The sequence below is a fragment of the Bradyrhizobium sp. 190 genome, assembly GCF_023073415.1.
GTDB lineage: Bacteria > Pseudomonadota > Alphaproteobacteria > Rhizobiales > Xanthobacteraceae > Bradyrhizobium.
Genome location: NZ_JADPJL010000001.1, coordinates 169013 through 226683, shown reverse-complemented (window position 1 = coordinate 226683; position 57671 = coordinate 169013). Strand labels below are relative to the sequence as shown.

At 63.4% G+C, this 57671-nt stretch carries 50 protein-coding genes, 1 tRNA gene and 2 pseudogenes (2 of these 53 running past the window's edge); 29 read left to right on the top strand and 24 right to left on the bottom strand.

The window, feature by feature from the left end; all coding sequences use genetic code 11:
• Nucleotides 1-143 carry the end of a MarR family winged helix-turn-helix transcriptional regulator gene (locus IVB22_RS01070; protein ID WP_247515497.1) on the top strand. The gene continues 340 nt to the left of window position 1, outside the view, so 143 of the gene's 483 nt are visible here — the last part of the coding sequence; its start codon lies off the left edge, out of view; it ends in the stop codon at nucleotides 141-143.
• Here the strand turns inward: IVB22_RS01070 and IVB22_RS01065 are convergent.
• The 3 genes from IVB22_RS01065 to IVB22_RS01055 form a co-directional block, all read right to left on the bottom strand.
• The gene (locus IVB22_RS01065; protein WP_247515476.1) at nucleotides 140-1408 is read right to left on the bottom strand and encodes an O-antigen ligase; all 1269 of its coding nucleotides are present in this window, start codon (nucleotides 1406-1408) and stop codon (nucleotides 140-142) included. The genes IVB22_RS01070 and IVB22_RS01065 overlap by 4 nt on opposite strands.
• 136 nt (nucleotides 1409-1544) lie before the next feature.
• Nucleotides 1545-3071 (bottom strand): undecaprenyl-phosphate glucose phosphotransferase, encoded by a 1527-nt coding sequence (locus IVB22_RS01060; RefSeq protein ID WP_247515496.1) that lies wholly within the window; start codon nucleotides 3069-3071, stop codon nucleotides 1545-1547.
• A 139-nt stretch (nucleotides 3072-3210) separates the two neighbouring features.
• Nucleotides 3211-4344, bottom strand: coding sequence for a glycosyltransferase family 4 protein (locus IVB22_RS01055; protein ID WP_247515475.1), 1134 nt, complete (start codon nucleotides 4342-4344; stop codon nucleotides 3211-3213).
• A gap of 258 nt (nucleotides 4345-4602) precedes the next feature.
• Between IVB22_RS01055 and IVB22_RS01050 the strand changes: the two genes are divergently transcribed.
• Nucleotides 4603-6897 carry an exopolysaccharide transport family protein gene (locus IVB22_RS01050; protein ID WP_247515474.1) on the top strand — a complete coding sequence of 765 codons (2295 nt, stop codon included), beginning with the start codon at nucleotides 4603-4605 and terminating at the stop codon, nucleotides 6895-6897.
• Between the two features lie 108 nt (nucleotides 6898-7005).
• Here IVB22_RS01050 and IVB22_RS01045 read toward each other — a convergent pair whose 3' ends face one another.
• Nucleotides 7006-8196, bottom strand: coding sequence for a GNAT family N-acetyltransferase (locus IVB22_RS01045; protein WP_247515473.1), 1191 nt, complete (start codon nucleotides 8194-8196; stop codon nucleotides 7006-7008).
• Nucleotides 8197-8328: 132 nt separating this feature from the next.
• On the opposite strand from IVB22_RS01045, the gene IVB22_RS01040 reads away from it, so the two are divergent.
• Entirely contained in the window at nucleotides 8329-9381 is a 1053-nt protein-coding gene (locus IVB22_RS01040; protein ID WP_374207425.1) for a polysaccharide deacetylase family protein, read from the top strand.
• Between the two features lies 1 nt (nucleotide 9382).
• On the opposite strand, the gene IVB22_RS01035 is transcribed toward IVB22_RS01040, so the two are convergent.
• Nucleotides 9383-9595, bottom strand: coding sequence for a DUF2842 domain-containing protein (locus IVB22_RS01035; RefSeq protein WP_247515471.1), 213 nt, complete (start codon nucleotides 9593-9595; stop codon nucleotides 9383-9385).
• A gap of 118 nt (nucleotides 9596-9713) precedes the next feature.
• Between IVB22_RS01035 and IVB22_RS01030 the strand changes: the two genes are divergently transcribed.
• Nucleotides 9714-10805: a COX15/CtaA family protein gene (locus IVB22_RS01030; protein WP_247515470.1), complete on the top strand. Its 1092-nt coding sequence runs from the start codon at nucleotides 9714-9716 to the stop codon at nucleotides 10803-10805.
• A 122-nt stretch (nucleotides 10806-10927) separates the two neighbouring features.
• Nucleotides 10928-11770, top strand: coding sequence for an FTR1 family protein (locus IVB22_RS01025; protein ID WP_308200341.1), 843 nt, complete (start codon nucleotides 10928-10930; stop codon nucleotides 11768-11770).
• A 9-nt stretch (nucleotides 11771-11779) separates the two neighbouring features.
• On the opposite strand, the gene nadC is transcribed toward IVB22_RS01025, so the two are convergent.
• From nadC to IVB22_RS00985, 8 genes are all read right to left on the bottom strand, one after another.
• Nucleotides 11780-12649: a carboxylating nicotinate-nucleotide diphosphorylase gene (nadC, locus tag IVB22_RS01020; protein WP_247515468.1), complete on the bottom strand. Its 870-nt coding sequence runs from the start codon at nucleotides 12647-12649 to the stop codon at nucleotides 11780-11782.
• Nucleotides 12646-14199, bottom strand: a complete 1554-nt coding sequence (locus IVB22_RS01015; protein ID WP_247515467.1) for an L-aspartate oxidase — start codon at nucleotides 14197-14199, stop codon at nucleotides 12646-12648. Before IVB22_RS01015 ends, nadC begins: the two co-directional genes overlap by 4 nt.
• Nucleotides 14196-15182, bottom strand: coding sequence for a quinolinate synthase NadA (gene nadA, locus IVB22_RS01010; RefSeq protein WP_247515466.1), 987 nt, complete (start codon nucleotides 15180-15182; stop codon nucleotides 14196-14198). Before nadA ends, IVB22_RS01015 begins: the two co-directional genes overlap by 4 nt.
• 54 nt (nucleotides 15183-15236) lie before the next feature.
• The gene (locus IVB22_RS01005; RefSeq protein ID WP_247515465.1) at nucleotides 15237-16193 is read right to left on the bottom strand and encodes a hypothetical protein; all 957 of its coding nucleotides are present in this window, start codon (nucleotides 16191-16193) and stop codon (nucleotides 15237-15239) included.
• A 37-nt stretch (nucleotides 16194-16230) separates the two neighbouring features.
• Entirely contained in the window at nucleotides 16231-16752 is a 522-nt protein-coding gene (locus IVB22_RS01000; RefSeq protein ID WP_247515464.1) for a hypothetical protein, read from the bottom strand.
• 118 nt (nucleotides 16753-16870) lie between these two features.
• Nucleotides 16871-18151, bottom strand: a complete 1281-nt coding sequence (locus IVB22_RS00995) for an O-acetylhomoserine aminocarboxypropyltransferase (RefSeq protein WP_247515463.1) — start codon at nucleotides 18149-18151, stop codon at nucleotides 16871-16873.
• 152 nt (nucleotides 18152-18303) lie between these two features.
• Complete coding sequence (locus tag IVB22_RS00990; RefSeq protein WP_247515462.1) at nucleotides 18304-18888, bottom strand: CoA-binding protein; 585 nt, start codon at nucleotides 18886-18888, stop codon at nucleotides 18304-18306.
• A 73-nt stretch (nucleotides 18889-18961) separates the two neighbouring features.
• Nucleotides 18962-19786, bottom strand: a complete 825-nt coding sequence (locus IVB22_RS00985; RefSeq protein WP_247515461.1) for an enoyl-CoA hydratase — start codon at nucleotides 19784-19786, stop codon at nucleotides 18962-18964.
• Between the two features lie 86 nt (nucleotides 19787-19872).
• Here IVB22_RS00985 and IVB22_RS00980 point away from each other — a divergent pair, with 86 nt between their 5' ends.
• From IVB22_RS00980 to thrS, 5 genes are all read left to right on the top strand, one after another.
• Nucleotides 19873-20301 (top strand): PaaI family thioesterase, encoded by a 429-nt coding sequence (locus IVB22_RS00980; protein WP_247515460.1) that lies wholly within the window; start codon nucleotides 19873-19875, stop codon nucleotides 20299-20301.
• A gap of 153 nt (nucleotides 20302-20454) precedes the next feature.
• Nucleotides 20455-20919: a 50S ribosomal protein L13 gene (rplM, locus tag IVB22_RS00975; RefSeq protein ID WP_057858836.1), complete on the top strand. Its 465-nt coding sequence runs from the start codon at nucleotides 20455-20457 to the stop codon at nucleotides 20917-20919.
• A gap of 1 nt (nucleotide 20920) precedes the next feature.
• Nucleotides 20921-21397 (top strand): 30S ribosomal protein S9, encoded by a 477-nt coding sequence (gene rpsI / locus IVB22_RS00970; protein WP_108513524.1) that lies wholly within the window; start codon nucleotides 20921-20923, stop codon nucleotides 21395-21397.
• A 232-nt stretch (nucleotides 21398-21629) separates the two neighbouring features.
• Entirely contained in the window at nucleotides 21630-22847 is a 1218-nt protein-coding gene (locus tag IVB22_RS00965; RefSeq protein WP_247515459.1) for a GGDEF domain-containing protein, read from the top strand.
• A 234-nt stretch (nucleotides 22848-23081) separates the two neighbouring features.
• The gene (gene thrS / locus IVB22_RS00960) at nucleotides 23082-24293 is read left to right on the top strand and encodes a threonine--tRNA ligase (protein ID WP_247515458.1); all 1212 of its coding nucleotides are present in this window, start codon (nucleotides 23082-23084) and stop codon (nucleotides 24291-24293) included.
• Nucleotides 24294-24504: 211 nt separating this feature from the next.
• On the opposite strand, the gene IVB22_RS00955 is transcribed toward thrS, so the two are convergent.
• Nucleotides 24505-25353: an IclR family transcriptional regulator gene (locus IVB22_RS00955; protein ID WP_247515457.1), complete on the bottom strand. Its 849-nt coding sequence runs from the start codon at nucleotides 25351-25353 to the stop codon at nucleotides 24505-24507.
• A gap of 131 nt (nucleotides 25354-25484) precedes the next feature.
• Between IVB22_RS00955 and IVB22_RS00950 the strand changes: the two genes are divergently transcribed.
• The 7 genes and pseudogenes from IVB22_RS00950 to IVB22_RS00920 all read left to right on the top strand — a co-directional run bounded on the left by IVB22_RS00950 (nucleotide 25485) and on the right by IVB22_RS00920 (nucleotide 32620).
• Entirely contained in the window at nucleotides 25485-26408 is a 924-nt protein-coding gene (locus IVB22_RS00950; protein ID WP_247515456.1) for a dihydrodipicolinate synthase family protein, read from the top strand.
• 25 nt (nucleotides 26409-26433) lie between these two features.
• Complete coding sequence (locus tag IVB22_RS00945) at nucleotides 26434-27897, top strand: FAD-binding oxidoreductase (RefSeq protein ID WP_247515455.1); 1464 nt, start codon at nucleotides 26434-26436, stop codon at nucleotides 27895-27897.
• A gap of 2 nt (nucleotides 27898-27899) precedes the next feature.
• Nucleotides 27900-29012, top strand: coding sequence for a four-carbon acid sugar kinase family protein (locus IVB22_RS00940; RefSeq protein ID WP_247515495.1), 1113 nt, complete (start codon nucleotides 27900-27902; stop codon nucleotides 29010-29012).
• Nucleotides 29009-30046: a 4-hydroxythreonine-4-phosphate dehydrogenase PdxA gene (gene pdxA / locus IVB22_RS00935; RefSeq protein ID WP_247515454.1), complete on the top strand. Its 1038-nt coding sequence runs from the start codon at nucleotides 29009-29011 to the stop codon at nucleotides 30044-30046. The genes IVB22_RS00940 and pdxA overlap by 4 nt, the downstream gene beginning before the upstream one ends.
• A 16-nt stretch (nucleotides 30047-30062) precedes the next feature.
• Nucleotides 30063-31192, top strand: a pseudogene (locus IVB22_RS00930) (iron-containing alcohol dehydrogenase).
• A 53-nt stretch (nucleotides 31193-31245) separates the two neighbouring features.
• Nucleotides 31246-32217, top strand: a complete 972-nt coding sequence (locus IVB22_RS00925; RefSeq protein ID WP_247515453.1) for a tripartite tricarboxylate transporter substrate binding protein — start codon at nucleotides 31246-31248, stop codon at nucleotides 32215-32217.
• A gap of 163 nt (nucleotides 32218-32380) precedes the next feature.
• Entirely contained in the window at nucleotides 32381-32620 is a 240-nt protein-coding gene (locus IVB22_RS00920) for a hypothetical protein (RefSeq protein WP_247515452.1), read from the top strand.
• A gap of 3 nt (nucleotides 32621-32623) precedes the next feature.
• On the opposite strand, the gene IVB22_RS00915 is transcribed toward IVB22_RS00920, so the two are convergent.
• Nucleotides 32624-34774, bottom strand: coding sequence for a carboxypeptidase-like regulatory domain-containing protein (locus IVB22_RS00915; RefSeq protein ID WP_247515451.1), 2151 nt, complete (start codon nucleotides 34772-34774; stop codon nucleotides 32624-32626).
• 209 nt (nucleotides 34775-34983) lie between these two features.
• Between IVB22_RS00915 and IVB22_RS00910 the strand changes: the two genes are divergently transcribed.
• Nucleotides 34984-35286, top strand: a complete 303-nt coding sequence (locus tag IVB22_RS00910) for an antibiotic biosynthesis monooxygenase (protein ID WP_214491599.1) — start codon at nucleotides 34984-34986, stop codon at nucleotides 35284-35286.
• A gap of 5 nt (nucleotides 35287-35291) precedes the next feature.
• Here IVB22_RS00910 and IVB22_RS00905 read toward each other — a convergent pair whose 3' ends face one another.
• The gene (locus IVB22_RS00905; protein ID WP_247515450.1) at nucleotides 35292-36416 is read right to left on the bottom strand and encodes an AI-2E family transporter; all 1125 of its coding nucleotides are present in this window, start codon (nucleotides 36414-36416) and stop codon (nucleotides 35292-35294) included.
• A 149-nt stretch (nucleotides 36417-36565) separates the two neighbouring features.
• Between IVB22_RS00905 and IVB22_RS00900 the strand changes: the two genes are divergently transcribed.
• From IVB22_RS00900 to IVB22_RS00880, 5 genes are all read left to right on the top strand, one after another.
• Entirely contained in the window at nucleotides 36566-37261 is a 696-nt protein-coding gene (locus tag IVB22_RS00900) for a hypothetical protein (RefSeq protein ID WP_247515449.1), read from the top strand.
• Nucleotides 37262-37384: 123 nt separating this feature from the next.
• Nucleotides 37385-38155, top strand: a complete 771-nt coding sequence (locus tag IVB22_RS00895; protein ID WP_247515448.1) for a gamma-glutamyl-gamma-aminobutyrate hydrolase family protein — start codon at nucleotides 37385-37387, stop codon at nucleotides 38153-38155.
• A 39-nt stretch (nucleotides 38156-38194) separates the two neighbouring features.
• Nucleotides 38195-39262 (top strand): extracellular solute-binding protein, encoded by a 1068-nt coding sequence (locus IVB22_RS00890; protein WP_247515447.1) that lies wholly within the window; start codon nucleotides 38195-38197, stop codon nucleotides 39260-39262.
• A 206-nt stretch (nucleotides 39263-39468) separates the two neighbouring features.
• On the top strand, nucleotides 39469-41373 hold the full coding sequence (locus tag IVB22_RS00885; protein ID WP_247515446.1) for a PAS domain S-box protein: 1905 nt from the start codon (nucleotides 39469-39471) through the stop codon (nucleotides 41371-41373).
• Nucleotides 41374-42129: 756 nt separating this feature from the next.
• Nucleotides 42130-42297, top strand: coding sequence for a hypothetical protein (locus tag IVB22_RS00880; RefSeq protein ID WP_247515445.1), 168 nt, complete (start codon nucleotides 42130-42132; stop codon nucleotides 42295-42297).
• Nucleotides 42298-43303: 1006 nt separating this feature from the next.
• Here the strand turns inward: IVB22_RS00880 and IVB22_RS00875 are convergent.
• From IVB22_RS00875 to IVB22_RS00850, 6 genes and pseudogenes are all read right to left on the bottom strand, one after another.
• Entirely contained in the window at nucleotides 43304-44131 is an 828-nt protein-coding gene (locus IVB22_RS00875) for a hypothetical protein (RefSeq protein ID WP_247515444.1), read from the bottom strand.
• 251 nt (nucleotides 44132-44382) lie between these two features.
• Nucleotides 44383-44532, bottom strand: a pseudogene (gene glnA / locus IVB22_RS00870) (glutamine synthetase); the annotation flags it as partial.
• A gap of 16 nt (nucleotides 44533-44548) precedes the next feature.
• Nucleotides 44549-45049, bottom strand: a complete 501-nt coding sequence (locus IVB22_RS00865) for a DUF992 domain-containing protein (protein WP_247515443.1) — start codon at nucleotides 45047-45049, stop codon at nucleotides 44549-44551.
• 339 nt (nucleotides 45050-45388) lie between these two features.
• Entirely contained in the window at nucleotides 45389-46798 is a 1410-nt protein-coding gene (glnA, locus tag IVB22_RS00860) for a type I glutamate--ammonia ligase (RefSeq protein WP_247515442.1), read from the bottom strand.
• A 147-nt stretch (nucleotides 46799-46945) separates the two neighbouring features.
• Nucleotides 46946-47284, bottom strand: coding sequence for a P-II family nitrogen regulator (locus tag IVB22_RS00855; RefSeq protein ID WP_011441447.1), 339 nt, complete (start codon nucleotides 47282-47284; stop codon nucleotides 46946-46948).
• Nucleotides 47271-47408: a hypothetical protein gene (locus tag IVB22_RS00850; RefSeq protein ID WP_247515441.1), complete on the bottom strand. Its 138-nt coding sequence runs from the start codon at nucleotides 47406-47408 to the stop codon at nucleotides 47271-47273. Before IVB22_RS00850 ends, IVB22_RS00855 begins: the two co-directional genes overlap by 14 nt.
• Nucleotides 47409-47649: 241 nt before the next feature.
• Between IVB22_RS00850 and IVB22_RS00845 the strand changes: the two genes are divergently transcribed.
• Entirely contained in the window at nucleotides 47650-49149 is a 1500-nt protein-coding gene (locus IVB22_RS00845) for an NAD(P)H-hydrate dehydratase (protein ID WP_247515440.1), read from the top strand.
• Between the two features lie 172 nt (nucleotides 49150-49321).
• On the opposite strand, the gene IVB22_RS00840 is transcribed toward IVB22_RS00845, so the two are convergent.
• Both IVB22_RS00840 and IVB22_RS00835 read right to left on the bottom strand, forming a co-directional pair.
• Complete coding sequence (locus IVB22_RS00840; RefSeq protein ID WP_247515439.1) at nucleotides 49322-50407, bottom strand: enolase C-terminal domain-like protein; 1086 nt, start codon at nucleotides 50405-50407, stop codon at nucleotides 49322-49324.
• A 10-nt stretch (nucleotides 50408-50417) separates the two neighbouring features.
• A complete protein-coding gene (locus tag IVB22_RS00835) occupies nucleotides 50418-51728 on the bottom strand; it encodes a multicopper oxidase family protein (RefSeq protein WP_247515438.1) in 1311 nt (436 codons plus the stop codon).
• A gap of 155 nt (nucleotides 51729-51883) precedes the next feature.
• On the opposite strand from IVB22_RS00835, the gene IVB22_RS00830 reads away from it, so the two are divergent.
• From IVB22_RS00830 to lon, 5 genes are all read left to right on the top strand, one after another.
• Nucleotides 51884-51968: transfer RNA gene (locus IVB22_RS00830), tRNA-Leu, on the top strand.
• Between the two features lie 163 nt (nucleotides 51969-52131).
• Nucleotides 52132-53490 (top strand): trigger factor, encoded by a 1359-nt coding sequence (tig, locus tag IVB22_RS00825; protein WP_247515437.1) that lies wholly within the window; start codon nucleotides 52132-52134, stop codon nucleotides 53488-53490.
• Between the two features lie 303 nt (nucleotides 53491-53793).
• A complete protein-coding gene (locus IVB22_RS00820; RefSeq protein ID WP_214491628.1) occupies nucleotides 53794-54429 on the top strand; it encodes an ATP-dependent Clp protease proteolytic subunit in 636 nt (211 codons plus the stop codon).
• A gap of 446 nt (nucleotides 54430-54875) precedes the next feature.
• Complete coding sequence (gene clpX, locus IVB22_RS00815) at nucleotides 54876-56150, top strand: ATP-dependent Clp protease ATP-binding subunit ClpX (protein ID WP_027537232.1); 1275 nt, start codon at nucleotides 54876-54878, stop codon at nucleotides 56148-56150.
• A gap of 314 nt (nucleotides 56151-56464) precedes the next feature.
• A protein-coding gene (gene lon / locus IVB22_RS00810; RefSeq protein ID WP_247515436.1) for an endopeptidase La crosses the window boundary here: on the top strand, nucleotides 56465-57671 show its 5' portion. Its footprint extends 1220 nt past the window's final position; only the first 1207 of its 2427 coding nucleotides appear in the window; the start codon lies at nucleotides 56465-56467; its stop codon lies beyond the right edge, outside the window.

The following is a 57671-nucleotide window of genomic DNA, read 5'->3' as shown; positions in this document are numbered from 1 at the left end:
AGACCTATTCAGACGCCGAACTGCGACTGCTGGTGGGATTTGCCACGAAGGGCTACGAGACGTTGCTGGCGGCGACCGAAGAGCTCAAGTCGATGGTCGATGCGCCCAAGAAGAAGCCCGCCAAAAAGGGCAAGCGGACCTAGGAAGCCTTCGCGGGCACCATGAGCGCGGGATTGGCGCCGGCCTTCCAGCGTTCGGCGGCGACGAACATGCCCCACATTGTGCCCAGCATCATCCAGAAGTGCCGCCAGTGGTCGGTATCGATGATGAAACTCTCGCCGACCGTGCCGAGGAAAGCTGCGAAGATGGCCAGATAGGTCGGCTGCCAGGGCACGCGGACAAAGACGTAGCGGAAGCTCGTCAGCACGGTGACGAAGATCAGCGCCGGATAGCAGACGCCGGAGAGCCAGCCACCCGACATGAACGCGTTTAGATAGGAGTTATGGGTGTCTTCCGGAAAGAAGCGGTTGAATTGCAGCGGCCCGATGCCGAGTGGCAGCCCGAGCGCCATCTCCGCACCGAGGATATGCCGGCCGAAGCGGCCGAAACGGCCCTCATCATAGCTCTGGTCGAAACTGGCGCGCTGCTTGAACAGCTGCGAGATCGAATCGAACGACAGCAGTACCGCGACCAGCGCGGCTGCGAGCACCACCACAACCAGCGCCATGACGATGATGCGCGAGCGCTGCGACTGCGATCGGCTGGTCAGCACCATCAGCGCCAGCATGACGGCGGAGGTAATGACGAGCATGCCCCACGCGGCGCGTGAGAATGCCAGCAGGATCGCCAGCGATATGATGCCGAACGCGACCGCGCTGCGGAGCGATTTGCCGAACTTGTCCGAGACGACGCTTTGCAGCGCGAGCAGCGCCGGCAGGATCAGGAACGCACCGAATACGTTCGGGTCCTTGAAGGTGCCGCGGGCGCGGTCGTACAGCGTCAGCAGGTCGCGTCCGCCGGGGACGAGATTGAAGTAACCAGCGATTCCGGCGAGCGCCGCGATCAATGCGCCGACGACGAGGCCGCGCCGGAGCATGTCGAGCCGCGCGGTGGTGTCCTCGGAGATGACCATTGCGAAGAAGATGACCGTGACCGCCATGTACCAGGAGGTCGCGATCCAGTTCGGCACATTGGGCCGGTCCATCACGGCGACCGCACTGATGCTGTAGCCGATATTGATCAGGAACAGCAGCAATAGCAGCGGCACAAACACCAGCCGCATCCGTAACCCCGTCGCGAAGAAGATCACACAGGCTGCAAGCGTGGCCAATTCGTAAGGGCTGGGTTCGATGAAAACGATGGCGCCGGACGCGCCGACCAGCCACACCATCGCGCGCTGCAAGGCGAGCACGCCGGGCGCGGCCATCGTCGATGGGAGCGATCCCCCGGCTGTCGCCGCATACGCCATTACACACTCACGCAACGCAACAGAACAATGCAGCCACTACTTCCGTCATTGCGAGCGCAGCGAAGCAATCCATTTTTCCCAGCGTTGCGCTATGGATTGCTTCGCTTCGCTCGCAATGACGTGCGGGCTTTTCAACTCAATACGCGTTCTCGCTCTTGGTCATCAGCGCCAGCGGCGTATTCAAGAGAATGTAGAGGTCGAACAGCACCGACCAGTTCTCGATGTAATAGAGATCGAACTCGACACGCTTCTGGATCTTCTCGTCGGTATCGACTTCGCCGCGCCAGCCGTTGATCTGCGCCCAGCCGGTGATCCCGGGCTTGACGCGGTGGCGCGCGAAATAGCCGTCGACGGCTTCGTCGAACAGCCGGCTCTGAAACTTGCCTTGAACAGCATGGGGGCGGGGGCCGACCAGGGAGAGGTTGCTCTTGAACACCACGTTGAAGAGTTGCGGCAGTTCGTCGAGGCTGGTCTTGCGGATGAAGCGCCCGACGCGGGTGACGCGGGGATCATTTTTGGTTACGACCTTGGAGGCGGTCGGATCGGCCTGATGGTGGTACATCGAGCGAAACTTGAGCACGTCGATGCGCTCGTTGTTGAAGCCGAATCGTTTCTGGCGGAATAGCACCGGCCCGGGGCTGTCGAGCTTGACCGCAAGCGCAACCAATCCCATCACCGGCAGCGCCAGCACCAGGATCACGAGGCCGACGACGTGGTCGAATAGCCACTTCATCACCAGATCCCAGTCGGTGATCGGCGCTTCGAACACGTCGAGGGTGGGTACCTCGCCGAGATAGGAATAGGAGCGGGGACGGAAGCGCAGCTTGTTGGTATGGGCCGAAAGCCGGATATCGACCGGCAGCACCCACAGCTTCTTCAGCATCTCCAGAATGCGCGTCTCGGCCGAGATCGGCAGCGCGAACAGCACGAGGTCGATGCGGGTGCGGCGCGCCAATTCGACGATGTCGTCGACCTTGCCGAGCTTGGGGCTGCCGGCGCAGGTATCCATCGCGCGGTCGTCGTTGCGGTCGTCGAACACGCCGAGCACCTTGATATCGGAATCATCCTGGGTCTTAAGCGCCTGTAAGAGCTCTTCGCCGTTCTGGTCGGCTCCCACGATGATGGTGCGGCGATCGAGCCGGCCCTGGCGGGCCCAGCTACGCACCAACGAGCGCAGGATCACGCGCCCGGTCACCAGCACCGCGAGGCCGCTGAAGAAAAACGCCGTGAGCCAGAGCCGCGAAATTTCGCTGCCGAGCTTGACGATGAAGGATGCGCCGATGAACAGCAGGAACACGAACGCCCAGGATGAAGCCATCCGGGTCATCTGGCGAAGATGACCGCGGAAGAGCTGCACCTGGTAGATATCGGCGGCCTGGAAGCAGATCACGGCGGTTGCGGCTACGCCGAAGATCGCCGCGAGAAATTCCCAGGAAAAGCCGCGGAGGGGGACGACATACCCGTAATACAGGGCGACGCCGAGCGCGCTCAGCATCGCGAAGTCGATGACGCGAACCGCGCCTGCGATCACAATCGGCGAATAGGCGCGGCCGACTTTCTGGTTGCTGACGGCAATAGCGGCCGGGGTAAGCCTGCGGCGCCGTTCAACCGGGGGCCGATCGGCGGTGGCGGTCATCGCGGCCGTTGCCGCGGAGTCGAACATCGAGCGTGCGTTAATCGGTTCCACTGGTCCACGTCCGTTCTGGAGCATGCACATGGGAACGTGCCTGCCGGTGCGGAATTCCCCGCACTTATGGCTTACGGGACAAATCGGAAGAAACGGTTACGTTGGTAAGGAAGGGTTAACGATTGGCAAACGCGTCGCGGTAGCCGGCAAAGACGCCCTCGACCATCGCCTTCTGCGAAAAATGCTGGAAGATTCGTTCGCGCAGCGATTTGGCCCGCTCCTTCGCCGCGGCCGGATCTCTCAGCGCGGTTTCGATCGCGTCGGCCATGGCGGCAGCGTTGCTGGGGGCGAACAAGGCATCGCCATGCGCGCCGAAAATCTCGGGGATGCCGCCGATATTGGCGGCAACCATCGGAATGCCTGCGGCCGCCGCCTCGATGACGACATAGGGCATTGAATCCCCGCGGGAGGGAACCACCAGCAGCGAGCCCTTGGAGAAGCCGTAGCGCGCCTTGACGTGGCCGATGAACCGCACGGCGTCGCCGAGGCCGAGCTGTTCCACCTGGGCCTTGAGGCTTTCGCTTTCCTCGCCGTCGCCGGCGAGCGTGAGCGTCACCGGACGGCCGCCGGCGCGCAGCCGTGCCACCGCGTCGATCAGGAGGTCGGCGCCCTTGATATGCCGGAACTCGCCGACATAGATCAGGTCGGTGGCGTCCTCGGCCTTCACAACCGCGTCGAATTCAGTGGCGGTGACGCCGTTGAACACGCAGCGCACCAGTCCCTTCGGCATGCCGATGGTGCGCTGATAGGTGTCGCGCGCGAACGCGCTTTCGAACAGGAAGAGGTCGGTATCGTTCATCAGCGCGCGTTCGACACGGGCATAGATGCTGCCCTTCAGCGTCGCCAGCGGATAATGCAGCGAGCCACCATGCGGCGTGTAGACCCGGATCCGGTCGCGGGAAGCGGTCCGCAAACGCATGAAGGCGCCGGCCTTGGCGCCGTGACCGTGCAGCACGTCGGGCTTCAGTTGGCGGATCATGCGCTGGAATCGGGCCCACACCAAAAGATCACTCGGTAACGGCTCGCGGCGAATGGCTGTGCGGTGAACGCCGAGCTTGAGCTTGGGAGCGATTTCCGCCAGCGCCTGCTCGGCGCGTTCGCCGCCGGTGAGGCTGTCGGCGATGATGCCGACGTGATGGCCGCGGTCGGCCTGGCCGTTGGCGAGATCGAGGATATGGCGGAAAATGCCGCCGACAGGCGCGCGCGTGGCGTGCAGGATACGAAGCGGCTGACCGTCAACGAGAGGCATGATCAGAACCAGCGCTCGCCGACGAGCACGAGCGCAGCAACCAGACATGGGATTCGAGCGGGTCCGCCTCGCATTACTAGAGTCCTGAAAAAAGTTGCCGCCCGATTAAGGGCTTTGATGGTTAACAAAAAATGACCGCGTGCCAATAGCCCGTGTTTGCGGGTCGCGAAATGGGGCAAATTAACCCAGCGGCAACCATAATGGAGTGTACTCGGCCGGGTTCGGGTGGACCAGCAGTTACGTCCGCGGGGGTGTGCGATGCGTTTGGCGTTCTGGCGTGCAGGCAAGGACAAGCCGGTGGTGCAGCGGGCGATGGCACGGCCTGCGCCTTCGGCTCCGAAGCACGTCGCTACATCCGAATCCGGCGATCTCGATCTGCATGCGCTCGGCGGGGCGCTGATGCGCAAGCGGGGCTGGATCATCGTCCCGACGGTGCTGGCGCTGGTGGCGTCGCTCGCTGCAGTCAATATGATCACCCCTCGGTTCAAGTCGGAGGCGCGCATCCTGGTGGATGGCCGCGAGAACGTGTTCCTGCGTCCGACCGGCGATCGCAACGAGGACCGCAGTGCGCTCGACCCCGAAGCCGTGACCAGTCAGGTACAACTCGTGCAGTCGCGCGATCTGGCCCGCGAGATCATCAAGAAGAACAAGCTTGCCGAACGCCCCGAATTCGATCCGGTGCTGCAGGGGTTTTCGCCGCTGAAGTCATTGCTGGCCCTAATCGGCATCGGACGCGATCCGCTCTCGCTGACGCCTGAGGAACGCGTGCTGGAAGCCTATTACGATCGCTTCACGGCCTACGCCGTCGACAAATCCCGCGTCATCGTCATCGAATTCCAGTCGCGCGATCCCGAACTTGCCGCGCGCGTCGCCAACTCGATCGCAGAAGGCTATCTGGTGCTGCAGCAGGATGCGCGGCAGCAGCAGGCGAAATCGGCGGGCCAGTGGCTGTCGGGTGAAATCGAAAGCCTGCGCAAGAAGGTGGCCGAATCCGAATCCCGCGTCGAGGATTTCCGCTCCAAGTCCAGCCTGTTTGTCGGTACCAACAACACGACGCTCTCCAACCAGCAGATGGGCGAGCTCAACACGCAGTTGAACAACGCCCGCGCGCTGAAGTCGGATGCCGAATCCAAGGCGCGGCTGATCAAGGAAATGCTTCAAAGCGGCAAGCCGATCGAAGCTTCCGAGGTGCTCAATTCCGAACTGGTGCGCCGGCTGTCCGAGCAGCGCGTGACGCTCCGCGCACAACTCGCCGAGCAATCCTCGACGCTGCTCGGCGGCCATCCTCGCATCAAGGAGTTGAAGGCGCAGCTCACCGATCTCGATCGTCAGTTGCGCGAGGAGGCGGGCAAGGTGTCGCGCTCGCTGGAGAACGATGCCCGCATCGCCGGCGGCCGGGTCGAAGGCCTGACGAACAGCCTCGATCAGTTGAAGAAGCAGGCGTCCTCGAGCAACGGCCAGGATGTGCAACTGCGCGCACTCGAGCGCGAAGCCAAGGCCCAGCGCGATCTGCTCGAATCTTATCTGGCGAAATACCGCGAGGCGAGCGCCCGCGAGAATATCGAGGCGGCACCGGCCGATGGCCGCATCATCTCGCGCGCCACCGTCTCCAACACCCCGGCATATCCGAAGAAACTTCCGATCGTGCTGATCGCGACGCTGGCGACCTTGCTGCTCACCTCCGGCGCGATTGCGACCGGCGAATTGCTACGCATGACCGCGCCGCGGGCCGCTGGTACGGTTTCGCCGGAAGTCGTGCGGGAAATCGCGCCCGGAATCGTACCCGAAATCATTTTGGCTGCTCCGCCGGAACCGGTGCGTGCGCCGGCAATCGCGCCCGAGCTTCCGGTGGCGGACCTCGCTGACGTGAATGCTGACGTGGATCACGCCTCCGAGCCGGTGTTGAATGAACCGCGCGTGGACAGCCCTCACACGGACACCGCGGCGGAAATTGGTGAAATCGAGCAAATGGCGGATGTCCTGGTTGGCGAAGGCTCCGCGGCGCGCAAGGTCACCGTGCTCGGCACGGCATCGAGCGAAAGCATCACGCTGACCGCGCTGACGCTGGCGCGGCTGATGGCGCAGCAGGCGAAAATTGTGGTCGTCGATCTCGTCGCATCCTCGCCCATGATTCCCGCAATGTCGACCGATCCGGTTGCGCCCGGGCTTGCCGAACTGATGCAGGGCGAGGCGTCGTTTGCGCAGATCATCACCAGGGATCGGCAGTCGCGTGTTCATCTCGTCAGCGCCGGACGCCCCGGCTTCGACCGGGCGCAGCTTCAGTCGCCGCGGTTGACGCTCGCGATCGACGCGCTGCTGCGGGTCTACGACCATGTACTGCTGGACGCCGGCGCGGCCTCCGATCTGTCGGCCGAATTGCTGACGTCACAGGCGCGGGCGGTCGTGGTGCCCGAAGCGTCGATGGCGCCGGACGCGCGTGCGCTGATGTGCGACCAGCTCAGGGCGGTCGGCTTCTCCGAGGTGACGATGCTGAGCAAGCCGTGCGAGGCGTTGGACGCAGTCGAACCGGGCCCGCGCGTGGTGGCGGCTTGAAGGAACTTGTAGGGTGGGCAAAGGCGCAAAGCGCCGTGCCCACCATCTACACCGTCATCTCGAAATGGTGGGCACGCTTCGCTTTGCCCACCCTACGGATCTACGAATCTAGCTGAACGCGTTACGCAGCTTTTGCGCCATCTCCAGCAGCGCCGGATTATGCTTCACCAGCCGCTTGGTGCGGTTGAGGCCTGACATGACACTGGCGGCAAGCTTGCCGCGCTGGCTGAGCGGGATGAAGCTGTCGAAGATCGGTTCGTCGTCCTTGCAGAACAGCCGCTTGTAATCGTCCGATCCGATCCCAAGGTCGAGCGCGCCATAACCCTGTCCGGCATAGTGATCGATGATGTCGCGCATCAGGATCAGGCCGGGGCTATATTTCGAATTCGCCGACATCGTGTAGGTATTGAACATCATCGAGAAGCGATGGCCATCGGCGACACCGGCGAAGATTGCGATCACTTCCTCGTCGCATTCCAGCGCGTGGATATCGATGGCGTGCTTGCCGCCGGCGAGCGGCGCGGTGCAGGCGCCGCGGATGAAATCCTCGATGCTGGGATCGGCGAACACGTTGGGCAGCTTCTGTTCAGCCATCCGCAGCGGCTTGACGCGGAAGAACCAGTCGAGCAGCCGCGTGATGTCGGCCTCCGACGACGCCACGTGACTGCGATAGCCGGGCAGGGACTGCAGCTTGCGTTCCTTGCCCTTGAGGCGGCGCCGGAACGAGTTGCTGACCAGCGCCGCGGGCGCGGCACCGGGCTCCATCACCAATAGCGGGCAATCATTGGCGGAGGGCTGATGCGGCAGCAGGGCAAGCGGATTGGGCAGATCGCGCCAGCGAAGTGGTTGCTGATGCAGTGTGAGGACGTCGGCTTCGGAACGCTGCGAGATCGCCGCGATCAAACCTTCGAGATCGGCTTGCGTTGCGCTTGCGGCAAAATCGCGGTCGAACAGCGCCATGTTGAAGGTGGAATGCTTGCCGCCCATGAAACTGGCACAACGCGCGCCGTAGGCGTGCCTGAGCGCGAGCGGGAGCAACGCCAGCGGACGGCGTTCCGCGTCGTAGGCGATCACGATAAACGGAACAAGGCCTTCGCGCTCGCCGACCTGCCGCTGCCAGGGGCTGAGGAAGTCGAACCGCTGATACGGGGTGAAGAAGGTTTGCGCGCTTTCCAGGTTGCGCCAGATGCCTTCCGCGGCGGCGAGGTCGTGAACGATGTCGATGCCGGCGATGCGGCTCGCCTTCGACCACGCATCTGCATCCGCCGTCCGGTCTTCAATCGCGGCAGCCATGGTCATCGCAGAGCTCGTGCTATATGAAATTGTTTACAATTTTCGGCTTTGGCCGACCTTCGCAGGGAAATGTCAACAAAGGGTAATGCAATCGGTGCGCGGCGGGGGCCGCGCGACCGTATGGTTGAGGGCGGCACGTTGGCGTCGGACATAGGAATTTGGCGGCGGGCCCGGATGGAGCTCGCCTATTTCAGCGGCCACTTCAGACTGAAGCAGCGGGAGACCGGCGGCGCTGGCGTCATTTTGCGGCTCGAGCGCGTGCGCCCGCGCGATTCTCGCCCGTTTCAGCCCAACCGGTGGCGCGAAATCACGCCGCAATTTCTCGACCGGACGATTCGTGCGCTGAAGCGCTGGAACTTCGATCTGATCACGATGGACGAAGTGTGCCGGCGGGCGGTCACGCTGCCAAAGGCCAATCGATTTGCCTGCCTGACTTTCGACGGCGGTTGCAAGGATGTCATCACGCAGGCCTATCCCGTGCTGTCGAAGCACGGCGTGCCCTTCACCGTCTACCTGCCGACCGCATTTCCGGACGGGCTCGGCGACGCCTGGTGGCTCGCGCTGGAAGGCATGATCGCGCGGGAGGATCGCATCAGCCTGGTGATTGACCGCAAGGAACGGCGTTTCGCAACCGGCAGCACGTTGGACAAGTATGATACTTTCGAATTTCTGGCGAGCTGGATGCGGACGCTGCCGCCGCAGGATCTTTCGTTCGCGATCCATGACCTCTGCACGCGCTACTCCGTCGATCTCACGGCGCTGACGCGGGCTGCGTCGATGGATTGGGAGGATCTGGCGAAGCTCGCTGCCGATCCGCTGGTGACGATCGGCAGCGCAACGGTGAACTATCCCGCGCTGTCCAACCTGAAAGAGGCCGATGCGCAACGCGAAATGAGCATGGGCAAGGCGGTCGCGGAGGCCGCCTTGCGCTGCGCCGTCAGCCATTTCGCCTATCCGTTCGGCGACCGGCAATCCTGGCGTCGGGAGCATGTCGTGATGGCGCAGGAGGCGGGCTTTGCCAGCGCGGCCTCGACGATCCCGGGAGTCGTCGAGGCCAAGGGCTACACCAATCTGCACGCGCTGCCGCGGATTGCCTGGGACGGGCGGCAGGGCTCGCTGCGCATGATGCGGGTGATGCTGTCGGGAATGATGTTTCCTACGGTCAGGCCGACCCGGGACAATTGGGTCTAATCTAGGCGGCGCGGTCGGGCCGCGACATCCAGCTGATAATCGGCATAGCCGGCAGCACCCATCCGAGCCCCGCCACGACATAGAAGATCGCCTGCCGCAGGCCGGAATTGGCCAGCCATGGCGTCTGGGCGATGGTCATTCCCAATAGCGACCACACCACGACCAGCACCAGAAGTGCGATGGTTCCGAAGAATTTGCGGGTGCGTATCGTCATGGCGGATATGTGAGGCTCGTGGCGGGTTGCGCGCGGGAGGGGGCGGACTATAAGGGGCGCGCCAGTTCAATCAAGCGCGCCTTTAAGGCGGGCCAGGACGGATTTCAAGACGGGTTTAATGACCGCTAGTTCCGCACAGCAGGCCCCGCATCTCGGCGCCGTCAGATGGTGGCTGATCGTGGTCGCCGCGCTGATCGCGGTCATGGTGCTGGTTGGCGGCGCCACGCGGCTGACGGAATCTGGATTGTCGATTGTCGAGTGGAAGCCGGTTACCGGCACGCTGCCGCCGCTCAACGAGGCGCAATGGGCGCAGGCGTTCGAGGGCTACAAGGCCATCCCGCAATACCGCGAACTCAATGCCGGCATGAGCCTTGCGGAGTTCAAGACCATCTTCTGGTGGGAATGGAGCCACCGCCTGCTCGGGCGCGTGATCGGCGCGGTCTATCTGCTGCCGTTCCTGTACTTCCTTTGGCGCGGCGTGTTGAGCACGGAGCTGAAACGGCGGCTGTGGCTGATCTTTGCCCTCGGCGCGCTGCAGGGTGCGGTCGGCTGGTGGATGGTCGCGTCGGGGCTCACACAACGGACCGAGGTGTCCCAGTATCGGCTGGCGACGCATCTGGTGCTGGCCCTGATCATTTTTGCCTCGATCGTCTGGACGCTGCGGCGGATGAGCGCGCGCTCGCAGCCCGTTGTCCCCCTGCGGCTGAAGGTCTCCGGGGTGGCTCTGCTCGCCCTGACTTTCGTCCAGCTTTATTTCGGCGCGCTGGTGGCGGGCCTGCGGGCGGGCAGGGTGTACAACACCTGGCCAGAGATCGACGGCGCCTTCATTCCTTCGGCGGCGCGGCTCTGGTTCGAGGAGCCGTGGTGGCGCAATCTGTTCGACAACACACTCACCGTGCAGTTCGAACATCGGATGACTGCCTATGCGCTGCTGATCCTGGCGGTGCTTCATGCCATCGACGCCATGCGGTCACGGGCCGGCGCGGCTGTCACCGTCGGCGCGTGGTCGCTGGTGGCGGCGATCATTCTGCAGGCTGCGCTCGGCATCCTCACGCTGCTGCACCAGGTGCCGATCGATCTGGCGCTGGCGCATCAGGCTGGCGCGATCGTTGTGCTGACGTTGGCAGTCTTGCAGACCGAACGGCTGGTTGCGCGGCGTGTCGGGCAGGACCGGCAGAAACTGGTTCTGCCGCTTGGGCAACCCGGCTGAAATTGAGAGATTCTAATCTGCCAACATTGCTGGAAGTGCCCAGTTCTCAGGGCTTTCTCGCTGCGCTATCGCCTTGACGCGTTTATGTGGCATGCGACCGCTTTACTTGAATCGTTTGGGCGATAAAACGAGCCAAAACAAAGGTTCCGTTCATGTCGTCAGCATTCATCCAGGCCGCCGTCATCCTGCTCCGTGAGGGGCTCGAAGCCATGCTCGTGATCGCAGCGCTTGCGGGCTATCTGACCAAGGCCGGCGCCAGTCATCGCATTCAGGCGCTTTATGCTGGCGCGCTCGTCGCCGTCGCGGCCAGCTTTGTTGCGGCCTGGTTGTTTGCGGTGCTGAACTCGGGCGACCACAGCGACGTCCTGGAAGGCATTATCATTCTGCTTGCCGCCGCCCTGATGCTCTACGTCAGCGGTTGGCTGATGGTGAAGCAGGATCCTCGTGGATGGCAGGATTACCTCGCGCACAAGGCCGATCAGGCCCTGTCGCAGGACACGGTGTGGGCGGTCGGCGCGCTGGCGTTCTTTGCGGTGTTTCGCGAGGGCGCGGAGACCGTCTTGTTCATCAACGCGCTCGCCAAGACCGAAGGCGGCTGGAGCGCGGGCCTGTTCGCCGGCCTTGCCGCGGCGGCGGTAGGCCTCGCCGTGCTGTTCTATTTCATCAACATGATTGCGCGAAAGCTACCGCTGCGACCGCTGTTCATCGTCACCTCGGCATTCCTGTTCGTGATGGCGATCAAGTTCATCGGCGAGGCCGTGCAGGAGTTCCAGGAGCAGGCGATCATCACGGTCACCGAGGCCAAGGGCTCGGCGTTCCTGAGCGCGATCGGCCTCAATCCTTCCGTGGAAGCGCTGTCGATCCAGGGCCTGGTGATCCTGTTTGCGTTGGCGAGCTATTCGGTGGTCCAGCGCAACAACCGCCTGATGCGCGAGGACAAGGCTGCCATGCGCGCGGCCGAGTGATCCGCCGCGTTACGCTGCCTGCCGATTGAGTCCGAGATAATCGAGCCCGATATCGAGCGCGGCGGAGCTGTGGGTCAGCCAGCCGGCCGAAATCAGATCGACGCCGGTGGCGGCAATCGCTTTGGCAGTCTCGACGGTGATGCGGCCGGAAGCTTCCGTGATCGCCCGGCCGTCCGTCATCGCTACTGCCTGCCGCAGTTGCTCGACCGTCATGTTGTCGAGCAGGACGGCATCCACGCCGATCGCGAGGGCCTGTTCGAGCTGCGACAGCGTATCGACCTCGACCTCGATCTTGACGAGGTGGCCGGCATGCGCCTTTGCGCGCTCGATCGCGGTTCTGACATCGCCGGCCAGCGCAATGTGGTTGTCCTTGATCAAAATGGCATCGTCGAGGCCGAAGCGGTGGTTGCTGCCGCCGCCGGCGCGGACCGCGTATTTTTCCAGCGTGCGCAATCCGGGCGTGGTCTTGCGGGTGCAGACGATGCGCGCTTTGGTGCCTTGCGCTGCCGACACCAGCGAGGCGGTTGCGGTGGCGACGCCGCTGAGATGGCAGAGAAAATTCAGCGCTGTCCGCTCGCCGGTCAACAGCCCGCGCGCCGGCCCCTCGATCGCGGCGATCACATCTCCCGGCGCCACCACGCTGCCGTCAGGTCGCTCCACGGTGAGCTGGATGGCAGGATTCACGAGCTGAAATGCACAGCGCGCGATGTCGAGCCCGGCCACGACACCGGGCTGGCGCGCGCGCAACACCAGCGAGGTTTGCCTGTCGACTGGGACGATCGCATCCGCCGTGATGTCGCCGGCGCGGCCTAAGTCTTCGAGCAGGGCGGTTCGAACCAGCGGCTCGTACATGAGAGGCAGAAGCGGCGTAAGTGTCACGGCTGGGCACTCCCGACAGACAGAGATCCGGTTTCAACGATGTCGCGAGCGCTGTCGAGCGCGTCCGCAAGCGAGATGGAAGACGGCATGGCCGAGGGCAGGATGTCGGGGAAGTCGCTGCGGTAATGCCCGCCGCGGCTTTCATCGCGCCGCCAGGCGGCGATTGCCATCATCAATCCCACCAGCGCGGGATCGGAAGCCGCGCTGTGGCCGCTGGCGATCGGATAGAGGCTGCGAATCGCACGTTCGATTCCATGCCGGTCACGGAGTACGCCGAGGCCTTGCGACAGTATCGGCCGCACGGACGAAGGATCGGACGCGGGTGGAGGCGCATTGGCAGCGCGCGTTTTCAGCGGGCCGCGGCTCGCACCCTGGACACTCTCCGCAACCCATTGCGCGCAGACGATCGCTTCCATCAGCGAATTGCTGGCGAGCCGGTTGGCGCCATGCAGCCCGGTGCGGCTGACCTCGCCGCAGGCCCACAGGCCGTTCACGGTGCTGCGGCCCTCGATATCCACGCATATCCCGCCCATGTGGTAGTGCACCGCCGGCCTCACCGGAATCGGATCGGTTGCGGGATCGATCCCGGCCATCTTGCAGAAGGCGGAAATGACGGGATAGCGTTTTGCAAATTCCGCTCCCGGATGCTTCCGCGCGTCGAGGAAGACGCGATGTCCCTCCGCGCGGCGACGCCAGACCGCGCGCGCGACGATGTCGCGGGCCGCAAGCTCGGCACCAGGCTGGTCCGCCATGAAGCGATGTCCAGTATCGTCGATCAGGATCGCGCCGTCACCGCGAACGGCCTCGGTGACCAACGGCATCGGACGCGACGGCCCGTCGAAGGCAGTCGGGTGAAACTGGATGAACTCGAGATCGGAGAGCAGTGCGCCAGCACGTGCCGCCAGCGCCAGTCCCTGGCCGAAGCAACCGGCTGGGTTGGTACTGTCCAAAAACAGGCCGCCGATTCCACCTGTGGCGATCACGACACGGCTGGTGTCGATCACCAGCGGACCCTGCGCGTTCACCGCGAGTACGCCCTTGATGGCATTGTCCTCGACGATCAGGCTGCGTGCCTCGACGCCTTCCAGCAGCGTGATCGACGGGCAGCGGCGCACCGCTGCGATCAGGGCGCGCATGATTTCACGCCCGGTGCCGTCGCCGGTGGCGTGCACGATCCGGTTGCGGCCGTGCGCGGCCTCCAGGCCAAGTCGCCAGCCGCCATCGGGCCGCCGGTCGAAGGCGACGCCAAGTCTCGCGAGGTGTTCGACGGCCGCAGGAGCCGCGTGAACGATCCGGCTCGCGACGGCTTCATCGCACAGGCCAGCGCCTGCGGCGAGCGTATCGGCGAGGTGCAGGGCAGGGTCATCGTCGCCGCCCATCGCCGCCGCAAGTCCGCCCTGCGCCCACAGGCTCGACGCCTCCGCGCCAAGCGGCGCCTTCGACAGCAGCAACACCGGTTCCGGCGCCATCTGCAGCGCCGTCATCAATCCGGCCGCACCGCCGCCGATGATGACGGGACGGTTGTTGAGCGCTGAAATCTCCGTGCTCATATCGCCAGCATCCTTTCGACGGCACGCCGGGCAGGCGCGGCGATGGCGGGATCGATCGTCACCTCGTGCCGGCCGGTTTCCAGCGCGTGGCGAATGTTCTTCAGCGTGATCCGCTTCATGTGCGGGCACAGGTTGCAGGGCCGGATGAACTCCACGTCGGGGTGGAGCACGGAAACGTTGTCGCTCATCGAGCACTCCGTCAGCAGAACGACCCGGGGCGGGCGTTGTTGGCCGACGAAGTCCGACATCGCTGCCGTCGAGCCGGAGAAGTCGGCTTCCGCGACCACTTCGGGCGGGCACTCCGGATGCGCCAGGATGGTCACGTCAGGATGACTTTCGCGCAGTTCCCGGACGTCGGACGCCGTAAACAGCTCGTGTACCTCGCAATGGCCTTTCCATGCGATGATCTTCACGTTCGTCTGCGCGGCGATGTTTTGCGCGAGATATTCATCCGGCAGCATGATCACGCGCTCGGCGCCGAGCGATTCCACGACCTTGAGCGCATTGCCCGAGGTGCAGCAGATGTCGGATTCCGCCTTCACCGCCGACGAGGTGTTCACATAGGTGACGACGGGGACGCCGGGATAGCGCTGCCGCATCAGCCGCACGTCCTGCGCGGTGATGGAGTCCGCCAGCGAACAGCCCGCCGCAAGATCCGGGATCAGCACGGTCTTTTCCGGGTTCAACAGCTTGGCCGTCTCGGCCATGAAGTGCACGCCGGCCAGCACGATGATGTCGGCATCGACCTTGGTGGCTTCGCGCGCCAGCAGCAGGCTGTCGCCCACGATGTCGGCGACGCCGTGGAAGATTTCAGGCGTCTGGTAGTTGTGCGCGAGGACGACGGCGTTGCGGCTTCGCTTGAGTGCGAGGATGGCGTCGACGTCCTCGGCGAAGGTGGCCCATTCAGGCGGCGGGATGACCCGTTTGACCCGGTCGTAAAGCTCTGCGGAACGCGCGATTGCGGTGGAGCTGAGGTTAGCCATTTATACTCTCCTTGAGTATATCTTGGCTTATACTTATCCTGAGCATAACCGATGTCAAGTGCGCGATAGCGGGAGCTTGGTTCCGACAACCGCCCGTTCCGCCAGCACGCCATGGCGGAACCGGAACAGCTTGGCGGGGCGGCCGACGGTATCGGCAGCGATTGCGCCAGTTTCCTCAACGAGTTGCTGCTGCTCGATCAGGCGACGAAAATTCTGCTTGTGCACCAGCCGGCCTGCAAGCGCCTCAACGCTGCGTTGCAGTTGCAGCAGGGTGAATTCCGCCGGCATCAATTCGAACACCACGGGGCGGTATTTGATCTTGGCGCGCAGTCGGGCGATGCCAGTCGCGAGAATGCGGCGGTGATCTCCCGTCATTTGCCTGCCGGGAATGACGGCGGTGGCGTCTGCCCCATCACGAACCGCTTCCGGGATCAGGCCGGCCTCGTAGAGCAGCTCATAGCGCTGCAGCACCAGTTCCTCATTCCATTCGCGGTCGTCGAGGCCAAACGTGATGGCGACGCGCTGCCAGCGTTCGCGCTGCAGGCTGGCGGTAGCTGCGGATTTCGACCACGCCCGCAGCCGGGATGCCAACGTCTTCGCCGGCGCGGCGGGAAGACCGGAGCGTTGATCCTCCCAGGGGAAATATTCGTACCAGCCGGACCAATGCGCCTCAAAGCCCTGGCCGACCTGGTCCTCGCGGGTCAGGCCCAGATAGCTGATCGAGATCGAATGCGGCGACTTGGCATCGCCGGCGCGTCCGCGATCGGCGAACGTGTAGAGCTGCTCGACATAGCCGAGCGGATGGCCGGTCTGCGCCTCGACCCACGCCCGCAATCCCGTCTGCAGCGAACGGTGCGCGAATTCGAACGGGCCGCTTGGCAGCGCGCCGGCGTTGGCGATGGTCATGATCTTGGGCTCGCCGTCGGTAACGGCAACAAGGACGGCGACCAGGTCCGCCGTGGTTGCATTGGCAGCGCCCGTTTTGCTGGCTTTCCGCAGTACCCCTGCCACGTCGGTCGTCCGTCTCCGTTGTTTGGCCAATGCGCGTTTAGCAATATCCGTACACGCCGCAAGCGTACGGCAGGCGGTTCCAGTACGGCTCATAGGGGCCGCCATAATAGGGGCCATCATAACTGTAGGAATGACTGGTGCCGTAGTAACCGGGCAGTGTCGATGATCCCGGCAAGAGCGGCGTGCCGAAGACGCGCGGCGCGTAGGCCTTGATGCCGGTCGGCACGAGCACCTCTTCTTCGAGCACCAAGGTACGGCCGCGCCGCACATAAAGGGGGGCCGCCGGCGGGGCAACCGTGGTGCGATAATTGTAATGGTCGCGCGGCAGGCCGGGCGGCAACTGGCGGACGGCCCGGACCGCGGCGCGCCTGCCGGCGGCAGTTTTTTCGGTGCGCTTCGTCGCGGCCGGATTCTCGGCGGGCTTGGCGGCGGCAGGAGGGTCGGCCGGCTTCACTGCTGTGGGGTCATCGGCGGCCTTGGCGGCTCCGAGGCTCTCGTCGGCCGCAGCGGTTCCGACCGCGAAAATCGCGACCAGAAACGGCATCATCCAGCGCAGCATCGTTGGCTCCGAATCATCGAGGGCAGCTCAGTGCCATTTTATGCCGGAATGAGCGTTAACGAGAGGCTTGTGATTTCGAGGCCCGTCATGGCCGAATCCGGCCATGACGGTAATGCCCTCACGCGCTCAGCGCCTGCTCCAGATCCGCGATCAGATCTTCCTTGTCCTCGATGCCGATCGACAGCCGCACGACATCGGGCGCGGCGCCGGATTTCACCTTGGCGGCGTCGTCGAGCTGGCTGTGGGTGGTCGATGCCGGGTGAATCACCAGCGAACGGGTGTCGCCGACATTGGCCAGATGCGAGAACAGTTTCAGGTTCGACACCAGGTTGACGCCGGCGTCGTAACCGCCCCGCAGGCTGAAGGTGAACACCGCCCCGGCGCCCTTTGGCGCGTATTTGCGCGCGAGCTTGTTGTACTTGTCGCTGGCGAGGCCGGCATAGTTCACCGTCGCCACCGCGGAATGGCCGGCAAGAAATTCCGCGATCGCCTTGGCGTTTTCGCAATGCTTCTGCATGCGCAGCGGCAGCGTCTCGATGCCGGTCAGGATCATGAAGGCGTTGAACGGCGAGATCGCCGGGCCGAGGTCGCGCAAGCCCAGGACGCGGCAGGCAATCGCGAAGGCGAAATTGCCAAACGTCTCCTGGATCCTGATGCCGTGATATTCCGGCCGCGGCTCGTTGAGCATCGGGTATTTGTTGTCCTTCGACCAGTCGAAGGTGCCGCCGTCGACGATGATGCCGCCGAGCGAATTGCCGTGGCCGCCCAAAAACTTCGTCAGCGAGTGCACGACGATGTCGGCGCCGTGGTCGATCGGGCGAATCAGGTAGGGCGTCGCCAGCGTGTTGTCGACGATCAGCGGCACGCCGGCCTTGCGGGCCACTTCCGCGATTCCCTCGATGTCGGTGATGCTGCCGGCGGGATTGGCAATCGATTCGATGAAGATCGCCTTGGTGCGCGGCGTCACCGCGCGCTCGAAACTGCCGATATCATCAGGGTCGGCCCACGCCACGTTCCAGCCAAAACTCTTGAACGCATGTGTGAACTGGTTGATCGAGCCGCCATAGAGTTTTCGCGCGGCGATGAACTCGTCGCCCGGCATCAGCAATTGCTGCAGCACCACGACCTGCGCCGCGTGTCCCGAGGCGACCGCAAGCGCCGCGGTGCCGCCTTCCAGCGCCGCAATGCGCTCTTCCAGCACGGCGGTGGTCGGGTTGCCGATGCGGGTATAGATGTTGCCGAACGCCTGCAGCCCGAACAGCGAGGCGGCATGGTCGGCATCGTTGAATACAAAGGACGTGGTTTGATAGATCGGCGTCACCCGCGCCCCGGTGGTGGGATCGGGCTGCGCGCCGGCATGCACGGCAAGGGTCGAAAATCCCGGGAGACGGTCGGTCATTCTTTACGTCCTGTTCTTTGGCTTGCTCGAAATGCGTTGAAGATGCTGATGGCAGGCGTGTCCGCCGTCAAGGCGAGGCGTTCACATCTGATGAATTGGAAACGGGACTGCTTCGTCAGGTCGCGTCTTCGAAATAATTGTTTCTCATTGCGTCACGTCGGCTCGCTTTTGTTCTTTGCGGCGCGATCCGATGCCGCCGTCGCGCCGCCGCCGACGCTCGTCCGGTTCAGCGACAGGCGCATGCCCTGCGTCGGGATCGGCGCGCGCTTCGAGCTCAGCGTGCGCGAATTGACACCCATCCATGAAATCTCCGACGACAGCCGGCCGTACTCGATCTTCGGGCAGCGGTTCATCACCACCTTGAGGCCGGCGGCTTCGGCTTTCTCGGCGGCCGCGTCGTCGCGCGCGCCGAGCTGCATCCAGATCACCTTCGGCGGTGGCGATAGTGTCAGGGCCTCGTCGACGACAGGCATGATGTGGCTGGAATTGCGGAAGATGTCGATCATGTCGACGGGACGGCTGATATCCGACAACGAGGCGACGAAGGGTTTTCCGAGCAGGTTTTTGCCGACGTGACCCGGATTGACCGGGATCATGTCGTAGCCGCGCTGCGCCAGATATTTGAAGGCGAAATAGCTCGGCCGCACATTGACGGGCGAGGCGCCGACCATCGCGATCGACTTCACGCCGTTGAGGATGCTGCGAATGTAGTTGTCGTCGTAATTGTCGTGGTTCATTCTATCCTCTTGCGTCATTGCGAGCCAACGGGTCGCGCGAATGCGCGCCCCGTTGGCTCGCAATGACGGATAATCACTTATCCTGCCATTTCGGTTCGCGCTTCTCGATGAAGGCGCCGATGCCTTCCTCGGCGTCGCGCGCCATCATGTTCTCGGTCATTACCTCGGCCGTATAGCGATAGGCGTCGGCAAGGCTCATTTCGGCCTGGCGATAGAACGCCTCCTTGCCGAGCTTGATCGTGTAGGCCGATTTGAGCGCGACCTTCTGCGCCAGCGCGATCGCCGCATCGCGTTCGGTGCCGGCGGCGACGACACGGTTGACGAGGCCGATATTCTTTGCCGTCGCCGCCGAGATCGGCTCGCCCGTGAGCAGCATCTCCATCGCCTGCTTGCGCGGGATGTTGCGCGACAGCGCCACCATCGGCGTCGAACAGAACAGGCCGATATCGACGCCGGGGGTGGCGAAGCCTGCGGCCTCGGAGGCAACCGCGAGATCGCAGCTCGCCACGAGCTGGCAGCCGGCGGCCGTCGCGATGCCCTGCACGGCGGCGACGACGGGCTTCGGCAGATGCACCACGGCCTGCATCATCGCGCTGCAGGCGTTCATGATCTGCCCGAAATAGGCGCGGCCGCGATCGGCATCGCTGCGGCGCGCGGTCAGTTCCTTCATGTCGTGGCCCGCGGAGAAGGCCGGACCATTGGCCGCGATGACGACCGCGCGCACGCTGTTGTCGCCGTGGATTTCCTTCAGCGCGCCGTGCAGCTCGGCGATCAGGCCTTCCGACAGGCTGTTGCGCGCCGCCGGCCGGTTGAGGGTGAGCAGGCGGATGCTGCCGACGTTTTCCTGCAGCAGGATCGGAGGTTGTGACGTAGGCGCGCGAGCAGTCTGGGCGGGCATTTCTGAGGTTTCCACTCCGAGATTTTTGTTTGGGCTTTGATGACAACCTAATGTAACAGGCACCCTTAATCGAGGGCGGGGGTGGCATGGCGGCAGCGAAAATGAGCGTAGCTGAGCTGGAGAAGTTCCTCCGCGAGGAATTTCCGCAGGCCTTCAGCGATGGCGATGTCACCATCGAAAGCGCCGATGGCGAGACCTGCCTGCTGCGCCGGCGCTTCGACGACCGCATGCTGCGCCCCGGCGGCACGGTGTCGGGGCCGACGCTGATGGCGATGGCCGATTTCGCGATGTATGTGGTGCTGCTCTCGGCGATCGGCCCGGTTGGCCTCGCAGTGACCACCAATCTCAACATCAATTTCCTGCGTAAAGGCCAGCCCGGACAGGATGTGCTGGCGGCGGCGAAGCTCTTGAAACTCGGCAAGCGGCTTGCGGTCGGCGAGGTCAACCTGTTGTCGGGGTCATCGCCCGATCCGATCGCTCACGTGACGGCGACCTACTCCATTCCAAACAAATAGTGTTTCGAGCGGTAATATCGCACCATATTTGTAAGTAGCTGTTATTGCAAAGATAATTTATGAGCATCGGCGTTGACGGATAACGCGCCGTTCTCTAGAAACCGCCCAGTTCGGCGCATCTGGCGCCGATTTCCATTTTCACGGATTCCTCACATGAAAACCTATTCGGCAAAGCCCGCCGAGGTGACGAAGAAGTGGGTGCTGATCGACGCCAAGGGTCTGGTGGTCGGCCGGCTCGCCACTTTGGTCGCCATGCGCCTGCGCGGCAAACACCTCCCGACCTACACACCCCACGTCGATTGCGGCGACAACGTCGTCATCATCAATGCGGCGCATGTCGTGCTGACCGGTCGCAAGCGCGACAACAAGGTCTACTACAAGCACACCGGCTTCATCGGCGGCATCAAGGAACGCACCGCGAAGTCGATCCTCGAGGGTCGATTCCCCGAGCGCGTGGTCGAGAAGGCCATAGAGCGCATGATCCCGCGTGGTCCGCTCGGTCGCGTGCAGATGGGCAATCTGCGCGTTTATCCCGGCGCCGAACATCCGCATGAAGCCCAGCAGCCCGAGAAGGTTGATATCGCTTCGATGAACCGCAAGAACATGAGGGCCGCATAAGATGTCGGATACCATGCAGTCTCTCGACCAGTTGGCGTCGCTGAAGACGGCCGCTCCTGAAGCGCCGAAATACGTCAAGAAGGTCGATAAATACGGCCGCGCCTATGCCACCGGCAAGCGCAAGGACGCGGTCGCCCGCGTCTGGATCAAGCCGGGCGCCGGCAAGATCGTGGTCAACACCCGTGAGGTCGAGGTCTATTTTGCCCGTCCGGTGCTGCGGATGCTGATCCAGCAGCCGCTGGTCGCCGCCGCGCGCGCCGGCCAGTACGACGTCATCTGCACGGTCGCCGGCGGCGGTCTGTCGGGCCAGGCGGGTGCCGTGCGTCACGGCATCTCGAAGGCTCTGACGAACTTCGAGCCGGATCTGCGCGGTGTGCTGAAGAAGGGCGGCTTCCTGACCCGCGACTCCCGCACCGTGGAGCGCAAGAAGTACGGCCGGGCGAAAGCGCGCAAGTCGTTCCAGTTCTCGAAGCGCTAATTGCTTCGCTAAAATTTGCAGCGATTGCTGCATTCACCAGACGAAAGAGGGCGCCGATCGGCGCCCTTTTTGCTTACTATTTAGTGATGGGTTACCACGGATTTTCGTGAAAACTTGCTTACCCGCACAAACGAAATTGGAACACGGCGCTCCTAGTGTCCCAATGCGATGGCGCGAAATTGCATTTCAGTATGCGCCGAACAAGTTGCATCACACGCGTTCGGGTGAGCCCATGTCGTTCGATACGTCCACGCTATATCTGTTTGCCACAATGGTTGCAGGCATGCTCGGGGCCATGCTGCTGCTGTTCGGCAAGCAGGAAAACATCCCGGCCCTGAAATGGTGGGGGACGGCATATCTGCTTGGCGCATCGTCGGTGGCGATCTGGACCATCGGCGGCGCCAAACTCGGCGAGCCGCTGTTGCTGGCGCTGCATGCGCTTGGCTTCGTGGCCTGCGGCATGGTCTGGAACGCCTCGCGCGTATTCCACGGCCGCAAGCCCAATCTGCCGGGGCTGTTGCTTGGCGCGATCGTCTGGGTCGGCACGGCGCTGGCCGTGCCATCACTGAATCCCGCCATGCGGCTGATCGTCGGTGCGGCGATCGTCGCGATCTATGCGGGACTGACGGCTTCCGAATTGTGGAGCGAGCGACGGCGGACGATGCACAAGCGCTGGCCGACGATTGTCGTGCCCGTGATGCATGGTTGCGTGCTGGCGCTGCCGATTCTGCTCGGAAGTCTGCTGCGCCCGCATGATGAAACCTTCACCAGCAGCATCTGGGTGACGGCGTTCTCGATCGAATTGATTCTTTATGCCATCGGCACGGTGTTCGTCATCTTCATGCTGGTGTCGGACCGCGCCGTAACGGTGCACAAGACCGCGGCTTCGGTCGATCCCTTGAGCGGAATGCTGAACCGCCGCGGCTTTTCGGAAGCCTGCAACGGGGTGATCGAACGCGAGGCCGCCGCGGGGCGGCCGGTGACGGTGATGATTTTCGATATCGACCATTTCAAGAGCATCAACGACCGCTTCGGCCATCCCGCCGGGGACGAGATCCTCAAATTGTTCTCCACCGTCGTGGTCAGCAATTTGCGCATCAGCGACCTGTCGGGGCGGATCGGCGGCGAGGAGTTCGCTGCGTTGCTGGCGTGTCCGCTGGAAGAGGGCGTGATCGTGGCCGAGCGCGTGCGCGAGGCGTTCGAGGCGTCCAACATCGCCTGCGAGGAAGGTCCGGTCGATACCACGGTCAGCATCGGCGTCGCCGGCGGACCGGCGGGCACGGAGCTCGAAGTGCTGCTGGCGGCGGCCGACACCGCGCTCTATCAGGCCAAGCGCGGCGGGCGTAACCGGGTCGAGGCCGCCGAAGAGCTGCCGCTGTCGCTGGAGAAATGGCGGCGCAAGACCGCCGGGCGCGCGACTTCGCAGCGGCAGGTGCCGGCGACGCTCTGACGAAGCGCGCGGCGTTGACGCCTGAGCGTTTTCCCGCCATATACAAAGCATGAATAAGCTTCTCTCAGCCGCATTGACCACCACCGCGACCGCTTACGGCGGATCGCCTGCTGGTTGCACGCGCTAGAGACAAGCGTACTTCACCCAGAAAAGGCCCCGCCGGCGACGGACGGGGCCTTTTCTGGTTTTTGATGGTCTTCGTCCGCGCTTTTTCCCCTCGCAAGGATTACAGCTATGGACGATCTCGACCACAGAAATCTCGGTGTGCAGTTCAAGCTCTGGCATCTTCAGGAAGATGCGCCGGGCATGGTGTTCTGGCATCCGCGCGGCTACGCGGTCTATCGGGTGCTGGAGGACTATCTCCGGCGCAAGATGCGCCGCGCCGGCTATGCCGAGGTCCGGACGCCGCAGCTGCTGCCAAAGGAGTTCTGGGGCCGCAGCGGCCACTGGGACAAGTTCGGCGAGCACATGTTCCGGGTCGACGACGGCGAGCACGCGATGGCGCTGAAGCCGATGTCGTGCCCGTGCCACGTACAGATCTTCAACAAGGGCCTGCGCTCGTGGCGGGAGCTTCCGATCCGCTATGCCGAGTTCGGCGCTTGCCACCGCAATGAGCCTTCCGGTTCGCTGCACGGCATCATGCGGACGCGCGCCTTCGAGCAGGACGACGCGCATGTGTTCTGCCGCGAGCAGGACGTGGAGGGCGAAGTCGCGTGCTTCATCGCCCTGCTGGACGAGGTCTATCGCGACCTCGGCTTTCCCGACTACGAGGTGGCGCTGGCGACGCGGCCGGCGGTGCGCGCCGGCGACGACGCGACGTGGGACTGGTCGGAGGCGAAGCTCGGCGATGCCGCGCGGCAATGCGGCCTCGCGCCTCAAATCAATCCCGGCGAAGGTGCGTTCTACGGACCGAAGCTGGAATTCGCGCTGCGCGACCGGCTGGGACGATCCTGGCAGTGCGGCACAGTGCAGCTCGACGGCGTACTGCCGCAGCGGCTTGAGGCGTCCTACGTCGCTCCCGACGGCAGCCGCGCGAGGCCCCTGATGATCCACCACGCCATCTTCGGATCGCTCGGTCGCATGATCGCGATCCTGCTCGAGCACCATGGCGGCGTGCTTCCGTTCTGGCTGTCGCCGGACCAGGTCGCGGTCGCGCCGATCTCGAAAGACCACGCCGGATACGGCGCGGACGTGCTGGCGGCGTTCGAGGATGCCGGAATCCGCGCCGTTGCCTATGACGGCGCCGATACCCTTTCGCGGCGCATCGTAGCGGCGCATGAAATGGCGGTGCCGGTGATGGCCATCGTCGGCGGGCGCGAGATGAGCGAGGGTCGGGTGAGCCTGCGCGAGCGCGACGGCTCACAGGCCGATGTTCCGCTGGCCGAGGCGGTGTCCCGCCTGCAGGCGAGGGCCCGGCCGGGCGCCCGTATCGCTGAAGCCTTGTAAAACGTGCCTCAGGCGCGCGTCGATTGGTGGATCCCTAAGTCAGCCGGGGGTTGGCGCAGCGCCCGCGGACGCAGGATCCTGGGCAAGCAGGCCATAGGAAGAGGAGGTATGTCGCGTGCTAGCACATCGCGTCATTTTCGCTGCGATGCGGAGTTTGGTCGCTACCGGGGCATAACGGTCATTGGTCAAGCCCGCACCAATCAAGCTCGATTTATGAGTACGCGCCCTGGTGCGACAGGCCAGCCTTGATCGCGAGCTCCTGCACGACAGCAGCGACACGCATCAGTTCGGGCAGGGCCTGGTCGCGGAAGGCGGCCATATCCATGCGCGTCGCATCGACCGTCACGCTCAGACCGGCAGTCACCGAACCTTGCGCGCCGAAGATCGGCGCGGCCAGCGTGCGGAGACCGTAGGCGTTTTCGCCGTCGGAGACCGCGTAGCCCTGTTGCCTGACCAGGTCGAGCCGGTCGAGCAGGGCATCGAGGTCTGTCAGCGTTCGCTCCGACAATTTGATGCGCGGCCGTAATTCCAGCCGGCGGATTTGCTCGTCGCGCGGCAGATGCGCCAACATGATATGGCCGAGGGCTGCACTGTAAGCCGGAATTCGCGTGCCAGGCCGGCGGTCCATCTTGTGCCGGTCGAGGCCGGTGCCGACGCGCGCCAGATAGATCACGTCGCCGCCGTCGAGCGCGCCGAGCGACGCCGCGTCGCTCGCTGACGGCACGAGGTCGCGCAGCAACGGCTCGGCCAAAGCGCGCAGCGTTCCGCCCGATAGCACCGTGTAACCGAGATCGAGACAGGCGACGCCGAGCCGGAACCGGCGGCTCTGCGGAATGTTTTGGAGATAGCCGAGTTCAATCAGCGTCTGGATCAGGCGGAACGCCGTTCCGCGATCGAGACTGGCGCGCGCGGCAATCTCGCTGAGCGTCAATTCATAGGCCTCGCTGGAAAAGCTCTGCAGCACCGCGAAGGCCTTGCCGACGGATGCAACGTAGTTCTTGGGATTCTTCGGCGGCGCGGGTGACGCGCGCTTGGCGGGTGCTTTGGGTGCCTTGGCCATCTCAATGCCTGCTCGCAATAACGACGGCCGGCGGCCCTTGACGCGGCGCAGGCACGGTCCTAGGAAGGTGGTATCAAACAACAACAAATGTTCGCATTCCGAACAATGCCTTTTCGGCGATCGGAGGAAATTTGTCAACGTCGTCCCTGCGTCCTCATGGCGTGTTCAGTGCTGCGCTGACGCCGCTCGACGCCGAGCTCGCCCCCGATCATGCGCGTTTCGTCGCGCATTGCCGCTACCTCCTGAGCGAGGGCTGCGATGGCATCGCGCTGCTTGGCACCACCGGCGAGGCCAACTCCTTCTCGGCCGCCGAACGCACCGCGCTGCTTGAGGCGGTCGTGCGGGACGGCATCGCGCCGAACCGGCTGCTGCCCGGAACCGGCGTCGCGGCGCTCAGCGAAACGATAGCGCTGACACGTCACGCGCTGTCCGTCGGCGTCGATACCGTGGTGATGCTGCCGCCATTCTATTACAAGGGCGTCACCGATGATGGCGTCTATGCGTCCTACAGCGAAGTCGTGCAGCGGCTCGGCGATGCGCGGCTCAGAATCGTGCTCTATCATATTCCTCAGATGTCGGCGCAGCCGATCTCGCATGCGCTGATCGAGCGGCTGCGCGCGGCCTATCCGGCGACCTTCATCGGCATCAAGGATTCCTCCGGCGACTTCGCCAATATGACCGCGATGGTCGAGCGCTTCCCGAGCTTTGCAGTGTTGGTCGGTGCAGATCCGCTGCTGCTTCCGCTGCTACGCAAGGGCGGCGCGGGATGTATCACCGCGACCTCCAATCTCGTGGCGCGCGATCTCGCCTACATCTACAAGCATTTCCGCGACAGTGACGATGACGCCGCGCTTGCGGCCGCGCAGGCGCGCATTGTGAAGGCGCGAGAACTTGTCTCGCGTTTTCCGCAGATGGCTTCGCTGAAGGCCCTGGTCGCTGAGCGTACCGGCCATGCCGGATGGCAACGCCTCCGGCCGCCGCTGGAGTCGCTGCCGCCTTCGCAGGTGAAGGAGCTGCTTGCCGACGCCGGCGCGTTTGTCGCCGCGAGCGTCTAATACAGGTAGGTGACGAGGCGACCTGATGTCCGAATCCACCCAGGATATTCTTGCTGGATTGGTTGATATCGTCGGCGCCAATCACGTCATCGACTCCGGCGGCGATCAGGAGCCCTATGTGGTGGACTGGCGCGGACGCTATCGCGGTCGCGCCGTTGCGGTAGTGAAGCCCGGCTCGACGGCCGAGGTTGCGGCGGTCGTCCGATATTGTGCCGAAAGGCGGCTGGCGATCGTCCCGCAAGGCGGCAACACCGGGATGTGCGGCGCCGCGACGCCGAATGACGGCGCGTTCAATGTCGTGATCCGCCTCGACCGTATGCGGCGCGTGCGCGACGTGAGCCCGCTTGCCAATACCATCACGGTGGAGGCCGGCTGCATCCTCGCCGAAGTGCAAGCCGCGGCCACGGCGGCAGACCGTTACTTTCCGTTGAGCCTCGGGGCCGAGGGCTCCTGCCAGATCGGCGGCAACATCTCGACCAATGCCGGCGGCACGGCGGTGCTGCGGTACGGACCGATGCGGGATCTGGTGCTCGGGCTGGAAGTGGTGCTGCCGGACGGACGCATCTTCAACGGCCTGCGCGCACTGCGCAAGGACAATACGGGCTACGCTCTCAAGCAGCTCTTCATCGGCGCGGAAGGAACGCTTGGCATTGTCACCGCGGCGGTGCTGAAGCTGTTTGCGCCGCCGCGCAGCTCAGCCCTCGCGCTGCTCAAGTTGCAGAGCGTCGAGCAGGCCCTGCAGATCATGCAGCGCCTGCGCGGCGCCGTCGGCGACCGGCTCGGCAGTCTCGAAATCATGTCACGCAGCCAGATCGAGGCGATCGCCGCGACCGTGCCGCATGTCGCCATCCCCTTCGAGCTCACCACGCCGTGGTACCTGATCGTCGAATTGACCGACACGCTGGCCGGGGTCGACCTCAACGAACCGCTTGCCGCCGTGCTTTCGGATGCGATGGATGCAGGCCTGGCCGAGGATGCTGTGCTGGCGTCCAGCCTCGCCCAGGCGAAGGCGATCTGGGCGGTGCGGCACAGCGTGTCCGAAGGCAACAAGCGCAGCGGTTACGTGGTGTCGCATGACAGCGTGGTTCCGCTGGAGAACCAGGCCGCGTTCGCCACCAATGTCGAGAACAGGATCAAGGCCGCCGTTCCCCACGCGCGCGTAGTGATGCATGGCCATATCGGCGACGGAAATATTCACGTCGTCGCGCTGATCGATCGTGATCGTTGCAGTGATCCTGCCGCGACCGCCGCGCTGGTGGCGCAAATCAATGAAATCGTCGACGACGAGACCGCGGCGCAAGGCGGCGCGATCAGCGCCGAGCACGGTATCGGCATCACCAATCGCGGCCGGCTCGCGCGCGTGGCCGATCCGCTCGATATCGACCTGATGCGCGGCATCAAGCAACTACTCGACCCGAACGGCCTGATGAATCCGGACAAGATCTTCGCGGGCGAGCGCGGCGTAACCGGCAGCACTGGAGCGGCATGACGATGACGAGCGTCCGCCTTCTCGCCGACGACCTCACCGGTGCGCTCGACACCGCGGCCGAGTTCGTCGGGCTGTGCGGGCCTTTCGACGTGACCTGGCCGATGGCGCTCTCGACGAACAGGTCGGCGAGCCTTGCGATCGACAGTGGCACGCGCGAGCTCGCAAGGGCTGAGAGCGCCGAAATCGTCGGGCGATTGGCGCCGCTGCTGCACGAGGGCACGATTGCCTACAAAAAGGTCGACAGCCTGCTGCGCGGTGAGTGGGCGGCGGAACTCGGCGCCTGCCTGCGCAGCGGCTACTGGGGCTCCTGCGTCGTCGCGCCGGCCTTCGACTATCAGGGGCGCCGCACCCGCGACGGTCAGCAGTTCGCGCGGACGCCGGACGGCGATTGGTATCAGGTCGGCGAAAACCTGCTGGCGCAATTGAGAGCGGAGAACATCGACGCCTGGCAAGGCGGGCTCGATACGTTGTCTCATGGCGGCGTTCAGGTCTTCGATGCCGACAGCGACCGGGACCTCGATCGCGTGGTCGAGATAGGACGGCGCTTGGCCGTGCCCGTCCTGTGGTGCGGGAGCGGCGGACTGGCCGGTGCCCTGGCGCGCGGCAGCCGCGCCGATGTGCCGCGCCATTTGAAAAAGCCGGTGCTGGGATTGTTCGGGTCCGATCAGACCGTCACCGCGTCGCAGCTTGAGGTATGCGGCGAGGCCACCGTCGCGCTTGCCGAAGGCGACGCTGGAGGTGCGGCGCGGGTGCACCGCAAGCTTGCCGATGACGGCGTCGCGCTGGTGAAATTTTCGCTACCTGAGAGATTGTCGCGCGCAGAGGCGGCACGTCGGATCGCGCGTGAAATAACCGCGCTGATCTCGGAGCTTGATCCTCCCGGCACGTTGATCGTCGCGGGCGGCGAGACCTTGAAGGCTGTCTGCGTCGCGCTCGGTGCGCACGCGTTGCAGGTCGCCGGGCGTCTCGTGCCGGGGTTGCCACGCTCGATTTTGCAGGGCGGCCGCTGGGCCGGCGTCGACGTGATCTCAAAATCCGGAGCATTTGGTACAAGGGAGCTGTGGCGCGATCTGCTCCAGGACAATCAATTGCTCAACACAAGGAAACCGACATGACCTCTCGCCATCTGGCAATCACCATGGGCGATCCGGCCGGGATCGGACCGGAGATCATCGTCAAGGCCTGCATCGGATTGCAGGACAGGATCACGAACGGCGACCTGCGCCTGCTGATCATCGGCAGCGGCGCCGCGTTGAACGGCGCAAAGGCCGCGCTCGGCGCCAGCGTTGCCATCCCGGAGGTAAACGCCGAAGACGCCGATTGGCCCAATCTCTGTTTTCTGCAGGCCGACGCCGAGGGCGCGCCGATCCATCCGGGTGTATTGAGTGCTGATGGTGGACGCTTTGCATACAAGGCGATCGAGCAGGGCGTGCGGCTGACGCAGGCCGGCCGAACCGCGGCCATCGTCACGGCGCCACTGAACAAGGAGGCGCTCAACAAGGCAGGTTACCACTATCCCGGGCATACCGAGATGCTGGCGCATCTCACCGGCGTGCGCGGCTCGGTGATGCTGCTGGCCCATGGCAACATGCGCGTCAGCCATGTCTCGACCCATGTGGCGCTGGAGGATGTACCGAAGCGATTGACCCCGGAGCGGCTCCGTCAGGTGATCGACCTCACCGACGACGCGTTGCGCCGGCTCGGCATCGCGCGCCCCAAGATCGCCATCGCTGCGCTCAATCCGCATGCGGGCGAGGGCGGGTTGTTCGGGCGGCAGGATATCGACGTTTCGGCGCCGACGATCGCCAAAGCAGTTGATGATGGCCTCGATGTCGTCGGGCCGGTGCCGGGCGACACCATCTTCGTCAAGCTGCGCGCCGGTCAATTCGATGCTGTCGTCGCGATGTATCACGACCAGGGGCACATTCCGGTAAAACTGCTCGGCTTCCAGGTCGATCCCGCGACCGGCCGTTGGCAGGAGCTTTCGGGCGTCAACATCACGCTCGGGCTTCCGATTATCCGCACCTCCGTCGATCACGGCACGGCCTTCGACATCGCAGGCAAGGGCATTGCCAACGAGCACAGCCTGATCGAGGCCATCGACTACGCCGAACGCCTGGCCGGCGGCACCTCCATAGCTCCAAAGTGATGAGAGCAGACGCCCAATGACCAACCCCTTCACGCCGATCGAGATCCTTCGTCCCACCGCCGTCGAGTTCGGATGCGGAACGATTGCCGCAGCGGCTCGCTTTGCGGAGCGGGTCGGTGCACGGCGGCCGCTGGTGATTTCGGATCCCTTCAACGCGCGGCGCGTCGACCAGTTGGCGCTGCCCGGAGCGGTCAAGGTATTCGGCGACGTGAAGCCCGAACCGGATCTGCCCAACCTTGAGAAGGCTGTGGCGATGGCGCGCGAAATTGCGCCCGACCTCATCGTCGGTTTCGGCGGCGGCAGCGCGATGGATCTCGCCAAGCTGGTGGCCGTCCTCTGCACTGGCGACACGGCCTTTGCCGACATCGTGGGCGCCGAGAGGTTGCAGGCCGCAGCGTGGCGCTGATGCAAATTCCGACTACCTCAGGGACCGGCAGCGAAGCCGGAACCCGCGCGCTCGTGACCGATCCGGCGAGCCGTAACAAGCTTGCGGTTCAGAGCCGCTTCATGCTGGCTGATATCGCCGTCGTCGATCCCGACCTCACGATGACCGTGCCGCGCGATGTCACCGCGGCCACTGGTGTCGACGCGTTGGCGCATTGCGTCGAGGCCTACACCAGCCGCAAGGCGCATCCTTCGATCGACCTCTACGCGATCGAAGGCGCGCGGCTGGTCGGACGCTATCTGCGGCGCGCGGTCACCGACGGCGGCGATCGCGAAGCGCGCGCGGGTCTTTCGCTGGCGTCGCTCTATGGCGGCTATTGCCTCGGCCCGGTGAATACGACGGCCGGTCATGCCGTGGCTTATCCGCTTGGCACGCGGCACCATGTGGCGCATGGCCTCGCCTGCGCGGTGATCTTCCCGCATACGCTGGCGTTCAACATGCCGGCGGCCTCGACAAAGACGATCACGGTGCTGCATGCGCTCGGCCTGCCGGAGCGCAACGTTCCGGCGGCTGCGTTCGATGCCACCTATCGCTTCTGCGCCGACCTCGGCATCGAGATGCGGTTGTCCGCACTCGGTGTTCTCAATGACGATCTTGGCGTCATGGCGGACGAGGCCCATGCCATTCGCCGCCTGCTCGACAACAACCCGCGCGATTTGAGCCGTGACGAAATTTTCAAGATGTACGAGACGGCGTTCTAACCACTGCAAGTGGCGCGGAAGAAAATTAATAACAGGAAGCGGAGAAAACCAAGATGAAATCAATGTGGCTTGTTGTTGCGTCGGCGATGCTGTTGTGGGCGGCTCCCTTGAAAGCGGAGGATGCGTATCCTTCCAGGCAGGTGACGGTGATCGTTCCCTTCTCCGCCGGCGGCACCGCCGATATCTTCGCGCGCATGGTGGCCAATCATCTTCAGGCGAAACTGGGCAAGCCGTTCGTGGTCGAGAATGTCAGCGGCGCCGGCAGCATCGTCGGCGTGACGCGGCTGGCGCGGGCGGCGCCGGACGGAACGACGCTGGGCCTGGCCAGCACGTCCGCGCTTGCGATCAACCCGTCGCTGTATGGTCAAAAGCTCAGCTATCAGCCCGACAAGGATCTGCAGCCGATCGCCCAGATCAGCGTCGTGCCCAACGTTCTGGTCGTCAACCCCGACAAGATCGCGGCGCGGACCGTGCCGGACCTGATCGCCTACCTGAAGGCCAACCCGGACAAGGTCTCGTTCGGTTCGGCCGGCGTCGGTACCTCGCAGCATCTGGCGGGCGAGTTGTTCCAGCAGATGACGGGCACCAAGATGGTGCATGTGCCCTACAAGGGTTCGAGCCCGATGGTGACGGATCTCCTCAGCGGCCAGATCGACCTCGCCTTCGACAACGTGCCGCTGCTTCTGCCGCACGCGAAGGCCGGCAAGCTTGCGCTGATTGCGACCGCAACGCCCAAGCGCGCGTCGTTCGATCCGGATCTTCCCGCTGTCGCCGAGCATCTGCCCGGCTTCGAGGCGGTCGCCTGGCACGGCTTCCTCGTCCCGGCCGCGACGCCGAAGCCGATCGTCGAAAAGCTGTCGACGGAGATCCGGGCCTTCATGCAGCAGCCGGAGACGGTGCAGAAGATGGCCGAACTCGGTGCCGCTGCGGTAGCGCTCGAGCCCGAAGCGTTTGCTGCCTACATCGCATCGGAGACGGCGCGGTGGAAGAAGGTCATCGAAGCCGCCAACATCAAGATGGACTAGGATGCTTCGGATGGGCCGGATAAGGAAAAACGCCGGCCTTCCGGAATATCGCGCAAAAACAGGACGATATCTCCGGAGGCTAATTCAATACTTTTGAATTGGTCTCCGGAGGAAGATTGCGCGGTAACCTCGCGTTTACCATTCCGTCCATATCATCTGCGCCATGGATTCACCTCGCAGACGAAATTCGCAATCCGCCCTGATGTCGCTCGAAGCGGCGGCAGCCTCGGCCCGCGGCGGTTTTGGCTGCATGTTCTCGACCTCGGAAGAATTCGAGATGGCGCTCATCACGGAGCGTCGTGCGCAGGGGCGTTATGATCAGCGCAGAATGCGCTGGCCTGCCATCCTATTCATCGGCTGCGCGCTGATGATTGCCGGCACGGTGCTGCTGTTTAGCCGCTGATCCTCACTTCGCCAACGGATCCGGTCGCACCTGAATATGCACCGCCCGCGGCTTTGAGCCTTTGCCGCCTTCCATCAACCAGGGTGTGCGATCACCGCTTGAACTCCACAGCCCCCGGCCTTTCCAGCCTGCGCCCGGATCGTCAATTCGCCCGTCGAGGCCCTTGGCGAAGAAGCCGAGCGGATAGGGAATGCGCAGCATCACCATCTGCCCGTCTTTCAACGCAACGAAGCCGTCGTTCAGGTTGGCGGTGGAGATCGGAATGTTCTCGCCGAGGCCGATCGTATTGTGGTGATCGACCCAGGTGTAGTAGCTCGCCTCGGCGCTGGAATTCTCGAAGCCTTCGAAGCCGGGGCCTGGATATTTGAAGTAGGAGAAGCCCTCCGGGCAGTGGTTGCCGGTGGCGTTCGGCCCGTTCAGCGGGTTCTTGCATTTGCTGCGATCGAAGCGGATCAGGCTGCCGTTCGAGCCCGAGCCCCAGAGCACGCCGTCCTTGTCGATGTCACCGCCGCGAACGCCGATGCCTTCCTTTGGAATGGCGTAAAACTCCGACAGCTTGGTCTTGGGATCGAAGCGCATGAAGCCGGGTTGGCCGACGAACACGTTGACGGTGTACCAGACCGAGCCGTCGGTCGGATGCGGCATCACGGCGTAGGGGCCTGAGCCCGCGATCCGCATGTCCTTATCCGCCTGCGCCGGTACGACCGGCTCAGTGTATTCGTCGACCTTGCCGTTGCCGTTGGTGTCGAGAACGAACGGCGCCCAGCCCTGCGCTTTGACGGCATCGCCGGTCTCGTCCCATAGTTTGGTGTTAACCCAGCCGGCGACGGGGCCGGTCCCCGAGACCCAAAGCGTATCGTCGGCGTCGTAGCCGAACTGCGGGTGATGGGTGCCGAAGCAGGTATCGATGAAGCTGTATTTTTGGGTTTTGGGATCGAACACCGTCACTTGCCGTCCCGAACGCTCCAGCGGGAAGGCTTTGGCCGACGGATGGTCGGATCCCTTCCGGCAGTAAGCCGGATTTTCGATGCCGCGCACGGCCGCCGCCAACCACACGCGGCCCTTCTTGTCGAACATGCTGTTGTGATTGTTGGCCCGCTGGCTCCAGATCTTCTCTTCACCCCAATAGGCCGAGGGGCTGGCCGGATTGAGGACGGCCGTGCCATGGAGCGGAGGGCCGAACGACTCCGGCGCATTGGGATCAGCGACCGGCATCCTTGAGAACGTCACCTTGTGCGTTTTCGGATCTAGTATCGGCATGTCGTCGGACGAGTATTCGCTCGCGCCGTACAGCGGGCCGTAGGCGTTGACCGTCGGATTGCGCCGGTCCGATGAAATCAGATCGTGGACGAAATGCTTCTCCGTCGCCCATTCCCAGGACGAGATGACGACATTGCGCTCGATGCCGGCCGGCCGCGGCGGTTTGGATTTCGGCAGTTCTCCCTTGGCGACCCGGTCGGTCCAGTCGCCGAAATACTTGAACGGCACGCCGCCGAGCTGGCCCGCGAGCCGGTTCACCATCCATTCCCCGGTCTGGCCCGAGGAGACGCGGCGCATCCAGGCTTCCTCGCCCGATTTGAATTCGCCGAACGCGCCCGGGATCGTGCGTGTGGATTCCTGGCCAAGCTGATGGCAGCCGATGCAGTCGACATTATTCATCCGCTGGCGCCAGATATCCTGCGTGATCTCCTTCGGAATCTCGGTAGTCCCGCCGAAATCCTTCGCCGGCGGGATCTTCATCATCGTGTACCAGTAGATTGCCGAGTAATAATGAGCGGCTGCGGCTTCGTTCGGGGCCGGCACCGCCGTGAGATTGACCTGCTGGCCGGGCTTGGCCCGCATCTTGGGCGAATCCACCAGCCCGTAGCCGCGGACCCAAATGGCGTAGTTCACGTTCGGCGGCAGGTCGGGGATCACGTAGCGCCCTTGATCGTCGGTGACGACGATCTTGGTGAATTTCGTCGGCAGCTCGTTGGTCTCCGCGATCACCCAGACCGCGCCCTCCGGTCCGTTTGGTCCGAGCACCACGCCGCCGATGTCGTCATTGTCGATTGCGACCGCCGCCGGCTGCTGGGCGCGCGATGGCGCCGCCAAGGTGAGCGCGCCCGCCGCCGCAGCCAGGATGAAGGAGAACAGGATCCGATTGAGGTTCATGATTTCTCTCCCTGGCTGCGAGCTTGCCGCTCGTCGTTTGGCGCGAGCCTACACCAAACCAGGGTTGAGGCGAGAGCATGTCACGCGCGCGATTTCCTCATGCTCGTCGCACAGCGTGCGTCGCAGCAACGCATAGGCGCTGCATCTGCCTTTTGCTTTTTTGGCGGCCGGGTTAGACACGCCAGTTCTCATGAGGAGGCACATCCCAGATGATCACCGAAATCGCACAGATCGACGTCAAGCCCGGCACCGAGAAGGATTTTGAGGCCGCCGTCGCCAAGGCGCGTCCGCTGTTCCTGCGCGCCAAGGGTGGCAAGGGCTTTGAGCTACACAAGTCGATCGAGAAGCCGCAGCGTTACCGGCTGATGGCTCAGTGGGAGACGCTGGAAAACCACACCGTGGATTTCCGCGGCTCGGAAGATTTCACTGCCTGGCGCGCGCTGGTCGGGCAGTATTTTGCCGCGCCTCCCGAGGTCGAACATACCGAGACGGTGCTCACCACGGCAGGCTGAAGCCATCAGCCGGCCGCGATCGCGACAGGAACCGCTTCCGTCTTGAAATGGTCGATCATCACCTTGGCGATCGCCATCAGCGGCAGCGCGAGCGCCAGCCCCCAGATGCCGAAGACGACGCCGAGCAGGATCTGGAACGCAAACAGCGTGGCCGGCGGGATATCCAGCGCCTGGCGCTGGATGATCGGGGTCAGCACGTAGCTTTCCAGCGCGTGCACGCCGAGGAACAGGATGAAGGCGGAGAGGGCCGCGATCCATCCCGAGGCGAGGCTCGCCAGCACCACGATCAGCCCGCCGAGGATCGCGCCGACCGTCGGGATGAAGGCGAGAAGCCCTGCCTGGATGCCCAGGATGAACGAGCTCTGGATGCCGATGATTGAAAGCCCGATCCAGGTCACCAGAAACACCGCGACCATGGTGATGATCTGCGCGATCAGCCAGCGCTCCAGCGTGTCGCCGATCCGATCGACGATCGCGACCGCCCGCGTGCGGTGTCTGGCCGGCGCCATGAACAGCATTCCGTCGCGGTAGACGCTGGGCTGGGTCGCAAAGGCTATTCCCAGAAACAGCACGATGAAGAAGTTTCCGACCGCACTTGCGGTGCCGAGAATCAATTTCAGGCTCTGGCTGAAGATGGCGCCGCCGCTGGCCGCAATCGTGCCGGCGCTGGGAAGCGCGTGGGGCGTCGGCGTCGCGGTTGCCGGCGCGGCTTCATCCGACGGCGAGGACAGGGTGCCGAAGTCGAAGAAACTCGTGTCGATGCCGTTCCGTTCCAGAAAACCCTTGACGTTGACGAGTTGCGACTTGAGCGTGTTGCTCAGCGCCGTCGTCTGCTGGGCGATCGTGGTGCCGCCGAGAAAGACAATGCCCGACAGCATGCCGGCGACCACCAGGCAGACCACTGTGAGCCGCAGCGCATGCGGAAGCCGCACGACGCGCCCGAGCAGGTTGCTCATGGCGTTGAGGGCGACGCCGAGCAGGATGCCGGAAAATATCAGAAACAGCGTCGCGGCGAAGTGCCAGGTGAACGCGAGCAGCGCGGCGAACAGCACCACGCCGATGCCGCCGACCGATATCGCCCACGCCAGGTCGTTGCGGGCCTGAAGACGATTGTCAGCGGGACTTGTCACGTTGATTCCTTCTCGCAGAATATTGCGCCACCAGTCATTCGCTAAAATCGGGCCGGGATCAAGCGGGCGGGCGCGCGCCGGTTTGACGCTGCCGCACCCGGTATGCCAAGCGGTGTGTGGATCTGATAGGGCAGGCCGGTGAGGATGAGATGAACTTCAAATGGTTCGGCCCGATTGCGCTGCTGGCGGCGCTCGTGATCGGCGACCAGATCAGAATCAACCGGCCTGCCCATAAATATCGCCTGACGCTCGAGGTCGAGACGCCGGAGGGACGCAAATCGGCTTCCAGCGTGGTGGCCGTCCATCCCGATCGCAGCTACACCCGCCGCGGCCAGACCCGCACTTTGGGTGACGCCGTTTTCGTCGATCTCGGGCAGGGCAAGAACCTCGTCGCGCTGCTGGCGCATGTCGATGGGAAGCTCGTGCTGGATGACGTAAACTACGTCGCCTTGCGCGCCTACAACGCGGCCGCCGGCAAGCGCGTGCCGTTCAGCGAGATGAGCCGGTTGACCGGCATCGTGCCCGTGAAGGGCGAACTGGTCCCGGTGCTCGTTACCTTTGCCGATCCGGCCGCGCCCGGCCGCGCGCGGGCGGTGGCGCCCGACGACGCCGAAGCGATGCTGGGTAAGGGCTATCGCCTCCAGGCGATATCGGCTGAGGTGGTGCCGAACGGATATTGGCCGCTCGATTTCGGCGGCGCGCTGGGCGAGCCGGTGACGCGCGGAATCCAGGCGAAATTGCCATGGCTGAGTGGGGCCGGCGATTCGGCGGCCACCGCGCTGCGGGCGGCCGGCTTGCCCGGGGTCGAGGGGATCGACGCCCGGGAGGTTTTCACGCGAAAATAGCAGGGCAGCTCCGCTAAAGCTCTGCGGATATTGATCCGTCGCCCCCTCGCAGGCATTATCTTCTGCAATCATGGCCCAACCCAGAAGATCCTTGCACAGGACGATGACAGCGGAATTTTTGCGATGACGCGGCCCGTGGTCGGTGTGATCGGGAACGCCTATCGCGTCGAAAATCGTTTCCAGACCCAGATGGTCGGAGAGCGCAATTTGCGCGCGGTCACCGACGTGGCGGGGGCGCTGCCGCTGATGTTTGCAGGTTCTCCCGAAATTACCGATATCGGCGCGCTTCTCGACGTCGTCGACGGGGTGATCCTCACCGGTGCCCGCGCCAATGTTCATCCCACCCGATTCAAGACCGAGCCGCATGAGAGGCACGAGCCTTACGACATCCATCGCGACGATGTCGCGCTGGCGCTGACGGAGGCCTGCGTTGCCCGCGGCGTGCCGATCTTCGGCATCTGCCGTGGCCTGCAGGAAATGAACGTTGCCTTCGGCGGCTCGCTGCATCCCGAAATCCGCGAGATCCCGGGCCGTATGAACCACCGCATGCCGCGGCTGGACAACGGCGAAATCCATCCCGACCCGACGGTCGTGTTTGCCGACCGCCACGACGTTCACCTCACGCCGGGCGGCACGTTTGCCAACCTGCTCGGCTGCGAAACCATCCGGGTGAATTCGCTGCACGGGCAGGGCATCCTCGAACCCGGCGAGCGCGTCGTCATCGAAGGCATCGCCGAAGACGGCACCATCGAAGCGATCCGGATCGCGGACGCCGCGAGCTTCGCACTCGGCGTCCAGTGGCACGCCGAATACGACCCGCAGCGCAACCCGATCAACCGAAAACTGTTCGAAGCGTTCGGCGAGGCGCTGAAAGCGCACAAGCGAACCGGCTAGGCGGCCGCAACGAACGGTCGCGTCACAAGGGAGGATGGGATGCGAGACCGCAAATGGACGAGGCGCGACCTGCTCAAGGCGTCGACGGCTTCCGCCGCAGGCCTCTTGTTTGCCGAACCCCTGAAGGCTGCTGCGCCGCCGGCGGCGGAAGTGACGCCGGCCTTGGTCGAAGCCGCGAAGAAGGAGGGCAAGCTTTCGTTCTATTCGGCGCTTGAACTCAATACCGCCGAGCGCCTGGCGCGGACTTTTGAGGCGAAATATCCTGGCATCAGCGTGCGCGTCGAGCGCTCCGGCGCGGAGCGGATCTTTCAGCGCATTGCCCAGGAGCAGGGCAGCGGCATCAAGGCCGTCGACGTCGCCAACTCGACCGATGCCGCGCATTATCTCGAATGGAAGAAAAACGACTGGTTGGCGCCGTACCTTCCGGCCGACGTCGCCAGACATTTTCCGGCCGATCAGATCGATCCCGACGGCATGCACGCGACGTCCTGCGCGTGGACGGAGGCGATCGGCTACAACACCAACCTCGTCAAGCGCGAGGACGCGCCGAAGAGCTATGCCGACCTACTCGATCCCAAGTGGACGGGCAAGATGGTCAAGGCGCATCCCGGCTATAGCGGCGCCATTCTGACCACAACCTTTCTGCTGGCGCGCGATCTCGGCTGGCCGTACCTGGAAAAGCTCGCGCAGCAGAAGGTCATGCAGGTGCAATCGGCCGCCGATCCGCCGAAGAAGATCCTGCTCGGCGAGCGTGCGGTCATGGCCGACGGCAATGATTACAATCTCGTGCTGCTGAAGGATCAGGGCAAGCCGGTGGAAGTGGTGTATCCCGCCGAAGGATCGCCGCTGATCATCGTTCCATCGGGCATTTTCCGCAGCGCGCCGAATCCGAATGCAGCGAGACTGTTCCAAAATTTCTTCTTCGGCGCGGAAGCCCAGCAAATGCTGGTCGACGTCTTTGCGCATCGCTCCTTTCACGGCGAGGTCAAGGAGAAGGGCGGGCACGTCCCGCTCTCCAGCCTGAAATTGCTCAAGGCCGATCCGGCGCAGGTGCAGGCGCAAAGCGAGGAGATCAAGGCGCGCTACGCCAAGATCTTCGGAGTGTGATGGTGGCATCCTCCACGGCCGGAAATAAGCCGGAAATGTTTGCAACTTCAAGGGACCATTGTATAATTTTGCAACCGACGAGCTTTCGGGACGAATCACAGAGGCGGCCTGTATCAAGCGCCCCCGTACTTCTACGGAGGCGGAAAAGATGGGATCGGGTCGGGGAAGTCGGCTAAGTCATCCACCATCTCCAGACTGGTGAAGCCATGACGCAACCAAGACGGCTCGCGCTGGCGATGGCGTTGCTGGTCGTCGTGACGTCCTGTGTCGTGAGCGCAGTGACCTATTATTTTGCGACGCAAGCCGCGCCGGGCGGGCCCCTGGCGACGATTTTCACCGCGGCGCTTCTGGGCGGCGCGGTCGCCGGCGTGCTCGCGGTGGCTGTCGCGGCCGGTCCTGCGCGATTTTGGCGTAGCGCGCTGCCCGACATCATTGGCCCCGTGGATGTTCGCAGCGGACGGGAGCCGGGGCTCGCTCACCAGACGCCGACCGACAACGAAATGGCGCAGGCCATCATCGAAAACGCGCTCGATGCCTTCGTCCAGACCGATGAAAGTTGTGTCGTCCTCAACTGGTCCCCACACGCCGAGGCCTTGATGGGGTGGACGCGCGCCGAGGCCGTCGGCAGGAGCGTGGAAGAACTTCTCTTTCCGGAACCGCTGCGGGTATTGTACCGGCAATGGCTCGATCAGTTCCTGAGCGAGGCCGAAGGCGATGCGGTCGGCGGACGTTACGAAACGCCGCTGCTGCAAAAAGACGGCCGCGAATTCTTCGCCGAGGTTTCGTTCACCGCGCTGCGCCGCCATGACGGCCACGTCATCAACGCCTTCGTCAGGGACATCACCGCAAAACGCGCTGCGGAAGAACAATTGTTCCAGGCGCAGAAAATGGAATCGGTCGGGCAATTGACCGGCGGCATCGCCCACGACTTCAACAACATGCTCACCGTGATCACGGGCACGATCGAAATCCTGGCCGACGGCGTCAAGCATGATCCGGCGCTGGCGTCGATCGCCAAGATGATCAACGACGCCGCTGACCGGGCATCGCAGCTCACGGCGAACCTGCTTGCCTTTGCCAGAAAGCAGCCGTTGCGGCCGCTCGAGACCGACGTCAACGGCCTGATCGAGGAGGTGGTCAAGCTGCTGGCGCCAACGATCGGAAGGCAGATCGAGATCGAGACCGCGTTGAGCGACCAGGCCTGGCCGGCGCTGGTCGATCGCAGCCAGCTCACCTCGGCGCTGATCAATCTCGCCATCAACGCCCGCGACGCCATGCCCGATGGGGGGAGGCTGTTGTTCAGGACGGGAAATTTCACGCGCCATGCAGGCGATGCGGAGGTGGACGATCTCGCTGTGGGCGACTACGTCGCCATCGAGGTCATCGATAGCGGCCCCGGCATTCCACCGGCGATACGCGACAGGATTTTCGAGCCGTTCTTTTCGACCAAGCAGTTCGGCACCGGCACCGGGCTTGGCCTCAGCATGGTGTTCGGATTTGCCAAGCAATCCGGCGGCGGCGTCGTGGTCGACGGCGAGGAGGGCATGGGCGCCTGCTTCCGCATCTATCTGCCGAAGGCCGACATCGAGCCTTCGGACGCGCTTCCGGCAAGCGAAGCCTCGCCGCCTGAAGACGACGAATTGCGCGGCGGATCCGAAACCATCCTGTGCGTCGAGGATGACGATGTCGTGCGGGCGCATGTCACCGGCCGTCTCGAAAGTCTCGGCTACAAGGTCATCACCGCTTCCAATGCGGCGGAGGCGCTCGAACGGGTGAATGCCGGAGTGGCGTTCGATCTCCTGTTCACCGACATCGTCATGCCCGGCGCCATGAACGGCCGGCAGCTCGCGCAAAAGGTCGCCGACTTGCGCCGGCCGCTCCGGGTGCTCTACACCTCGGGCCACACGTTCGGCGCGTTCGATTCGAGCAGGCGTCTCGGCGAGGGCGTGCTGTTGCTCGCCAAGCCATACCGCAAGGCCGAACTCGCGCGCATGGTGCGCCTCTGCCTCGACCGCGCCATCGACCACATGGGCGATCCGATTCCGCTGCCTTATTCGGTGCAGGAGGATCTGGAGCGATTCCTGAAGGAAAATCCGCCGAAGCTCGGCTAGGCTATTTCGGCTGGCCTCGGCGTCATTGCGAGCGCAGCGAAGCAATCCATCTTTCCGTGCGCGAGGTGACAATGGATTGCTTCGCTGCGCTCGCAATGACGTGGAGATAGCAACGCAACACAAGTTGTCATCCCCCGCGAAGGCGGGGGATCCAGTACGCCGCGGCCTATCGGCTCGATCATTGACGTCTCTGGAATACTGGATCGTCCGCCCCAGTGCGCAATTGCGCACAAGGCGGACGATGACGGCTGAATATGCGTTCGCGATCTCGCGACATGAGCTGCCCGAGGTTTGCTGGAGAACTTCTCGCCCCCCTTGTTTAGAGGGCGCAGGGAAGACCGGGTGCACGCTGCACCCGCGGTCTCGTGTGCAATTGCGCACAAAGAACGCGCACACGAGCATACAGGTTCAGCGGAAACACTCCGGCCTTCCCTGCGCAATGGCTTTACGGCTTACTTCGAGCTCTCCCCGGTGAACGGCTCTTTTGCCACCGTCGCCCGTGAGAGGCGTGCCTCTCGCGAACTTCACGCTAGCACCGCGGCGTCAGGACCACACGACTATATTCTGGCACCAGGCGGCACGATCTGGCACTAAGAAAACCCTATGAAACAAGGGGTTTTCTTCTACCTTCCATAAATCACCGGCAGCGCGTTTCGCCAAAATCAGGGCCCGGCCCTAAGCCTCTCGCGACCCTCCAAGGACTGAGTGGCCCAAAGCCGAGCCCAAATGGTCCCATCCTTTTGGAGCAATGAAACCATGACCGAGACTACCACGATCCCCCGACCCGCCAAGCGCGCGCGCAAGGGCAGCGTCATCCTCACCGACCGCCTGTGCGGCAAGCGGGTCGAAAAGCGGGTTAAGCTCTACGACAAGAAATGCCCCGGCCTGGTCACAGGACACCGGGCAAGCCGCGCCAGCGCATAGGCAGCGACGGCGGCGCGCGCTGCTCGTATGTCACGATGGCGTGCGTAGGCGCAGCTTATCGCAGCGTCGCTCGGTTGATCTATATCAAGAGCTTGGGTCTCGAATTTAGATGCATGCTTTGGAGGCGGCAAATCGGGAGCATGAAATGAGCGAACGTTCGGAGCCGAAACAGGTCTGTCGTCGTAACGCACTCACTTTCCTTGGATACGCGGCTGCATCTGGGCTTGTCGCTTCGTCTGCAGTTCTGACGGCGTCACAGGCTGAAGCCCAAACCACCACGCCCACGCCGCCGCCCGCAGATACGGCGAAGTCTGGGACAGAGCGCCGTCCGGAAGGGCGAACCCGGCGAACAGAAAGGCGGGCCTTCCTCAGAGCGAAACGTAGGAAGGCCCTACAGCGCGCCGCCACCAAAGGGCTATAGGGGAGTGGGCAACCGGCGCCAGCGCGCAGGCGGCCCACGCGCCCCGATCTTCCGGTGCATCGGGCGCAGCCCGATCGAACGCGCCTTGCCAGATCCAGCCCCAAACTCCCGCCAAACGGCAGGATGTGAAACTAGGGCCTAATAGGCCCCGACGCGGTTTCGCGAGCAACCCGGCGCAGGCCGTCAGTTCATAGAAACCCTTAATTGGCCGAGGTTTTTTGAGTTTTCCCAAAGGGCAAAAAATCGCTAGACGTCAGGACCACACGACTTCGCCGTACACAATAGCCACGCACGTCAGTCGCAGCTCTCACGTCCATCGCATCTCACCGCACGTTCGTGACGATGGCCAACGCCCCTCATCCGCCGTGAGACGGGTGGAGTTATGCGGGTGATTTGCCCGTCGTGTTGATTTGTCGTGGCCTCTTCACGGGATTGCACTTGCGCAAAACGCAAATCAGCAAGTAGCCCGCATGTGCGCAAGCGATATGCGGGTACTCTCTCGACGTGGTCCCCGGTACGTCTCCCGGGGCGCATCCATTTCCGGTGCTCGGTGAAGCGCACCGAGCGTGTCGCTTCCTGCTGGATTTAATTGCGCCAACCGAAGCTTTGCGGGAGCCACGGGAACGCGGAATTTTGCACAGACTGCGCCTGTGCTCGGGCCTGCTCCTGTGCTCGGGCCTGGTCCTGTGCTCGGGCGTCCGGCACGGGCGGGGCCTGTACCTGTGCATTTTGCTCCTCCCGCCGGGGCTTTGCTCGGGGATTATGCTCCCGCCGAACCTTTGCTCGGGGATTTCGCTCGGGCCGGATCTCAGCCCGTGCATTTTGCACGGACCGGACCTGTCGGTGCTTTTTCATGGGCCGGACCTGTGCTGGTGCATCCTGCACGGCCTGTGCTGGTGCATCTTGCACAACCTGTACCGGGGCATCTTGCACGGGCTGTACGGGCCCGACCTGTGCCCGTGTTTCTTCCTCGGCCGCCCAAGCTTGGAATTGCTTGAACAAGGCTTCGGTGGGTGGCGGGCCGATCTCGGCTTGGCTCTGATCAGCAGGTTCAACAGCCGCAGCAATTTCGTCGCGCGTCGGCGCGTCCCTTGTCGTCGTCGGCAAATCCTGAGTGCTGGCGATTGATTGAATTGCTGACGTCGATGGATCGATGCCGGGCTGAAGCGCCGGTTTGTCGACCCACGAAGCCGTGACGTTCGCAACGAGCGCGACTGGATTCCCCACCAACAGGATCGCGCTGCCGATCGCTGCTGTCGCCATTACCCCCAAAATACTCGCCTTGAGGATTCGCGACGAGAGAGCCGCTCTGCCCATAGCCTTCCCGATATCCGGCTGCACGGTTTCTTCGGCTTGCTCGGAGAGAAAGACAGGATAACGATCGTCCGGCGGGAAACCGTCTTTTGTCGCCATTTGGTGATGCCGCCTCTTGCTGTTCTTCTCCACCAGTAGCCCGCCAGCGAGGTCTAAAAGCGTCAATCACCGCCACAATTTAGGAGAAGTTTTGACTTCATTGGGAATTTGGAACCGCAAGATCATGCGGAAGCCCCGATTGATGGCATGGGCGGAAGTGACCGCCACAAAAACAAAAGGCGCCCCGCAAGGAGCGCCTTTCGCATGTTGGACAGTGATAAGGGCGGCGCGAGCGCGAACGCCGCTCGGGATCACTGCGAATAGTACATGTCGAACTCGACCGGGTGGGGGGTCATTTCGAAGCGCTCGACTTCGGTCATCTTCAGCTCGATGAAGTCGTCGTCGAACACGCCGCCGTGCTTGAGGAACGCACGATCCTTGTCGAGATTTTCCACTAGTTCACCAGCGATGATGTCGTCACTGGGCCATACGACGTGCGGGCGCAGCGGCCGGCCGCAGCTCCATTGTGGATACGCCTGCTGCAATATTTACGCCCGTCTGCCCTTGAACGGATGCCGGCTGCATGATGATCCTGCGGTCCGGGCCTCCAACCAGGACGTTGGCACTCGCTCCGGCGCCGACTGTGCCGCCGGCGGTCGCACCCGTATGGGTTCCCGCCAATGCCCCCCGGGGCAGCGTTGCAGGCGCGAAGACCGCCCAGGCCAGCTGGCCGCCGGTCGTGGCACCGATGTCGAGACCAAGCGTGCTGACGGTGCCCTCGTAAGCCTCGCGCGCCCTGCCTCTCGCGGACGCATAGATGCAGCCCAGTTGCCGCTGCCCCCCGACAACGAGGCCGACACCGGGCGATATGTTGCAGGTGAGTGTGCCGACCCTCGTTCGCCCGGCGTCCTGAGCCGTGGCCGGAGCCATGGCGAGGGCGAGTGCCAGGGCGACGCATGTGGTTGCGAGACTATTCAAGGTTGTTCTATTCAAGGTTGCTTTGTTCATGGACGTCCCTCCCTTCTGCTGGACCCTCCTCAACGCGCAGCGACACTGCGATGTTCCTGTTCCAGGTCTCGTTCCGGGCTTACAGGCGGTAAATCAGGGATGTGCTGGTCGGCGGCAGGCCGTGGAAGCATGGTCCATCGATCGCTTGCGGGCCGTATGAGCGGAATTCGCGGCGGCATTCGGCCGTATGAGTACACGAACCAGGCGGCCGAAACGCCTGACTTTCCTTCGCAAAAACAAAAGACGCCCCGCAAGGAGCGCCTTTCGCACGTTGGACAGTGATACGGGCGGCGCGAACGCCGCGCAGGATCACTGCGAATAGTACATATCGAACTCGACCGGATGCGGGGTCATCTCGAAGCGCTCGACTTCGGTCATCTTGAGCTCGATGAAGCTGTCGATGAAGTCGTCGTCGAACACGCCGCCGTTCTTGAGGAAGGCGCGGTCGTTGTCGAGATTTTCCAGCGCCTCGCGCAAGCTGCCGCACACGGTCGGGATCTGCTTCAGCTCTTCCTTCGGCAGATCGTAGAGGTCCTTGTCCATCGCAGGACCCGGATCGATCTTGTTCTTGATGCCGTCGAGGCCGGCCATCAGCATCGCGGCGAAACCGAGATAGGGATTGGCCATCGGGTCGGGGAAGCGGACTTCGACGCGCTTGGCCTTCGGGTTTGCCGTGTAGGGAATGCGGCAGGAGGCCGAGCGGTTGCGCGCGGAGTAGGCGAGCAGCACGGGCGCTTCATAACCCGGGACCAGGCGCTTGTAGGAGTTGGTCGACGGGTTGGTGAAGGCGTTGATCGCTTTCGCGTGCTTGATGATGCCGCCGATGTAGTGGAGGCAGGTCTCGGAGAGGTCGGCGTATTTGTTGCCGGCAAACACCGGCTTGCCGTCCTTCCAGATCGACTGGTGGCAGTGCATGCCCGAACCGTTGTCGCCGTAGACCGGCTTCGGCATGAAGGTGGCGGTCTTGCCGTAGATGTGGGCGACCTGGTGGATGCAGTATTTGTAGATCTGCATCTGGTCGGCCATCAGCGTCATGGTGTCGAACTTCATGCCGAGCTCGTGCTGGGCGGAAGCGACTTCGTGGTGGTGCTTCTCGACCTTGACGCCCATCTTGGCCATGGCGCCGAGCATTTCCGAGCGCATGTCCTGCACGGAGTCCTGCGGCGGCACGGGGAAGTAGCCGGCCTTGGTGCGGATGCGGTGGCCGAGATTGCCGCCCTCATACTCGGTGTCCGAATTGATCGGCAGTTCCGAGGAGTCCAGCTTGAAACCGGTGTTGTAAGGGGTGGTCTGGTAGCGCACGTCGTCGAACACGAAGAATTCGGCTTCCGGTCCGAAGAATATGGTGTCGCCGACGCCCGACGATTTCACCATCGCCTCTGCCTTCTTGGCGATGCCGCGGGGGTCGCGGTTGTAGGGCTCGCCGGTGGTCGGCTCCAGCACGTCGCAGACGATGACCATGGTGGTCTCGGCGAAGAACGGGTCGATCGTCGCGGTGACCGGGTCGGGCATCAGGCACATGTCGGATTCATTGATCGCCTTCCAGCCGGCGATCGAGGAGCCGTCGAACATCTGGCCTTCGGCAAAGGTGTCCTCTTCGATCATGCTGACGTCGAAGGTCACGTGCTGCCACTTGCCGCGCGGATCGGTGAAGCGCAGGTCGACGTATTTTACGTCGTTGTCCTTGATCGATTTCAGGACGTCTTTGGCGGTCTTCATGAATACCCCTTTTGGCTACTACGGGTCGGTTTCCAGGATTCGAGCGACAGCTTCGCAAACGATCTGTTGAGGTATCGCGAACGAAATCAGGCCGAGGAGGCAGCCCTTTTGTTGTTTTTCAGTCGCAAAATTCGGATACCACCCGGCTTAGATAGCGTCCAGCCCGGATTCTCCGGTTCTGATCCGGATCGCTTCCTCGATGTTGGAGACGAAGATTTTGCCGTCGCCGATGCGCCCGGTCTGGGCGGCGCGGCGGATCGCATCGATCGCCTTCTCGACCAGGTCGTCGCCAATCACGATCTCGATTTTCACCTTGGGCAGGAAGTCGACGATGTATTCCGCACCGCGATAGAGTTCGGCGTGTCCCTTCTGCCGGCCGAAACCCTTGGCCTCGGTAACCGTGATACCTTGCAGTCCGACTTCCTGAAGCGCCTCTTTCACCTCGTCGAGCTTGAAAGGCTTGATGATGGCTTCAATCTTCTTCACTGAGCGCCTCCCGGGCATTTCCAGATTGCAGATAGTTCGATGTCGCGCGAGGCGCCGTCTGGTTTGATCCTTGCATCCGGCAAAGCCGGGATTGCTCATAATTGCCGCGAACTGCGACGATCATGAGCTCGGTTCTCCAACCGGCTTCCTCAAAAGCAGGGTCTATGCCAAGTTGTTAATGCGCCTGATTTTGGAACGTTATCAGACTTTTAACAGGCAGGTGGAAGAGGTTGCGCCGTAGGGTGCATGATAGAGAAGATTACAAAATAGGCAAATCGATCAATTATTGTGCAGGAGAGGCGAGGCGGGCACGGGGTGCGACGGCGATATGCCTGCAGAAAAGGCTGACGGATCGAGGATTCGGCATGGACGTTTTGACCACGACTGAGATGGAGCGTGCCGATCGGCTGACGATCGCCGCCGGCACGCCCGGCTTCGCGCTGATGATGAGCGCAGGGCAGGCCGTGGCCGAAGCCGCAATGGATCTCGTCGAGGAAGGGCCGATCATGGTGGTCGCCGGCCGCGGCAACAATGGCGGCGACGGTTTTGTGGCAGCGGCCGAGCTGGCGGCGCGCGGCCGGGAGGTTTCCGTCATCCTGCTGTGCGAACGCGACAGCCTGCAAGGTGATGCTGCGCTCGCCGCACGCGGCTGGAAGTACCCGGTGCTGCCGTTCAACCCGCAGGCGATCGGCAAGCCGGCCCTGATCATCGATGCGCTGTTCGGCGCCGGGCTCAATCGTCCCGTCAAGGGCGATCCGCTCGAGATGATCGAGGCGGTCAATGCCAACGGCGCGCCGGTGCTCGCCGTCGATCTGCCGAGCGGGATCAGCGGCACGTCGAGCGCCGTGATGGGCGCTGCGATCAACGCGGTAGAGACCGTGACGTTCTTCCGCCGCAAGCCGGCGCATCTGTTGATGCCGGGGCGCAAGCACTGCGGCCATGTCCGCGTCGCCGATATCGGCATCGATCCGCGCGTGCTCGAGGAGATCCGGCCGCAGACATCGGAGAACGTTCCGCAGAGCTGGCAACGTTCCTTCCCGGTGCCTGACATCGACGGCCACAAATATGCCCGCGGCCACGCCGTCGTGCTGTCGGGCGAACTGGCGTCGACCGGGGCGGCGCGACTCGCGGCGCGCGGGGCGTTACGGGCGGGCGCCGGGCTGGTGACCGTGGCTTCGCCGCGCGACGCGCTCGCGGTCAACGCCGCGGCGCTGACGGCGGTCATGGTGCGCGCCGTCGACAACGTGATCCAGTTTGCCGAACTGCTCGACGACAAGCGGCTCAATTCCATTGTGCTCGGGCCGGGCGCGGGCGTCAGCGCCCGGACGCGCGATCTCGTCCACACGGCGCTGTCGGCGAAACGCGGCCTCGTGCTCGACGCCGACGCACTGACGAGTTTTGCCGAAGCGCCGGAGCGGTTGTTTGAACAGATCAAGGCTGCCGCGGACGGACAGGTCGTCCTGACCCCGCATGAGGGCGAGTTTCCGCGCCTGTTCAGCGATATCAGCAACAAGCATCCCGGCCGCTCCAAGCTGGAGCGGGTGCGCGACGCTGCCGAACGCTGCGGCGCGGTGGTGCTGCTGAAGGGACCGGACACGGTGGTGGCATCCCCGGATGGACGCGCCAGTATCGCTTCCAACGCGCCGCCCTGGCTCGCCACCGCCGGCGCCGGCGACGTGCTGGCCGGAATGATCGCCGGGATGCTGGCGCAAGGCGTCCCGGCGTTCGAGGCCGCCTGCACCGGCGTGTGGATGCACGGCGAAGCCGCGCGTGAAGCGGGGCCGGGGCTGATCGCGGAGGATTTGCCGGAAGTGCTGCCTGCCGTGTTCAGGCGGCTCTATGACGAGTTCGGGATCGAGTATTAGTCGCTGCTGATCCGGGGTCCACAACGCGCGCCGTGCATTGGCGGGTCCCGGCTCTGCGGAGCAGCGTTTCACGCTGCACCGCGTCCGGGACAAGAGACGGAGCGGTAGGATGGTTGAGCGTAGCGATACCATCGTCTTCGCGGGTTGCAGGAGTTGATGGGTATCGCTTCGGTTACGTCACCTGATACTTCGCTACCGCCGTCTCATTCCATTCCAGCCCGAGCCCAGGCCCTCGTGCCGTCACCGTGCCATCCACGATCTCGGCCGGGTGGGCGAGGATCACGCTGGCGAAGTCGAGGAATTCCAGCCAGTGCGCGGTCGGCGTCACGGCCAGCATGTGGGCGCTGGCTTCGGCGAACAGGTGGCTCGACATCGGAATATTGGCGGCTTCGGCCTGGGCTGCGACCTGCAGCCAGCCGGTGACGCCGCCGCATTTCATCAGATCGGGCATGATGAAATCGCTGGCGCCGGCTTCGATCGCTTCCGCAAAGCCGCGCGGGAACCACCAGTTTTCGCCGGCTTGAATCGGCGTCGGTGAGGTTTCGCGCACTTTTGCGTGTCCTGACAGATTTTCCTGCGGCACGGGTTCTTCGATCCAGTGCAGATCGTAAGGCGCGAGGCGGGCGATACGGCGCACAGCTTCCGCGGGATCGAGCGACTGGTTGAAGTCGATCATCAGCGCAATGTCGGGACCGACGAGGGCGCGCACGGCCTTGACCACGCGCTCGTCGTTGGCAGCGTCGCCGTCGCCGCCCTTGATCTTGATGCCGCGAAACCCCTGCTCGAGCGAGCGGCGCAGCGCTCTTTCGTCGGCTACGGGATCGACCACGCCATAGCTGTCATACGCCTTGATCGGGCGCGCTGAGCCGCCGAGCAGTTCGGCCACTGGCCGATCGGCGATCTGGCCGAGCGCATCCCAATAGGCCATGTCGAGGCCTGATACCGCCATGCCGACGAGGCCCTGCCAGCCGAGCAGGCGGAATTTGGCGTCCATCGCCGCCATCAGGTCGTAGGGCGCGATCGGCTTGCCGGTGAGCTCGCGTCCGATCTCCTCGACCAGGTGGACCAGCGGCTTCAGCGTCAGCTTGCTGTAGGCGAAAATGTAGGAGTGACCAGTAACGCCCTGATCGGTCTCGACATCGATCAGGACCAGCGGCCCGACATCGATCACGCCAAAGGCGTTCTTCACGGGGCGCTTGAGCGGCACGACGAGACCGCGCGCCTTGACGCTGCGGATGGCAGGAACCGGTTTGCTCATGGTGTGCTCCTCACTCGACAGCGTACCACCGCACCAGCCGCGGCGCCGCCCAGTCGGTTGCGACGGATTCGATCAGGTAGCGGCCGGAATGTTCAGCGCGAAAGGCGATGCGCTGGGTTTGGCCGGGCTCGATCGCCAGCGTATCCAGCCAGAATGGCTTCCAGCCATCGTCGAGCCGGTCCAGCAGCCGGAAATGGTGGCCGTGCAGGTGGAATACGGTCGCGATGGCGGCGTGGTTGGTCAGCGCCAACACGACGGTGCGGTCTTTCTTGGCGCGAAAGGCGGGCGGGGCGGTGGCGACGAATTTGGCTGGTATCGCCCAGTCGCCCGATGGTCCGCCAAGCGGCAGTTCGACCCGAGTGGCGTTCTTGAGGTCGAGCCGTTCGGGGAGGCCGTTGGAGGGCAGTGGCGGCGCCGGCGGCAGCGGGGCGGGGCGGATCGGCGGCTCGCCCGAGACGACGATCCTGCCGACCGGGCGGGCCTCCTTGCCGTCGTGCAGGAGGATCGGAGTGGAAGTGCCTGCCGGCATTGTGATGTCGATGAAGGCATCGACCCGGCCACCCGGCGTCAGCACGAGCGCACCGTTGCGGGCTTGGAACGGCTCGGATGGCTGGCTGTCGATGGCCATCACGCGGACCTCGAGCCCCTCCAGTTTGATAGCAATAACAGAGCGTTGGCAGCCACTGATGATACGGAGCCTGACCCGTTCGTTGGTCCGGGCTGAGAGATCGAGCGAGGTCCGGCCGTTAATCGTAAGGACGGGCACGGTGTCCTTGGGATCGATCCCCGGCGCCAGAGCGGTTCCGTCGGGCCTGACCCGCCAGTCCTCGATCAGAAGAACCTGCTCGCGGTCCGTCGCGACGGGTTCGGTCTCCCGGACGATCAAGTGCTGGGGCCGTGAAGGTTGGGCCTGGCCATCGCCAAGCAGCCCGGATTCGCAAAGGAAGGTCCCGGCGTGGCGCAGCGGCAGTTGCACAGTTTCCTTGCCGCCGGCTGCGATTGGGGGGCGGCCCATCAGCGGTTCGATTGCCAAAACGCCATCGATTCCCCGCCAGTTGAGAGCGGCGGGCACGGGCAACTCGTTGCCAAAAGCGAAATCGACGGTCTCGCCACGCTTGAAGGTGATTTCAGGCCCGTGCAACGACCAGACCGGCGTGACTGCGCTTCCCGGGCGCAAGGCAACCGTGTCGGCCCTGGCCTGCCATACCAAGGAGGGATTGCGTTGGGCGCGGCCCGCGATAGGCCACATCGGGGTGAGGGCGGCCACCCCCAGTCCGGCCATCAGCTCACGTCGATCCAGCAGTGTTTTGGGGCTTGCCATCGGACCAATGCGGACCATTTTTTGTTGTGCCTGGCCTAGCTGTGACGCCTTGCCCCGGTGCTGTCAAAAAAGGCCATTTTTTTGCTGCGGAGGTGTAGGCTCATGTTATAAGCCCGCCGCCCGCGGCATCGCGGCCGGGTATGGATGCTTTTCACGCGGGCGTGGCGGAACTGGTAGACGCGCTGGATTTAGGTTCCAGTGACGAAAGTTGTGGGGGTTCGAGTCCCTCCGCCCGCACCAAGCGCTCTATCCAAGCGTTTGCATGACGAATACTGGAGGGCCTGCTTCCCGGTCGGGGAGCCAAGGTCAGCCGAACCACCGGCGCAGGCTGCAAGGCTACGCCTCGAACATTTGACACTGCCGGGCCTGTCTGGCCCGGCGCAAGCGGAAGAAGATTGACACCATGCAGGTCACCGAAACCCTCGCCGAGGGATTGAAGCACGAGTTCAAGGTCAGCGTTCCCGCATCGGATCTCGATGCCAAGGCGGACGCCAAGCTGGTCGACCTCAAGGACAAGGTGAAGCTCAACGGCTTCCGTCCCGGCAAGGTGCCGGTGAGCCATCTGAAGAAGGTGTATGGCCGCTCTGTCATGGCCGAGACCATCGACCAGACCATCCGCGACACCAACACGCAGATCTTCACCGACCGCGGTTTCCGCCTGGCGACCGAGCCGAAGATCACCATGCCGACCGAGCAGAACGAGGTCGAGGAGTTGCTCGCCGGCAAGACCGACCTGACCTACACGGTTGCGATCGAGGTGGTGCCGACGATCCAGCTCGCCGATTTCAAGACCTTCTCGGTGGAGAAGCCGGTGGTCGAAGTCACTGATGCCGAGGTCGATGAGGCCATCAAGCGCATCGCCGACCAGAATCGACCCTTTGCTGCGAAGGCTGAGGGCGCCAAGGCCGAAACCGGCGATCGCGTCACCATCAGCTTCAAGGGTAGCATCAACGGCGAACTGTTCGACGGCGGCACCGGCGAAGGCATCCCGGTCGTGATCGGCGCCGGACAGTTCATTCCGGGTTTTGAGGAGCAACTCGTCGGTATCGGGACGGGCGAGACCCGTACGCTGAAAGTGTCGTTCCCGAAGAACTATGCGAGCGAGAAGCTCGCCGGCCAACCGGCCGAGTTCGAGACCACGGCAACCCTGATCGAAGCCCCGGGTGAAACCAAGATCGACGACGAGTTTGCCAAAACGCTCGGCCTGGAATCGCTCGACAAGCTGAAGGAAGCCGCACGCGAGCGGCTGGTTGCCGAGTTTGCCGGTGCGACGCGGCAGCGCGTCAAGCGCGCGCTGCTCGACCGTCTCGACGACAGCCACAAATTCGAGGCGCCGCCGTCGCTGATCGAGGAAGAGTTCAACCTGATGTGGAACTCGATCAAGGCCGAGATGGAATCGAGCGGCAAGACCTTTGCCGACGAGGACACCACCGAAGAGGCGGCCAAGGAAGAGTACAAGAAGATCGCCGACCGCCGCGTCCGGCTCGGCCTCGTGCTGTCGGATATCGGCGAGAAGAACAAGATCACCGTGACCGATGACGAAGTCAGCCGCGCGGTGATCGAGCGGGCGCGTTCGATGCCCGGCCGCGAGAAGGAAGTCTGGGACTACTATCGCAACAATGCCAATGCGCTGGCCCAGCTTCGTGCGCCGATTTATGAAGACAAGGTGGTCGATTTCATCCTCGAACTTGCCAACGTGACCGAGAAGAAGGTCTCGCGCGAGGACCTGTTCAAGGAAGACGACGAAAAGAGCGCAGCCTGACCGATCTGGTCAGGCCAGCGTTAATGATGAACGGCGAAAGCGGCGTGGCGACGACATCCGTCGCTATGAGATCGTCTGCGAATCAGCTTGAACTCGTCGAGTTCGGCTCGCAATGGCCCGGTCTTGTCGCCGGGAAATTGGCTCATATCTGTGAGCGGCTCGCCCGTGCGAGTACTGAGTTGAAGTCCTGCATCACGGGACGTTCGTCCGCGCGCGGCAATCCTGGCGATTGGCCTACCTTGCCGATGGATGTTCGCCCCCGCTGTTCTCTACCTAACCCTCTACTAACCCTTGGGGTGACTAATGCGCGATCCCGTTGAAACCTACATGAACCTCGTGCCCATGGTGGTCGAGCAGACCAACCGCGGCGAACGCGCCTACGACATTTTTTCGCGGCTCCTGAAAGAGCGCATCATCTTCGTGACCGGTCCGGTCGAAGATGGAATGTCGACGTTGACCGTCGCGCAGCTCCTGTTCCTCGAGGCGGAAAATCCCAAGAAGGAAATTTCGATGTACATCAACTCGCCGGGCGGCGTGGTGACATCGGGGCTTGCGATCTACGACACGATGCAATTCATCCGTCCGCCGGTGTCGACGCTGTGCACCGGGCAGGCGGCCTCGATGGGCTCGCTGTTGCTCGCGGCCGGCGCAAAGGACATGCGCTTCTCGCTGCCCAATTCGCGCATCATGGTGCATCAGCCGTCGGGCGGCTTCCAGGGCCAGGCCACCGACATCATGCTGCATGCGCAGGAGATCCTGAATCTCAAGAAGCGCCTCAACGAAATCTACGTGAAGCACACCGGCCAGACCTACAAGGCGATCGAGGACGCGCTCGAGCGCGACAAATTCCTGACCGCCGATATGGCTCGCGACTTCGGTATCGTCGACAAGGTGATCGACAAGCGCCCCGAAGAGGCGATGCCGACGAAAATCGCGTAAGGTGAAAACCCCGTAAGGTAACGGATAGCGACACCCTGCGTTGACCTTAACGGTTGGTTCAGCCGGCAAATATGGCCGAAAGCCGCGTGCCTATACCCTAGTATAGGTCGAAAGTTCCGCTTTCGTCCCGGTTTTGCTGCGTGGCAGTTGCGCAACGCTCGGTCGATTTCGTCAACTTCTCCCCGTGCCAACGCCACAAATCACGGTATTGTCACGGGTAGCCATTCCGACCCCGATTAGCGAAATCTTGATAGTCGGGTGTCAGCATGGTTGGCTGTGTGGGCTGGGTTAAGATCGCGGGGGATTCGAGAAACCGTGATTCGCACGGTGCGTAATTGAGTTAGGGTCTTTTCTGGTACGGAATTTGCTCTATCTACCTTGAGGTCCGGTGTGAGTGCCGGAATGGGTCGATCGGGTAACGGATCGAACGGCGGACGGAGACAAGAATGAGTAAGGTTGGCACGAGCGACTCCAAGAACACGCTGTATTGCTCGTTCTGTGGAAAGAGCCAGCACGAAGTCCGCAAACTCATCGCGGGTCCAACTGTATTCATCTGCGACGAGTGCGTTGAACTCTGCATGGACATCATCCGCGAGGAGAACAAGTCCTCGCTGGTGAAGTCGCGCGACGGCATCCCGACGCCGAAGGAAATCTGCAAGGTGCTGGACGATTACGTGATCGGCCAGAGCCATGCCAAGAAGGTGCTCTCGGTCGCCGTTCACAACCACTACAAGCGGCTCAATCACCAGACCAAGCACAACGACGTCGAACTCGCGAAGTCGAACATCCTGCTGATCGGTCCGACCGGTTCGGGCAAGACGCTGCTGGCGCAGACGCTGGCGCGCATTCTCGACGTGCCGTTCACGATGGCGGATGCGACGACGCTGACCGAAGCCGGTTACGTCGGCGAGGACGTCGAGAACATCATCCTGAAGCTGTTGCAATCGGCCGACTACAATGTCGAGCGCGCGCAGCGCGGCATCGTCTATATCGACGAAATCGACAAGATCAGCCGCAAGTCCGACAACCCGTCGATCACCCGCGACGTGTCGGGTGAGGGCGTGCAGCAGGCGCTGCTGAAGATCATGGAAGGCACGGTCGCTTCCGTTCCTCCGCAGGGTGGCCGCAAGCATCCGCAGCAGGAGTTCCTGCAGGTCGACACCACCAACATCCTGTTCATCTGCGGCGGTGCCTTCTCAGGCCTTGAGAAGATCATCTCCGCACGCGGACGTTCGACCTCGATCGGCTTCGCCGCCCAGGTTCTGGCGCCCGAAGACCGCCGCACCGGTGAAATCTTCCGCCATGTCGAGCCGGAAGACCTCCTGAAGTACGGGTTGATCCCGGAATTCGTCGGCCGTCTGCCTGTGGTCGCGACGCTGGAGGATCTCGACGAGGCCTCGCTGAAGAAGATCCTGACCGATCCGAAGAACGCGCTGGTGAAACAATACCAGCGGCTGTTCGAAATGGAAAACATCGAGCTCACCTTCGCCGACGAGGCGCTTGGCGCGGTCGCCCGCAAGGCGATCGAGCGCAAGACCGGCGCGCGGGGCCTGCGTTCGATCCTCGAAAGCATCCTGCTCGAGACCATGTTCGATCTGCCGGGTCTGGAAGGCGTCGAAGAGGTCGTGATCTCGCGCGAAGTGGTCGAGGGAACCGCACGTCCGCTCTACATCTACGCGGACCGTTCGGACCGGGCCGTCGAGAGCAGCGCCAGCGCCTGATCGCCGCTCGACATACTTCGCTTGGACTACCCCGATAAGGACGGCTGCCGCACGTTCCGGCAGCCGTTGTTGCGTCAGCGTTTTGCACGCGTTTGGCCCCAATTTGCGGGCATTTTTCCGTGACTTGACACCCCCATACCCGATAGCCACCTAATGCCAATGGTGGCGGAAATCACGTTCGAGATTCGTCGCAAAATCATCCGGTGAGAGGCGGCAGCGAAGGCGGCCGAGTGACCCGGAACTCCCGGCACCTTGTGGCGGTTGCGTAAGCGATGCGGACTGCGTGCAAGGGGGCAAAACAAAAGGATAAGGCCATGACGACCCCAAAAACCCGGCCAACCATCGTTCTGGGCGAAAGCCACTCGTATCCGGTGCTGCCGCTCCGCGACATTGTCGTTTTTCCGCACATGATCGTGCCGCTGTTCGTTGGCCGCGAGAAATCGATCCGCGCCCTCGAAGAGGTGATGAAGAACGACGCGCTCATCCTGCTGGCGACGCAGAAGAACGCGTCCGACGATGATCCAAACCCGGATTCGATCTACGAGGTCGGTACGCTCGCCAGCGTGCTGCAGCTCCTGAAGCTTCCCGACGGCACCGTGAAGGTGCTTGTCGAAGGGCTCGAGCGCGCGCGCGTGCAGAAATATTCCGACCGCAGCGAATACTACGAGGCGACCGCGATTGCGCTTGCCGACACCGACGCCAGTTCGGTTGAAGCCGAAGCCCTGGCGCGTTCGGTCGTGTCCGACTTCGAAAGCTATGTGAAGCTGAACAAGAAGATCTCCGCCGAAGTCGTCGGCGTGGTTCAGGCGATCACTGATTTCGCCAAGCTGAGCGATCAGGTCGCCCAGCATCTCGCCGTCAAGATCGCCGATCGCCAGGGCATCCTGGAGACGTTGTCCGTCACGCAGCGCCTGGAGAAGGTGCTGGGTCTGATGGAGAGCGAGATATCGGTGCTGCAGGTCGAGAAGCGCATCCGCTCGCGCGTCAAGCGCCAGATGGAGAAGACCCAGCGCGAATATTACCTGAACGAGCAGATGAAGGCGATCCAGAAGGAACTCGGCGACGACGAGGGTCGTGACGAGCTGGCCGATCTGGAAGAGAAGATTGCCAAGACCAAGCTTTCCAAGGAAGCGCGGGAGAAGGCGCAGCACGAGTTGAAGAAGCTGCGCCAGATGTCGCCGATGTCCGCGGAAGCAACGGTGGTGCGCAACTATCTCGACTGGCTGCTGTCGATCCCGTGGAACAAGAAGTCCAAGGTCAAAAAGGACCTCGAGGCGGCGCAGGCCGTGCTGGACAACGACCACTACGGGCTCGAGAAGGTCAAGGACCGCATCGTCGAGTATCTCGCGGTGCAGTCGCGCGCCAACAAGCTGACCGGACCGATCCTGTGTCTGGTCGGGCCTCCCGGCGTCGGCAAGACCTCGCTTGGCAAGTCGATCGCAAAGGCGACGGGACGCGAGTTCGTGCGCGTGTCGCTCGGCGGCGTGCGCGATGAAGCCGAGATTCGCGGTCACCGCCGCA

Bases quoted from the DNA above. Each gene is read 5' to 3' on its own strand.
- IVB22_RS00985 (WP_247515461.1), bottom strand. From the start codon at position 19,786: ATGCCCGCCCAGACTGCTCGCGCGCCTACGTCACAACCTCCGATCCTG.
- IVB22_RS00915 (WP_247515451.1), bottom strand. From the start codon at position 34,774: ATGAACCTCAATCGGATCCTGTTCTCCTTCATCCTGGCTGCGGCGGCG.
- IVB22_RS00990 (WP_247515462.1), bottom strand. From the start codon at position 18,888: ATGAACCACGACAATTACGACGACAACTACATTCGCAGCATCCTCAAC.
- nadA (WP_247515466.1), bottom strand. From the start codon at position 15,182: ATGGCTAACCTCAGCTCCACCGCAATCGCGCGTTCCGCAGAGCTTTAC.
- IVB22_RS01050 (WP_247515474.1), top strand. From the start codon at position 4,603: ATGCGTTTGGCGTTCTGGCGTGCAGGCAAGGACAAGCCGGTGGTGCAG.
- IVB22_RS01060 (WP_247515496.1), bottom strand. From the start codon at position 3,071: ATGTTCGACTCCGCGGCAACGGCCGCGATGACCGCCACCGCCGATCGG.
- IVB22_RS01055 (WP_247515475.1), bottom strand. From the start codon at position 4,344: ATGCCTCTCGTTGACGGTCAGCCGCTTCGTATCCTGCACGCCACGCGC.
- IVB22_RS01065 (WP_247515476.1), bottom strand. From the start codon at position 1,408: ATGGCGTATGCGGCGACAGCCGGGGGATCGCTCCCATCGACGATGGCC.
- IVB22_RS00965 (WP_247515459.1), top strand. From the start codon at position 21,630: ATGTCGTTCGATACGTCCACGCTATATCTGTTTGCCACAATGGTTGCA.
- IVB22_RS00980 (WP_247515460.1), top strand. From the start codon at position 19,873: ATGGCGGCAGCGAAAATGAGCGTAGCTGAGCTGGAGAAGTTCCTCCGC.
- IVB22_RS00900 (WP_247515449.1), top strand. From the start codon at position 36,566: ATGAACTTCAAATGGTTCGGCCCGATTGCGCTGCTGGCGGCGCTCGTG.
- IVB22_RS00875 (WP_247515444.1), bottom strand. From the start codon at position 44,131: ATGGCGACAAAAGACGGTTTCCCGCCGGACGATCGTTATCCTGTCTTT.
- IVB22_RS00920 (WP_247515452.1), top strand. From the start codon at position 32,381: ATGGATTCACCTCGCAGACGAAATTCGCAATCCGCCCTGATGTCGCTC.
- thrS (WP_247515458.1), top strand. From the start codon at position 23,082: ATGGACGATCTCGACCACAGAAATCTCGGTGTGCAGTTCAAGCTCTGG.
- rplM (WP_057858836.1), top strand. From the start codon at position 20,455: ATGAAAACCTATTCGGCAAAGCCCGCCGAGGTGACGAAGAAGTGGGTG.
- tig (WP_247515437.1), top strand. From the start codon at position 52,132: ATGCAGGTCACCGAAACCCTCGCCGAGGGATTGAAGCACGAGTTCAAG.
- IVB22_RS01015 (WP_247515467.1), bottom strand. From the start codon at position 14,199: ATGAGCACGGAGATTTCAGCGCTCAACAACCGTCCCGTCATCATCGGC.
- IVB22_RS00995 (WP_247515463.1), bottom strand. From the start codon at position 18,151: ATGACCGACCGTCTCCCGGGATTTTCGACCCTTGCCGTGCATGCCGGC.
- IVB22_RS01045 (WP_247515473.1), bottom strand. From the start codon at position 8,196: ATGACCATGGCTGCCGCGATTGAAGACCGGACGGCGGATGCAGATGCG.
- IVB22_RS00955 (WP_247515457.1), bottom strand. From the start codon at position 25,353: ATGGCCAAGGCACCCAAAGCACCCGCCAAGCGCGCGTCACCCGCGCCG.
- IVB22_RS00940 (WP_247515495.1), top strand. From the start codon at position 27,900: ATGACGAGCGTCCGCCTTCTCGCCGACGACCTCACCGGTGCGCTCGAC.
- IVB22_RS00945 (WP_247515455.1), top strand. From the start codon at position 26,434: ATGTCCGAATCCACCCAGGATATTCTTGCTGGATTGGTTGATATCGTC.
- IVB22_RS00910 (WP_214491599.1), top strand. From the start codon at position 34,984: ATGATCACCGAAATCGCACAGATCGACGTCAAGCCCGGCACCGAGAAG.
- pdxA (WP_247515454.1), top strand. From the start codon at position 29,009: ATGACCTCTCGCCATCTGGCAATCACCATGGGCGATCCGGCCGGGATC.
- IVB22_RS00835 (WP_247515438.1), bottom strand. From the start codon at position 51,728: ATGGCAAGCCCCAAAACACTGCTGGATCGACGTGAGCTGATGGCCGGA.
- IVB22_RS00850 (WP_247515441.1), bottom strand. From the start codon at position 47,408: ATGATCGTCGCAGTTCGCGGCAATTATGAGCAATCCCGGCTTTGCCGG.
- rpsI (WP_108513524.1), top strand. From the start codon at position 20,921: ATGTCGGATACCATGCAGTCTCTCGACCAGTTGGCGTCGCTGAAGACG.
- IVB22_RS00845 (WP_247515440.1), top strand. From the start codon at position 47,650: ATGGACGTTTTGACCACGACTGAGATGGAGCGTGCCGATCGGCTGACG.
- IVB22_RS01035 (WP_247515471.1), bottom strand. From the start codon at position 9,595: ATGACGATACGCACCCGCAAATTCTTCGGAACCATCGCACTTCTGGTG.
- IVB22_RS00885 (WP_247515446.1), top strand. From the start codon at position 39,469: ATGACGCAACCAAGACGGCTCGCGCTGGCGATGGCGTTGCTGGTCGTC.
- IVB22_RS00895 (WP_247515448.1), top strand. From the start codon at position 37,385: ATGACGCGGCCCGTGGTCGGTGTGATCGGGAACGCCTATCGCGTCGAA.
- glnA (WP_247515442.1), bottom strand. From the start codon at position 46,798: ATGAAGACCGCCAAAGACGTCCTGAAATCGATCAAGGACAACGACGTA.
- IVB22_RS01000 (WP_247515464.1), bottom strand. From the start codon at position 16,752: ATGCTGCGCTGGATGATGCCGTTTCTGGTCGCGATTTTCGCGGTCGGA.
- clpX (WP_027537232.1), top strand. From the start codon at position 54,876: ATGAGTAAGGTTGGCACGAGCGACTCCAAGAACACGCTGTATTGCTCG.
- IVB22_RS01030 (WP_247515470.1), top strand. From the start codon at position 9,714: ATGACCGCTAGTTCCGCACAGCAGGCCCCGCATCTCGGCGCCGTCAGA.
- IVB22_RS00880 (WP_247515445.1), top strand. From the start codon at position 42,130: ATGACCGAGACTACCACGATCCCCCGACCCGCCAAGCGCGCGCGCAAG.
- IVB22_RS00890 (WP_247515447.1), top strand. From the start codon at position 38,195: ATGCGAGACCGCAAATGGACGAGGCGCGACCTGCTCAAGGCGTCGACG.
- IVB22_RS00820 (WP_214491628.1), top strand. From the start codon at position 53,794: ATGCGCGATCCCGTTGAAACCTACATGAACCTCGTGCCCATGGTGGTC.
- IVB22_RS00840 (WP_247515439.1), bottom strand. From the start codon at position 50,407: ATGAGCAAACCGGTTCCTGCCATCCGCAGCGTCAAGGCGCGCGGTCTC.
- IVB22_RS00925 (WP_247515453.1), top strand. From the start codon at position 31,246: ATGAAATCAATGTGGCTTGTTGTTGCGTCGGCGATGCTGTTGTGGGCG.